The organism is Novosphingobium jiangmenense, from assembly GCF_015694345.1.
GTDB classification, from domain to species: domain Bacteria; phylum Pseudomonadota; class Alphaproteobacteria; order Sphingomonadales; family Sphingomonadaceae; genus Novosphingobium; species Novosphingobium jiangmenense.
In genome coordinates, this window is the sequence record NZ_JADQDC010000012.1 from 56,960 (window position 1) to 112,034 (window position 55,075).

Annotated in this window: 60 protein-coding genes, 1 tRNA gene and 1 riboswitch (1 of these 62 only partly in view); of the genes, 39 read left to right on the forward strand and 22 right to left on the reverse strand. The window is 65.4% G+C overall.

Annotation, left to right across the window (positions count from 1 at the left end):
* The 9 genes from I2488_RS15730 to I2488_RS15770 all read left to right on the forward strand — a co-directional run.
* Positions 1-733, forward strand: partial view of a Bax inhibitor-1/YccA family protein gene (locus tag I2488_RS15730; protein WP_196276767.1) — the 3' portion only. 11 nt of this gene lie to the left of the window's left edge; 733 of the gene's 744 nt are visible here — the last part of the coding sequence; its start codon lies beyond the left edge, outside the window; it ends in the stop codon at positions 731-733.
* 213 nt (positions 734-946) lie between these two features.
* Positions 947-1,678 carry a hypothetical protein gene (locus I2488_RS15735; RefSeq protein WP_196276768.1) on the forward strand — a complete coding sequence of 244 codons (732 nt, stop codon included), beginning with the start codon at positions 947-949 and terminating at the stop codon, positions 1,676-1,678.
* A 97-nt stretch (positions 1,679-1,775) separates the two neighbouring features.
* Positions 1,776-1,851, forward strand: a tRNA-Ala gene (locus tag I2488_RS15740).
* A 134-nt stretch (positions 1,852-1,985) separates the two neighbouring features.
* Complete coding sequence (obgE, locus tag I2488_RS15745) at positions 1,986-3,044, forward strand: GTPase ObgE (RefSeq protein WP_196276769.1); 1,059 nt, start codon at positions 1,986-1,988, stop codon at positions 3,042-3,044.
* A 70-nt stretch (positions 3,045-3,114) separates the two neighbouring features.
* Complete coding sequence (proB, locus tag I2488_RS15750) at positions 3,115-4,248, forward strand: glutamate 5-kinase (RefSeq protein WP_196276770.1); 1,134 nt, start codon at positions 3,115-3,117, stop codon at positions 4,246-4,248.
* Entirely contained in the window at positions 4,248-5,168 is a 921-nt protein-coding gene (locus tag I2488_RS15755) for an NAD-dependent epimerase/dehydratase family protein (RefSeq protein WP_196276771.1), read from the forward strand. Before proB ends, I2488_RS15755 begins: the two co-directional genes overlap by 1 nt.
* 79 nt (positions 5,169-5,247) lie before the next feature.
* A complete protein-coding gene (locus I2488_RS15760; protein ID WP_196276772.1) occupies positions 5,248-8,172 on the forward strand; it encodes a CHAT domain-containing protein in 2,925 nt (974 codons plus the stop codon).
* Between the two features lie 95 nt (positions 8,173-8,267).
* Entirely contained in the window at positions 8,268-8,711 is a 444-nt protein-coding gene (locus tag I2488_RS15765) for a DUF805 domain-containing protein (RefSeq protein WP_196276773.1), read from the forward strand.
* 24 nt (positions 8,712-8,735) lie between these two features.
* The gene (locus I2488_RS15770; protein WP_196276774.1) at positions 8,736-9,152 is read left to right on the forward strand and encodes a DUF805 domain-containing protein; all 417 of its coding nucleotides are present in this window, start codon (positions 8,736-8,738) and stop codon (positions 9,150-9,152) included.
* Here I2488_RS15770 and I2488_RS15775 read toward each other — a convergent pair.
* Together I2488_RS15775 and I2488_RS15780 are read right to left on the reverse strand one after the other, a co-directional pair.
* Positions 9,149-11,740 carry an ABC transporter permease gene (locus I2488_RS15775; RefSeq protein WP_246465718.1) on the reverse strand — a complete coding sequence of 864 codons (2,592 nt, stop codon included), beginning with the start codon at positions 11,738-11,740 and terminating at the stop codon, positions 9,149-9,151. The genes I2488_RS15770 and I2488_RS15775 overlap by 4 nt on opposite strands.
* On the reverse strand, positions 11,683-12,375 hold the full coding sequence (locus tag I2488_RS15780; RefSeq protein WP_196276775.1) for an ATP-binding cassette domain-containing protein: 693 nt from the start codon (positions 12,373-12,375) through the stop codon (positions 11,683-11,685). Before I2488_RS15780 ends, I2488_RS15775 begins: the two co-directional genes overlap by 58 nt.
* A 68-nt stretch (positions 12,376-12,443) precedes the next feature.
* On the opposite strand from I2488_RS15780, the gene I2488_RS15785 reads away from it, so the two are divergent.
* Complete coding sequence (locus I2488_RS15785; RefSeq protein ID WP_196276776.1) at positions 12,444-13,127, forward strand: arylesterase; 684 nt, start codon at positions 12,444-12,446, stop codon at positions 13,125-13,127.
* A 3-nt stretch (positions 13,128-13,130) separates the two neighbouring features.
* Here I2488_RS15785 and recF read toward each other — a convergent pair whose 3' ends face one another.
* Both recF and pspF read right to left on the reverse strand, forming a co-directional pair.
* Positions 13,131-14,204, reverse strand: coding sequence for a DNA replication/repair protein RecF (gene recF / locus I2488_RS15790; RefSeq protein WP_196276777.1), 1,074 nt, complete (start codon positions 14,202-14,204; stop codon positions 13,131-13,133).
* 147 nt (positions 14,205-14,351) lie between these two features.
* Positions 14,352-15,380, reverse strand: a complete 1,029-nt coding sequence (gene pspF, locus I2488_RS15795) for a phage shock protein operon transcriptional activator (RefSeq protein WP_196276778.1) — start codon at positions 15,378-15,380, stop codon at positions 14,352-14,354.
* Positions 15,381-15,561: 181 nt separating this feature from the next.
* On the opposite strand from pspF, the gene I2488_RS15800 reads away from it, so the two are divergent.
* The 13 genes from I2488_RS15800 to I2488_RS15860 are packed head-to-tail and all read left to right on the forward strand — an operon-like array spanning position 15,562 to position 20,676.
* The gene (locus tag I2488_RS15800; protein ID WP_196276779.1) at positions 15,562-15,720 is read left to right on the forward strand and encodes a hypothetical protein; all 159 of its coding nucleotides are present in this window, start codon (positions 15,562-15,564) and stop codon (positions 15,718-15,720) included.
* On the forward strand, positions 15,720-16,544 hold the full coding sequence (pspA, locus tag I2488_RS15805; RefSeq protein ID WP_343071093.1) for a phage shock protein PspA: 825 nt from the start codon (positions 15,720-15,722) through the stop codon (positions 16,542-16,544). Before I2488_RS15800 ends, pspA begins: the two co-directional genes overlap by 1 nt.
* A gap of 3 nt (positions 16,545-16,547) precedes the next feature.
* Positions 16,548-16,844, forward strand: a complete 297-nt coding sequence (gene pspB, locus I2488_RS15810; RefSeq protein WP_196276780.1) for an envelope stress response membrane protein PspB — start codon at positions 16,548-16,550, stop codon at positions 16,842-16,844.
* A complete protein-coding gene (gene pspC / locus I2488_RS15815) occupies positions 16,841-17,215 on the forward strand; it encodes an envelope stress response membrane protein PspC (protein WP_196276781.1) in 375 nt (124 codons plus the stop codon). Before pspB ends, pspC begins: the two co-directional genes overlap by 4 nt.
* Positions 17,216-17,245: 30 nt before the next feature.
* Positions 17,246-17,530: a hypothetical protein gene (locus tag I2488_RS15820; RefSeq protein ID WP_196276782.1), complete on the forward strand. Its 285-nt coding sequence runs from the start codon at positions 17,246-17,248 to the stop codon at positions 17,528-17,530.
* Positions 17,527-17,829 (forward strand): hypothetical protein, encoded by a 303-nt coding sequence (locus tag I2488_RS15825; RefSeq protein ID WP_196276783.1) that lies wholly within the window; start codon positions 17,527-17,529, stop codon positions 17,827-17,829. Before I2488_RS15820 ends, I2488_RS15825 begins: the two co-directional genes overlap by 4 nt.
* Positions 17,826-18,098 carry a hypothetical protein gene (locus tag I2488_RS15830; protein WP_196276784.1) on the forward strand — a complete coding sequence of 91 codons (273 nt, stop codon included), beginning with the start codon at positions 17,826-17,828 and terminating at the stop codon, positions 18,096-18,098. The genes I2488_RS15825 and I2488_RS15830 overlap by 4 nt, the downstream gene beginning before the upstream one ends.
* Positions 18,099-18,110: 12 nt before the next feature.
* Positions 18,111-18,356 (forward strand): hypothetical protein, encoded by a 246-nt coding sequence (locus I2488_RS15835; RefSeq protein ID WP_196276785.1) that lies wholly within the window; start codon positions 18,111-18,113, stop codon positions 18,354-18,356.
* A 24-nt stretch (positions 18,357-18,380) separates the two neighbouring features.
* Positions 18,381-18,602: a hypothetical protein gene (locus tag I2488_RS15840; protein WP_425492416.1), complete on the forward strand. Its 222-nt coding sequence runs from the start codon at positions 18,381-18,383 to the stop codon at positions 18,600-18,602.
* Positions 18,599-18,775, forward strand: a complete 177-nt coding sequence (locus I2488_RS15845; protein WP_196276787.1) for a hypothetical protein — start codon at positions 18,599-18,601, stop codon at positions 18,773-18,775. The genes I2488_RS15840 and I2488_RS15845 overlap by 4 nt, the downstream gene beginning before the upstream one ends.
* Before the next feature lie 50 nt (positions 18,776-18,825).
* Positions 18,826-19,239 (forward strand): SufE family protein, encoded by a 414-nt coding sequence (locus tag I2488_RS15850; RefSeq protein ID WP_196276788.1) that lies wholly within the window; start codon positions 18,826-18,828, stop codon positions 19,237-19,239.
* A 16-nt stretch (positions 19,240-19,255) separates the two neighbouring features.
* Positions 19,256-19,606, forward strand: coding sequence for a YbaN family protein (locus I2488_RS15855; RefSeq protein ID WP_196276789.1), 351 nt, complete (start codon positions 19,256-19,258; stop codon positions 19,604-19,606).
* Positions 19,603-20,676: an acyltransferase family protein gene (locus I2488_RS15860; protein WP_196276790.1), complete on the forward strand. Its 1,074-nt coding sequence runs from the start codon at positions 19,603-19,605 to the stop codon at positions 20,674-20,676. The genes I2488_RS15855 and I2488_RS15860 overlap by 4 nt, the downstream gene beginning before the upstream one ends.
* On the opposite strand, the gene I2488_RS15865 is transcribed toward I2488_RS15860, so the two are convergent.
* Complete coding sequence (locus tag I2488_RS15865) at positions 20,615-22,192, reverse strand: right-handed parallel beta-helix repeat-containing protein (RefSeq protein ID WP_196276791.1); 1,578 nt, start codon at positions 22,190-22,192, stop codon at positions 20,615-20,617. The genes I2488_RS15860 and I2488_RS15865 overlap by 62 nt on opposite strands.
* Positions 22,193-22,361: 169 nt before the next feature.
* Between I2488_RS15865 and I2488_RS15870 the strand changes: the two genes are divergently transcribed.
* Positions 22,362-22,934 (forward strand): hypothetical protein, encoded by a 573-nt coding sequence (locus I2488_RS15870; protein ID WP_196276792.1) that lies wholly within the window; start codon positions 22,362-22,364, stop codon positions 22,932-22,934.
* On the opposite strand, the gene I2488_RS15875 is transcribed toward I2488_RS15870, so the two are convergent.
* The gene (locus I2488_RS15875) at positions 22,931-23,449 is read right to left on the reverse strand and encodes a sterol desaturase family protein (protein WP_196276793.1); all 519 of its coding nucleotides are present in this window, start codon (positions 23,447-23,449) and stop codon (positions 22,931-22,933) included. The two genes, I2488_RS15870 and I2488_RS15875, sit on opposite strands and share 4 nt — an antisense overlap.
* 136 nt (positions 23,450-23,585) lie before the next feature.
* Here I2488_RS15875 and I2488_RS15880 point away from each other — a divergent pair, with 136 nt between their 5' ends.
* The 8 genes from I2488_RS15880 (at position 23,586) to I2488_RS15915 (ending at position 29,831) form a co-directional block, all read left to right on the forward strand.
* A complete protein-coding gene (locus I2488_RS15880; protein ID WP_118073421.1) occupies positions 23,586-23,966 on the forward strand; it encodes a hypothetical protein in 381 nt (126 codons plus the stop codon).
* A gap of 121 nt (positions 23,967-24,087) precedes the next feature.
* Positions 24,088-25,527, forward strand: coding sequence for a 3-isopropylmalate dehydratase large subunit (gene leuC / locus I2488_RS15885; RefSeq protein WP_196276794.1), 1,440 nt, complete (start codon positions 24,088-24,090; stop codon positions 25,525-25,527).
* A 7-nt stretch (positions 25,528-25,534) separates the two neighbouring features.
* Positions 25,535-26,065, forward strand: coding sequence for a hypothetical protein (locus I2488_RS15890; RefSeq protein WP_196276795.1), 531 nt, complete (start codon positions 25,535-25,537; stop codon positions 26,063-26,065).
* Between the two features lie 65 nt (positions 26,066-26,130).
* Complete coding sequence (locus I2488_RS15895; protein ID WP_246465719.1) at positions 26,131-27,213, forward strand: zinc ribbon domain-containing protein; 1,083 nt, start codon at positions 26,131-26,133, stop codon at positions 27,211-27,213.
* Positions 27,214-27,318: 105 nt separating this feature from the next.
* Positions 27,319-27,816: a DNA-deoxyinosine glycosylase gene (locus tag I2488_RS15900; protein WP_196276796.1), complete on the forward strand. Its 498-nt coding sequence runs from the start codon at positions 27,319-27,321 to the stop codon at positions 27,814-27,816.
* 60 nt (positions 27,817-27,876) lie between these two features.
* A complete protein-coding gene (locus tag I2488_RS15905) occupies positions 27,877-28,038 on the forward strand; it encodes an LPXTG cell wall anchor domain-containing protein (protein WP_144906583.1) in 162 nt (53 codons plus the stop codon).
* A gap of 91 nt (positions 28,039-28,129) precedes the next feature.
* Positions 28,130-28,738, forward strand: coding sequence for a 3-isopropylmalate dehydratase small subunit (gene leuD / locus I2488_RS15910; protein ID WP_196276797.1), 609 nt, complete (start codon positions 28,130-28,132; stop codon positions 28,736-28,738).
* 91 nt (positions 28,739-28,829) lie between these two features.
* Positions 28,830-29,831, forward strand: coding sequence for an NADPH:quinone oxidoreductase family protein (locus I2488_RS15915; RefSeq protein ID WP_196276798.1), 1,002 nt, complete (start codon positions 28,830-28,832; stop codon positions 29,829-29,831).
* A gap of 49 nt (positions 29,832-29,880) precedes the next feature.
* Here the strand turns inward: I2488_RS15915 and I2488_RS15920 are convergent, their stop codons facing one another.
* The 11 genes from I2488_RS15920 to I2488_RS15970 form a co-directional block, all read right to left on the reverse strand.
* Positions 29,881-30,522 carry a trimeric intracellular cation channel family protein gene (locus I2488_RS15920; RefSeq protein ID WP_196276799.1) on the reverse strand — a complete coding sequence of 214 codons (642 nt, stop codon included), beginning with the start codon at positions 30,520-30,522 and terminating at the stop codon, positions 29,881-29,883.
* Positions 30,515-31,561 carry an NAD(P)H-dependent flavin oxidoreductase gene (locus I2488_RS15925; RefSeq protein WP_196276800.1) on the reverse strand — a complete coding sequence of 349 codons (1,047 nt, stop codon included), beginning with the start codon at positions 31,559-31,561 and terminating at the stop codon, positions 30,515-30,517. The genes I2488_RS15920 and I2488_RS15925 overlap by 8 nt, the downstream gene beginning before the upstream one ends.
* 4 nt (positions 31,562-31,565) lie before the next feature.
* A complete protein-coding gene (locus I2488_RS15930) occupies positions 31,566-31,763 on the reverse strand; it encodes a hypothetical protein (protein ID WP_196276801.1) in 198 nt (65 codons plus the stop codon).
* 65 nt (positions 31,764-31,828) lie between these two features.
* Positions 31,829-32,524 carry a spermidine synthase gene (locus I2488_RS15935; protein ID WP_196276829.1) on the reverse strand — a complete coding sequence of 232 codons (696 nt, stop codon included), beginning with the start codon at positions 32,522-32,524 and terminating at the stop codon, positions 31,829-31,831.
* A 54-nt stretch (positions 32,525-32,578) separates the two neighbouring features.
* On the reverse strand, positions 32,579-32,914 hold the full coding sequence (locus tag I2488_RS15940) for a DUF6481 family protein (protein ID WP_196276802.1): 336 nt from the start codon (positions 32,912-32,914) through the stop codon (positions 32,579-32,581).
* A 140-nt stretch (positions 32,915-33,054) separates the two neighbouring features.
* Positions 33,055-34,455 carry a dihydrolipoyl dehydrogenase gene (lpdA, locus tag I2488_RS15945; RefSeq protein WP_196276803.1) on the reverse strand — a complete coding sequence of 467 codons (1,401 nt, stop codon included), beginning with the start codon at positions 34,453-34,455 and terminating at the stop codon, positions 33,055-33,057.
* Between the two features lie 146 nt (positions 34,456-34,601).
* On the reverse strand, positions 34,602-35,834 hold the full coding sequence (gene odhB, locus I2488_RS15950; protein ID WP_196276804.1) for a 2-oxoglutarate dehydrogenase complex dihydrolipoyllysine-residue succinyltransferase: 1,233 nt from the start codon (positions 35,832-35,834) through the stop codon (positions 34,602-34,604).
* Positions 35,835-35,862: 28 nt separating this feature from the next.
* The gene (locus I2488_RS15955) at positions 35,863-38,715 is read right to left on the reverse strand and encodes a 2-oxoglutarate dehydrogenase E1 component (RefSeq protein ID WP_196276805.1); all 2,853 of its coding nucleotides are present in this window, start codon (positions 38,713-38,715) and stop codon (positions 35,863-35,865) included.
* A gap of 217 nt (positions 38,716-38,932) precedes the next feature.
* Positions 38,933-39,817, reverse strand: a complete 885-nt coding sequence (gene sucD, locus I2488_RS15960; RefSeq protein WP_196276238.1) for a succinate--CoA ligase subunit alpha — start codon at positions 39,815-39,817, stop codon at positions 38,933-38,935.
* 64 nt (positions 39,818-39,881) lie between these two features.
* The gene (gene mdh, locus I2488_RS15965) at positions 39,882-40,844 is read right to left on the reverse strand and encodes a malate dehydrogenase (protein WP_196276806.1); all 963 of its coding nucleotides are present in this window, start codon (positions 40,842-40,844) and stop codon (positions 39,882-39,884) included.
* A 423-nt stretch (positions 40,845-41,267) separates the two neighbouring features.
* Positions 41,268-41,489: a hypothetical protein gene (locus I2488_RS15970; RefSeq protein ID WP_196276807.1), complete on the reverse strand. Its 222-nt coding sequence runs from the start codon at positions 41,487-41,489 to the stop codon at positions 41,268-41,270.
* 286 nt (positions 41,490-41,775) lie between these two features.
* On the opposite strand from I2488_RS15970, the gene I2488_RS15975 reads away from it, so the two are divergent.
* Both I2488_RS15975 and I2488_RS15980 read left to right on the forward strand, forming a co-directional pair.
* Complete coding sequence (locus I2488_RS15975; RefSeq protein ID WP_196276808.1) at positions 41,776-42,108, forward strand: GFA family protein; 333 nt, start codon at positions 41,776-41,778, stop codon at positions 42,106-42,108.
* Positions 42,109-42,207: 99 nt separating this feature from the next.
* The gene (locus I2488_RS15980) at positions 42,208-42,486 is read left to right on the forward strand and encodes a hypothetical protein (RefSeq protein ID WP_196276809.1); all 279 of its coding nucleotides are present in this window, start codon (positions 42,208-42,210) and stop codon (positions 42,484-42,486) included.
* A 159-nt stretch (positions 42,487-42,645) separates the two neighbouring features.
* Here I2488_RS15980 and I2488_RS15985 read toward each other — a convergent pair whose 3' ends face one another.
* Entirely contained in the window at positions 42,646-43,818 is a 1,173-nt protein-coding gene (locus tag I2488_RS15985; RefSeq protein ID WP_196276810.1) for a cell wall hydrolase, read from the reverse strand.
* A gap of 301 nt (positions 43,819-44,119) precedes the next feature.
* Positions 44,120-44,314: riboswitch (cobalamin riboswitch) on the forward strand.
* Between the two features lie 69 nt (positions 44,315-44,383).
* On the opposite strand from I2488_RS15985, the gene I2488_RS15990 reads away from it, so the two are divergent.
* The 4 genes from I2488_RS15990 to I2488_RS16005 all read left to right on the forward strand — a co-directional run bounded on the left by I2488_RS15990 (position 44,384) and on the right by I2488_RS16005 (position 48,969).
* The gene (locus tag I2488_RS15990) at positions 44,384-46,312 is read left to right on the forward strand and encodes a TonB-dependent receptor plug domain-containing protein (RefSeq protein WP_214652415.1); all 1,929 of its coding nucleotides are present in this window, start codon (positions 44,384-44,386) and stop codon (positions 46,310-46,312) included.
* Between the two features lie 68 nt (positions 46,313-46,380).
* Complete coding sequence (locus tag I2488_RS15995) at positions 46,381-47,265, forward strand: ABC transporter substrate-binding protein (protein WP_343071094.1); 885 nt, start codon at positions 46,381-46,383, stop codon at positions 47,263-47,265.
* On the forward strand, positions 47,262-48,224 hold the full coding sequence (locus tag I2488_RS16000) for a FecCD family ABC transporter permease (RefSeq protein WP_196276812.1): 963 nt from the start codon (positions 47,262-47,264) through the stop codon (positions 48,222-48,224). Before I2488_RS15995 ends, I2488_RS16000 begins: the two co-directional genes overlap by 4 nt.
* Positions 48,225-48,237: 13 nt before the next feature.
* Positions 48,238-48,969 (forward strand): ABC transporter ATP-binding protein, encoded by a 732-nt coding sequence (locus I2488_RS16005; RefSeq protein ID WP_196276813.1) that lies wholly within the window; start codon positions 48,238-48,240, stop codon positions 48,967-48,969.
* 124 nt (positions 48,970-49,093) lie between these two features.
* Here the strand turns inward: I2488_RS16005 and I2488_RS16010 are convergent, their stop codons facing one another.
* From I2488_RS16010 to I2488_RS16025, 4 genes are all read right to left on the reverse strand, one after another.
* On the reverse strand, positions 49,094-49,291 hold the full coding sequence (locus tag I2488_RS16010) for a hypothetical protein (RefSeq protein ID WP_196276814.1): 198 nt from the start codon (positions 49,289-49,291) through the stop codon (positions 49,094-49,096).
* Between the two features lie 250 nt (positions 49,292-49,541).
* Positions 49,542-49,913, reverse strand: coding sequence for a hypothetical protein (locus I2488_RS16015; protein WP_196276815.1), 372 nt, complete (start codon positions 49,911-49,913; stop codon positions 49,542-49,544).
* Between the two features lie 123 nt (positions 49,914-50,036).
* Entirely contained in the window at positions 50,037-50,183 is a 147-nt protein-coding gene (locus I2488_RS16020; RefSeq protein ID WP_196276816.1) for a hypothetical protein, read from the reverse strand.
* A gap of 13 nt (positions 50,184-50,196) precedes the next feature.
* Positions 50,197-51,576: a cell envelope integrity TolA family protein gene (locus I2488_RS16025; protein WP_196276817.1), complete on the reverse strand. Its 1,380-nt coding sequence runs from the start codon at positions 51,574-51,576 to the stop codon at positions 50,197-50,199.
* A gap of 272 nt (positions 51,577-51,848) precedes the next feature.
* On the opposite strand from I2488_RS16025, the gene uvrA reads away from it, so the two are divergent.
* Positions 51,849-54,767, forward strand: a complete 2,919-nt coding sequence (uvrA, locus tag I2488_RS16030) for an excinuclease ABC subunit UvrA (protein ID WP_196276818.1) — start codon at positions 51,849-51,851, stop codon at positions 54,765-54,767.
* The last annotated feature ends 308 nt before the right edge of the window (positions 54,768-55,075 follow it).

Below are 55,075 nucleotides of genomic sequence, written 5' to 3' on the forward strand. Positions count from 1 at the left end.
GAACGACCCTCGGCCCACCGGAACGGGCTTCGGCGCGTCTCCGAGCCTTTCCGGCGCCTACGGCCGCGGCGAAGTGTTCGACGCCGGCCTGCGCCGTCACATGCTGTCGATCTATAACTACATGGCCTCGGGCGTGCTGCTCTCGGGCATCGTTGCGCTGCTCTCGGCGTCCACCGGTCTCACCGTCGCGCTGTTCGGTACGCCGCTGATCTGGCTGGTGATGCTCTCGCCGCTCGCATTCGTGATGTTCATGAGCTTTGGCGCAAACAAGTTCTCGACCACGGCCCTCCAGGGCATGTTCTGGGGCTTCGCCGTGGCCATGGGCCTGTCGCTGTCGACGATCTTTCTCGTCTATACCGGCGCCTCGATCGCGACGACGTTCTTCGCCACCGCCGGTGCCTTCGCGGGTCTGAGCCTCTATGGCTACACCACCAAGAAGGACCTGTCGGGCATGGGCAGCTTCCTGATCATGGGCGTCTTCGGCATCCTGATCGCGTCGCTGCTGAACATCTTCCTGAAGTCGTCGGGCCTCGCCTGGGCGATCAGCTTCCTTGGCGTGCTGATCTTCGCAGGTCTTACCGCCTACGATACGCAGAAGCTCAAGGAGCAGTATGCCTACGTTGCCGGTACCGACTTCGCGGGCAAGGCCGTGGTCCTCGGTGCGCTGAGCCTCTACCTAGACTTCATCAACATGTTCCAGTTCCTGCTGCAGTTCATGGGCGACCGCCGCTGATCTGACGAAGCATCCGAACTGAACCGGATTGACCCGGCGGACCGTAACGGTTCGCCGGGTTTTTCTTTTGTGGGGGATTCTCATTCCTGCGTAGTGACGCTAGGGTCTGCTTAATCTTGCATAAAGGATGGTTCGCGCAGCGTTTCCCTTGCTGCGACAACGGGATCGTCTGCCTGACACGGTTTCATGCGGAACCGGAATGGGGGAATGCCAATGTTTCGTTTTCGGCGCATCGTCGCGCCCAGTCTGCTGGTCACGGGTCTCGCCATCGGCCTTGCCTCTTGCGCGCCAACGCCGGTGCCACCTCCGCCGCCTCCGCCACCGCCGCCCAAGGTCGTGGTCATTCCGCCCAAGCCGAAGGCGCCGAACGGCGCTTCCGACAACATCGCCATCCCGCCGGCGGACGCCAGTGGCCTGCGCCAGTCGCTCAATCGCAACATCTCCTCGGCGCAGATGGTGTGGAACTTGCGTTCGGCCTACAACGTTGCCGCACTCAACTGCAGCGCTCCGGTCCATGCCGACATCCTGCCGCGCTACAAGGCGTTCCTGACGAACCACGCCAAGACGCTCAATGCCGTCAACAAGCGGCTCGATGCAGAGTTCAAGGCCAAGTACGGCGCCAAGTTCATCGCCCCGCGCGAGGCTTACATCACCGCAGTCTACAACCACTTCGCCCTGCCGCCGACGCTGTCCGATTTCTGTGACGCGGTCATGGCGGTCAGTCGCGATGGCGCCGCGGTGAAATCGGCCGATCTCGAAGCCTTTGCCGTGCGCAGCCTGCCCAACATCGAGGTCGTGTTCGACGACTTCTACCGCCGCTACGAGGTCTACCGGGCCGACCTTGCCATCTGGCAGGCAAAGTACGGCGGACTGATGAACCCGCCCCAGCAGGCGGTCAGCGTCTCGGCCGCGCCCGTCCCGGACCGCAGCGGGGCAGGGCACTGACGGGGTCTGGCGAGCTCAAAAAATCCCTTTTCAGGCAGGGAGCGCTGCGCTAATGGCGGCGCTCCCTGCAGTATCGCTGCGGGGCGATACCGGGAACGGGGCCGTAGCTCAGATGGGAGAGCGCGTCGTTCGCAATGACGAGGTCAGGGGTTCGATCCCCCTCGGCTCCACCAGGTATCATCGAACCGCCTGATATGGCAGGCGCCTTGCGGTTCGGCGTTACAAGCTCTCCATGAACGGGTAAAAGGCTCGCTTCCGGGGCGGCAGACGCATTTGCTCCGGGCCTGTCATTGGAACAGTTACCCGCATGCACTTTCTCGATCAGGCCAAGATTTTCATCCGTTCCGGGCAAGGCGGCCCCGGCGCGGTCAGCTTCCGGCGCGAGAAGTACGTCGAATACGGCGGCCCCGATGGCGGCAACGGCGGCAAGGGCGGCGACATCATCTTCGAGGCGGTGACCGGCCTAAATACCCTGATCGACTTCCGCTATACCCAGCACTTCAAGGCGCAGCGGGGCGGCGGTGGCATGGGCCAAAACCGCACGGGCGCAGGCGGCAACGATCTCGTCATCAAGGTGCCCGTGGGCACGCAAGTGCTCGACGATGACCGCGAAACCGTGCTGCTCGACATGACGGAAGTGGGCGAACAGAAGGTCCTGCTGCGCGGTGGTGATGGTGGGCGCGGCAACGCCTCCTACAAGTCCTCCACGAACCGTGCCCCCCGCCAGCATGGCCCCGGCTGGCCGGGCGAGGAAATGTACGTCTGGTTGCGCCTGAAGCTGCTGGCGGACGCTGGTCTGGTCGGCCTGCCCAATGCGGGCAAGTCCACCTTCATCAACCAGATCACCAACACCAAGGCCAAGGTTGGCGACTACGCCTTCACAACGCTACGCCCGCAACTCGGCGTCGTGCGCCACCGCAACCGCGAGTTCGTGCTGGCCGACATCCCTGGCCTGATCGAAGGCGCAGCCGACGGCGCCGGCATTGGCGACCGCTTCCTCGGCCATATCGAACGCTGTCGCGTGCTGATCCACCTGATCGACATCCACAGCGAGACCGATCCCGTCGAGGCCATGCAGATCGTCGAGGGTGAGCTTGAGGCCTACGGCGCGGGGCTCGATGAAAAGCCCCGCCTGATCGCGCTCAACAAGATCGACCTTGTCGATGCCGAACTGGTCAAGGCCTTCACCAAGGAACTGCGCGAAGCAGGCGCACGCAAGGTCTATCCGATCTCCGGCGCAACGGGGAAGGGCATGGACGCCTTGCTCGATGCCGTGCTCGAACACCTGCCCGTCGCCACGGTGACCGAGCGCCCGACCGGCGAGGTGGAAGACGAGGGCGACCAGAAGCCGTGGTCGCCGATCTGATCGCCCAAGCGCTCTTCCGGCAGGACCGGCAACCCTTCACGCATCGTCACAAATACCCTAAGCGGCCCTCATGAAGATCAGCCAGCTTGTCCACCTGACAGACGCCAAGACCTGCCCGCGCCTCGTGGTCAAGGTCGGCTCGGCCCTGCTAGTGGGCAAGGATGGCGCGCCGCGCCGGGAATGGCTGACGGCGCTGGTCGCCGAGATTGCAGCGGCCCGCGCGGCCGGACAGGAAGTGATCGTCGTCTCCTCCGGCGCCATCGCGTTGGGCGCGCGCAAGCTCGGTCTCGCCAAGGGCGGGCGTGGTAGCCTTTCGGATGCGCAAGCAGCTGCCTCTGTCGGGCAGATCGCGCTCGCCGGACTTTGGGCCGAACTCCTCGCCGCCCACGGCCTCACCGCCGCGCAGATACTCCTGACGCTCGAGGACCTCGAGGACCGTCGCCGCTATCTCAACGCCACGGCAACGCTCGGCACCTTGCTTGCGGCTGGCGCAGTTCCGGTGATCAACGAGAACGACTCTGTCGCCACTCAGGAAATCCGTTTCGGCGACAACGACCGCCTTGCCGCCCGTGTCGGGCAGGCGGCGGGCGCTTCAGGCGTGCTGCTGCTTTCAGACATCGACGGCCTCTATGACCGTGACCCGCGACAGCCCGGCGCCGTCCGCATTCCGGTGGTGAAAGGCGTCACGCCCGAAATTCACGCCATGGCTACGGGCGGCTCCTCCTCCGGCCTCGGCTCGGGCGGCATGACGTCCAAGCTGCAGGCGGCCGAGATTGCAGAGCTTGCCGGCATGGCGCTGGCGATCATCGACGGCCAGCCGACGTCGCCCATCGCCACGGCGATGAGCGCCGAGCGCGGCACCCTGTTCCTGCCGCGCGGGCGCAAGCAGGCGCGCAAGGCCTGGCTGGGCGGCCGCATGCGGATGCGCGGGAGCGTTCTCGTCGATGCCGGTGCCGCCGCAGCCCTCAAGCGCGGCTCCAGCCTGCTTGCCGCCGGAATCACCGGCGTCGAGGGCGATTTCCAGCGCGGCGATGCCATCGCGGTGATCGGCCCGGATGGCGAGACTTTGGCGCGTGGCCTCTCGGAGTACGATGCGGGCGAGTGTAGCCGCCTCAAGGGCCGCCACAGCCGCGAGCACGAAGACATCCTCGGCTACGCCCCACGTTCGGCCCTGATCCATCGCGACCAGATGGTGCTGCTGTAATGGCAGCGGAATTGCTGGCGATTACCGGGGCCACCGGCTTCGTCGGCCAGACCGTGCTCGATTATGCCGCTCGCGCCGGGATAGAGGTCCGCGCACTTGCCCGCCGCCCGCAGGATGCCCGCGCCGGGGTGGAGTGGGTGCAGGGTGATCTGAATGACAAGCGCGCCCTGCAGCGCCTCGTCGGCCGCGCCAGCGTGGTCCTGCACATCGCGGGCGTTGTGAATGCGCCGGACGAGAAGGGCTTCGAGGACGGCAACGTCTGGGGCACGCTGAACGTCGTCAACGCCGCGCTGGAAGCCGGCGTGCCGCGCTTCGTCCACGTCTCCTCGCTCTCCGCGCGAGAGCCGGACCTGTCGGTCTACGGGCGCTCCAAGCTGCGCGGCGAAAAGATCGTCAAGGCCAGCAGTCTCGACTGGACGGTGGTGCGCCCGCCCGCCGTCTATGGCCCGCGCGATACCGAGATGTTCGAGCTGTTCAAGCTTGCGCGCCGCGGCATTGTGCCCTTGCCACCGCAGGGCCATCTCTCGATCATCCACGTTAACGATTTGGCGCGGCTGCTGCTCGCCCTGATCCCCGGCGGCGAAGACGTCACGCATCTGACCTTCGAGCCTGACGACGGCACCCCCGGTGGCTGGACCCACAACGATCTCGCCAAGGCCATCGGCATGGCCGTCGGCAAGCGCGCCACCGCGGTCAACCTCCCTGCCAGCGTCCTGCGCCTCGGTGCCAAGCTCGACGCGGCCTTCCGCGGCAAGGGCGCCAAGCTCACGCTCGACCGCGTCGGCTACATGTGCCACCCCGATTGGCGCGCGGGCGAAGGCAACCAGCCTCCGCCGGAGCGATGGCTGCCCCAGGTCGAAACCGCGATGGGCCTGCATGCAACGGCTGCGTGGTATCGCGAGGCTGGGTGGTTGAAGTGAAAATGTGCTGAAAAGCACTGTTGTTTCGATAAATCACGGTTAACCATTGCCTCGAAACTGGATGTTTCGGGGGCGGGGCATGGGAAGATCGATATGGCTGGCGGCACTTCTGGTGGCAGGCACGCCGTCGCCCTCATTCGCAACGGACACTCCGAGCAAATCCGCGCCGAGCCTTGTCGACGAGGTCAAGGCGCTCAAAACCATGGACACCGCCGGCAAGCCGGCAGAGGCGCTCGCAAGGATCGACGCGGTGCTTGCACGGGCCCGCAAGGCTAGAGGCATCGAACGGATCGACCTGATCTACGCCGAGGCAAGCCGCGCCAACGCGCTGTTCTGGCTGGATCGTTACGACGAGGCCCTTGCGATCTATCATGGGCTCGAAGCGGAGCTTGAGTCAGGAAAGTATCCGATGACGCCGGACCGAGCCGAACTCGTCAACAACATCGGCTCGCTCTACTCCTCCCTTGGTCGGCTTGAAGAGGCCATGCGTTACAAAGTGCGCGCTCTCGATCTTACTGCGCAGACGGCGGGTACGGAAAGCATCGAGTACGCCTCGGCGCTTTATGGCACCGCTCTTGTCGAGTTCCGTCAAGGAGAGCCCTTGAAAGCGCTCCCACGCGTGCGAGAGGCCCTACGCATTGCTCGGGCCCACGCGAACCTTACCGGAGACGATGTCGAACAGCCTGCGATCTTCGGGCTCAGCCTCGCCGCCTTGCTCATTCAGTCCGGAGACACCGCCTCGTCGATAGAGCCGGCCAGAGAAGCTGCGGTCTGGGCTGAAACGCATCTTGGTGAAGATCACCGCGTAACTATGGCCGCGCTCAACCAGCTCGGTGCCTCGCTGAGCGATTCCGGACTCTATGCACAAGCCATTCCGGTAATTCGACGTACACTGGACCTGCGCGTCAAGGCGTACCCGCCGGGACATACCGACATTGCCTTTTCGCTGAGCGCCTTGGGCTTCGCCCTCGACAATTCGGGACACAAGGAAGAGGCGCTGCCATTCTACGAGCGCGCGGCGGAGATATTCGAAAAGAGCGACAACAAGAACAATCCGACTATTGCTGCTACGGCAATCGGCCAGGTCGCGCGTCTTGCGTCATGGCGCGGCGACAGGGCTGCGTCGCTCGCGCTGCGCGAGAAAGCTCTCCGCATCGGTCGCGAACGGTCAGCCTCTGGCGAGCATCCCGACGTGCTGCTGGCAGAGGTGAACCTTGCTCGCGAATACATAGCCAACAACCGATCCGACGATGCCATGCCGTTGCTCGTCCATGCCAACGCTGCCTTTCCCAAGCGCGCTCTCGAATCCAATGCGCGTCGTCTTGCCGGGCTGGTCTTTGCCGAACAGATCTCGGCTGCAAAAGGCGATGCGGTTGGCGCTCTCGCTCGTACGGTCCAGGCGCTTGCGCCCGCGCGCACCCGGTTGCTCGACCGCGCCACCCCCAGAAGCGAAGTGACGCGACTGGCGGAGCAGTATCATTTCCTTTTCGTCCAGCAGGCTCGCCTCGCCATGGCCGCGAACGATCCCGCCCAGGCGTTCGAGGCACTGCAGCTGGCCAACCTCGGCGATCTGCAAAGCGCAATGTCGAGTCAGGCCATGCTGCGGGCCGCCGACAGTGTCGAGGCTACTGAGGTAATCCGCCGCTATCAGTCGCTCGCCGCCGATGGCGCGCGACTGCGCCGCACGCTCAATGCGCAAGTCGCTGCGGGGAAGGCCGACACAGTCGAGGAGATCAATCGCCAGCTCGCCGATATCGACGCCCGGATCCGTGTAGAGGACGCGCACCTGGCAGCGCTTATCCCCGGCTATTCGCTCCAGACCGCCGTCGAGCCGGCGTCGCTTGCCGCCGCGCAGAATTCGCTGGGCAAAGGGCAGGCACTGGTACTCTACGGGCAGGATGAAGAAGGTCTCGTCGTCCTTGCCGTCACGCCCGGCAAAGCCGCAATGGCAAGTGCGCCCGTTGCCCCGCGCCAACTGCTCGAACTGTTGCAGCGGATGCGTGGAACGATCGACCTCGGTCTCCTCAATAATGGTGCTGGCGGCTTCGATCGCAAGGCGGCGTTCGAACTCTACCAGTTGCTCTTCCCCGCGCCGATCCGCGAGGCGATCAGGTCCTCCCCCGATCTGCGCGTGCTGGCGCCGGGTGGCCTCGCCGCGCTGCCCTTTGCCGCGTTGGTGACCGATGCTCCGCAAGGTCCGGACGACGCGCCCACCGCCTTGCGCAACACGCATTGGCTGGCAAAGGACCACGCCGTTTCAGTCCCCCTTGCGGCGTTGCCGCTGCCCCAGCGCATTGCAGGCAAGCGAGATCTTTCTTTCGCCGGAATAGGCGCGCCGTTGCTGGGCCAGCCCATCCGCCTCGCGACGCGCTCGGCGCCGATGCTGCGTTCCGGCGATACCAGCACCAAGGCACTGCGCGAACTTGCGAGCCTGCCCGGCGCTGCCGATGAATTGCGTGCGATGGCGAAAGCCTTCCCCGGCAATCCCGCGCTGCTCATCGGTGCCGAGGCTACGGAAGCTGCGGTGAAAGCCGCGCCGCTTGAACAGGCGAGCGTCCTCGCGTTCGCCACCCATGGCCTTGTCGGCGGGGCGTTTCGCGATCTGGTGGAACCCGCGCTGGTGCTGACTCCACCGGACCAGCCGAGCGAGATCGACGATGGCTTGCTTACCGCATCGGAAATCGCCAAGCTGAGGTTGAATGCGGACTGGGTGATCCTTTCAGCGTGCGATACCAGCGCTGGCGATGGTGAAAGTGCGCCAACCTTCTCGGGCCTTGCCCGCTCTTTCGTTGCCGCCGGTGCGCGTTCGCTCCTGCTGTCGCACTGGCCGGTGCGGGATGATGTCGCCAGCCGCCTGACACTCGACACACTGAAGGGCGCTGGCAAGGGCCTGTCCCGCGCGGAAGCCCTGCGTCGTGCTCAGCTTGCCATCCTGCGCGATGGCAATGTGGCGGGCGGCGCTCATCCCGCCACTTGGGCTCCATTCGTGCTTGTCGGCAACTGACAGCGACGAGCTGTCCGCGCTTGCAGTCACAGCGGAATAATGTTCACTAGTGCAACCGCACTGGTCCTGCGGGAAGAACACAAAGGGGGAAAGTCATGGAATGGATGCTGATGCCTTATCGCCGTTATGCCGAGTTTTCGGGGCGTTCGCGGCGGAAGGAATACTGGATGTTCACGCTGTTCTCGGTCCTAGTCTATTCCGTGATTGTCGCGTTCATGTTTGCCGGCGGTCTGGGAGCCGCAGTTTCGGGTGTGGACGACCCACAGTTTGGCGTAGCCTTCTGGATCGGTGCAGCTCTGGCTTTCATCTTCTTTCTCGGCACGCTGGTCCCGGGGATCGCGGTCATCGTCCGTCGCCTGCATGATCGCGACATGTCGGGCTGGTGGTATCTCGGTTTCGCCTTGCTTGGGATGGTTCCGTTCGTCGGTTGGATCGCCAGCATTGCCTTTTTCGTCATTCTTTGCCTGCCTGGAACGCCGGGCATGAACCGCTTTGGCGACGATCCGAAGAATCCGGCCGGTTACGACGTTTTCGGCTGATCCACACCTCAAGGAACAAGCGCGATGAACTGGATGATCCTGCCCTATCGCCGATATGCGGAGTTTTCCGGGCGCTCACGGCGCAAGGAATACTGGATGTTCGCGCTGTTCTATCTGCTGGTGATGATCGTGCTCAATGCCGTGTTCGGCACAAATGAAGTGAGCCGTGCCAACGGCGCCTTCGTCTATGGCTCGCGCCTTGTCGGCACGGGAGGCTGGATCGGCGGCCTGTTCTGGCTTGTGTCGATCATTCCCGGCCTTGCCGTTTCGGTGCGTCGCCTGCACGATCAGGACCGCACCGGCTGGCTGCTGCTGCTCTGGCTGATTCCGCTGTTCGGCTGGTTCGCGCTTTTCGTGCTGATGTGTCTCGAGGGAACGCGCGGGCCCAACCGCTTCGGGCCCGACCCGAAGAACCCGACTCCTGCCGAAGTCTTCGCCTAAAGCTCGCGCAGCACCTGCGCCGGTCGGGTCCTGAGCAGCCCGACCGAGCCTGCCACCGCCAGTACCATCACCAGCCCCACGCCCGCGCCAAGCACGCCGAGGATGCGCGGCCAGTCGGGCAGCCAGTCGAACTCGAACAGCATCACGATCACGCCCCACGCGACGCTTGTGCCCAGGACCAGCGCCACGCCGGCCAGCAATGCGCTGAGCAGCCCGTATTCGGCCACCAGCAGCACCAGCAATTGCCGACGGCTCGCGCCCAGCACGCGCAGGATCACGTTGTCGTAGGTCTTGCGTTCGCGCGCGGCGGCAATCGCCCCTGCCAATACGGCCATCCCCGCAAGGATCGCCACGCTCGCGGCGGCCAGGATCGCCGTGCCCATCTGCGACAGGATCTCGCGCGCCTGCCCCAGCACCGGTCCGATCTCGATCACCGAACTGGACGGCAGGGCCTTGACCAGCCCGCCGAGAATCGCGCGGCGCACCTCGGGCGTCTTCGCGCCTTCCGGCAGGCTTATCGTCGCGGCCAGATTGTGCGGCGCATCGGCGATCGCATTGGGGCTGAACACCAGCACGTAGTTGAAGCCCATGTTCTCCCAGTCGATCCGTCGGAACGAGGCGATCTTTGCGCTGCGCTCCACGCCGAGGATCGAAACCGCGATCCGGTCACCCAGCTTGAGGCCGAGTGCCTCGCGCAGGTCATCGTCGACCGAGACCAGCGGCTCGCCCGCGTAGTCCCTGGGCCACCATTCGCCAGCTGTCAGCACGTTGCCCTCGGGCACTTCGTTCGAATAGGTCAGCCCGCGATCACCGCGCAGGGGCCAGGCGTTCTCCGGGATCTCCTTGAGATCGGCCACGCGGGTCATCGCATCCGCCGGTCCATAGGCGATGATCGAGCCGCGCAGGGCCGGGACCTTGCGAATGGCAGCATCGGGCGCGGCGCTGCGCACGATGTGGTCAAATTCGGCCGTCTTGCCCTGCGGCAGGTCGAGCACAAAATAATCCGGCGCCCGGTTCGGCACCCGCAGCGCGATGTTGCCATCAAGGCTCGTCTGCACGCCTGCCAGTAGCACGAAGGCGGCAAGCCCAAAGCCCAGCGCCACCACCAGAGCCGAAGTCTGCGCTCCGGGCCGATGCAGGTTGGCCAGCGCCATCCGCGCAATCGCACCCTTGGGTCGGGGCAGTTTGGCCGCCAGCCTTTGCAACCCCCATCCGAGCGCCGACAGCAGCAGGAACAATGCCGCCGCTCCGCCAAGGAACCCGGCAGCGAGCAGCTTTTGCGGCGCGGTCAGCACTGCAAGCGCCACGATCCCGCCAAGCCCCAATGCCACCGGCAACGCCGCGCCCTTCCAGCCACCCGCCAAAGGGCTGACCCGAGCGCGCATCAGCGCCATTGCCGGGAACGCCTTCGCTCGCGTCAATGGTGGCGCTGCGAAAGTCAGCGCAATCAAGCCGCCATAAGCGGCTGCGATGGCCAAGGCCCCCCAGTCCAGCACAAACCCCGCCTCGATCGGCAGCAGCCCTTGAAGCGCCTTGCCGATCAGTGGCGTGATGCTCACCCCGATCATCAGTCCCGCGACAATGGCGAGCGAAGCCGCCGCAGCCAGTTGCAGCAGATAGATCCGCGCGATGTCCCGGCTCGAAGCGCCGAGGATCTTCAGCGTGGCAATGCTCCCCCGCCGGGCTTCGAGGTAGGAATTCACCCCGTTGCCGATGCCGATCCCGGCAATCGCCAGCGCCGCCAGTGCCACCAGCACCAGAAACTGCCCCATGCGTGAAACGAACCGATCCAGCCCCGGCGAGGCCTTTTCCCGCGTCCGCACCTCGTAGCCTGCCAGCGGGAACTGCGCCTTGATCCGCTCACCCAGCGCCACCGCGTCGGCCCCGGCAGGCAGCTTCACGCGCAGCTTGGTCCGCACCATCGATCCCGGCTGCACCAGCTTCGAAGCCTCAAGCGCCGCCTTGCTGACAATCACCGTCGGCCCGAGCGAGAAGCCTTCCGCCAGCCGGTCCGGCTCCGATCCGATCACGCCGCCAACGCGAAGGTCTGACTCGCCAACACGAAGGCTTTCACCGACCTTTATGCCCAGCCGGTCTGCCACGCCCGGCGCAATCCATGCCGTCATGCCCTCGGGCGCCCCGGCAACCTTGCCACCCTCCAACGTGAATTGCCCGTAAAGCGGCCATTTTGCGTCGACTGCTTTCAACTCTACAGGCGTCGTCCGCGTCTCGTCACCCGGCACCCGCGCCATCGCCTGCAGCCGCGCGCCTTCGGAAAGCTCGCCCATTGCCGCGATCGCCGCCCGCTCGTCGGCCGTGGGTTGCCGTGCCGTCAGCGTGAACTCCAGATCGCCACCCAGCATCTCGCGCCCGCGTGTCGCCAGCTCGCGCTCGATCGCCCCGGTCAGCGTGCCGATGGCCGAGAGCGCCGCCGTGCCCAGTACCAGGCACACCAGCAGCAGCCGCAGGCCCTTGAAGCGCCAGTCCAGCCCCCGCCGCGCCAGCCGCCATGCGGCACTCCACGAAAGGCTCACGAACAGATGTCCGAAGCGATCTGCCCATCGGCCAGCCGCAAGATCCGCTTGCATCGCGCCGCCAGCGCCTCGTCATGGGTGACCATGATGAACGTCGCGCCTGCCTGCGCTGCGCGTGCGAACAGCAGGTCGGCCACGGCCTCGCCGGTCGCATGATCGAGATTGCCGGTCGGCTCGTCGGCAAACAGGATCGCCGGACTAGGCGCGAGCGCTCGCGCAATCGCCACGCGCTGTTGCTCTCCGCCCGAAAGCTGCGCCGGGTAGTGGTGGAGGCGATGGCCGAGCCCGACCGCCACCAGTTCTGCCTCAGCGCGCGCCATGGCATCGGCCTGTCCGGCCAGTTCCAGCGGCGTCGCCACGTTTTCCAGTGCGGTCATCGTCGGCAGCAGGTGAAAGGCCTGAAGCACGATCCCGATACGCCCGCGTCGGGCGGCGGCAAGGCCGTCCTCGTCGAGTGCCGTGAAATCCGCCCCTGCAACCTTCAGCGATCCGCCGCTCGCCCGCTCCAGTCCCGAAAGGATCGCCAGCAACGACGACTTGCCCGAACCCGATGGCCCAAGCAGCGCCAAAGTCTCGCCCGCGCTTACAGTGAGGTCGATCCTGCGCAGGATTTCCACCCGCGCCTCCCCGGTGCCGAGCGAGAGGGTGAGGGCCGAAGCGGCGATTACCGTTGTGCTGGAGCTTGTCACGGGCCTCACGTGGCATAGATTGGTTGCAGCGTGCAACCGGCACTTGGGGGCGCGCCCATGGAGTTTCAATGCGACGCTTCGCCCTTGCCGCAACCCTTGTTCTCGCTGCCTGCTCGCCCGAGAAGACCCCCGAGCCCGCTGCCACCAGCGCCGCGCAGGCGTCGGCACCGATCCCGGCCGATGCGCCCGTCATTCTCGCCTTCGGTGACAGCCTCTACGCCGGCTACAAACTCAACCCGGGCGAGGGGTATCCGCCGCGCCTCGAAGCCGCGCTCAACGCAGGCGGCATTCCGGCAAAGGTCGTCAACGCCGGCGTCTCGGGCGATACCACTGCCGCCGCGCTCCAGCGCCTGCAGTTCACGCTCGACAACCAGCCGGTCAAACCCGCCCTCGCTCTCGTCGGCCTCGGCGGCAACGACATGCTACGCGGACTACCGCCGGCGGAAACCCGGGCCAACCTCGATGCGATCCTGACCGAGTTCGACAAGCGTGGCATCCCGGTTGTGCTGACGGGAATGCTTGCCGCCCCCAACCTCGGCGCGGATTACCAGGAGCAATTCAATCCCATCTGGCCCGAACTTGCGAAGAAACATAAGGCCGGGCTGGTCCCGTTCTTCCTCGCTCCGGTGCTTGGCAACAAGGCCCTGATGCTGGAGGACAATGTCCACCCCAACGCGCAAGGCGTGGACAAGATCGTCGCTGCGACAAAGGATCAGGTGGCCAAGGCGCTGAAGACAGCCATCGCCAAGTAGCGCTCAGAGCGAGTCCACGACCCCATCGCGCACCGCCCAAACTGCGCTGGACCCGGCAATTTCGGCAAACGGCGCCATCTCGGTCCCCGTCATCCACACTTGCGCGCCACTCAGTGCCAGCCGCTCGAACAGCGCCGCGCGCCGTACCGGATCGAGGTGCGCGGCAATTTCGTCGAGCAGGAGCAGGCGAGGGCGCTCGCCCGCCGTCAATTCGGCATGGGCGAGGACAATGGCGATCAGCATCGCCTTCTGCTCGCCGGTAGAGCAATCGGCGGCAGGCGCGTTTTTCGCCGCCAGCGTCACTGCCAGATCATCGCGATGCGGCCCGCTCAGCGACCGTCCTGCCGTGCGATCCCGACGCCGACCCTCGCGCAGCACGGCGCGCAATGCGTCCGTCTCCAGCGGCACTTCGCTGGCATAGACTAAAGAAGGCCGCGCAAATGGCTGTTCCGGTACGGTTTCCAGCACGCGCCCAAGGTCCGCTACCAGTGCCGCCCGCGCCGCCGCCATCGCAGCGCCACTCTCCGCCATCTGCGCCTCGATGCCATCGAGCCACAACGGATCGGGTTCGGCAGGCTCCCCCAGCAGCCGGTTGCGTTCGCGCAGCGCCGTTTCATAGCGGGTGGCATTGCGCGCATGGGTGGGCTCGCGGGCCAGCACCAACCGATCCAGAAACCGCCGCCGGGACCCTGCGCTCTCCGCAAAGATCCGGTCCATTGCCGGGGTCAGCCAGGTGATCGAGAGCCATTCGCCCAGCCGCGCCGCCGGACCTTCCGCCCCGTTGATCCGCACCGCGCGTCGATTGGGAGCAGAGGCATCGGTGGACGTGCCGATCTGCACCCCGCCGTCCTCCAGCTCCGCCGCCACAGCAAAGCCGCCGCCGCCATCACGCCCCGCCATCTCCGCAGGCTGCGCGCGCCGCAGGCCACGCCCCGGCGCCAGCAGGCTTACCGCCTCGAGCACATTGGTCTTGCCCGCCCCGTTCTCGCCCACCAGCACGTTGAACACACGCATCCCCTCCAGCCGCGTCGCGGCATGGTTGCGAAAATCGCGCAAGGTCAGGCGGGTGAGGGACATTGTTGCGAGGCGTTACCGGGTTTCATTGACGGTGCAAGCAGGAGTGGTGTGGTGCGGATCTGCGGGGAAGGGGAAAGATTGTGAGAAATCCCTTCCTACTCCTCCGCGCCTCCCTGTTCCTTTGCGCCTCTGCGTGAAACAGCCCTTTCAGCCCTTCTCGCTCAACCCGTGCTTCTTCATGCAGTGGCGCAACTGGTCGTAGGTCAGCCCCAGAGCCTTGGCGGTCTGGCGCTGGTTGTAGCGATTGCGGCCCAGGTGGTGCTCGACGATGGCCCGCTCGTGCGCATCTACCGCCGCGCGCAAGTCCGCCACGCTGTCGAAGTCCGCTGAAGGCGCGGAGACTCGCACCGGCGCTGCCGCCTCGCTCTCTGCAACCTCGGGACGCATCGTAGCCACCGGCTTCCACGGGCTCTCGAACGGATCGAACTGCACGTGTCCGATGGGTTGGCTCCAGTCATCCCAGCGATAGACCGCGCGTTCCACCACGTTGCGCAGCTCGCGCACATTGCCCGGCCAGAGGTAGTCCTCCATCGCCTTTTGCACCGATGCGGCAAAGCCTGGCCATGAAACCCAGTGCAGTTCCGCCGCCATGCGTCGTCCGAAGTAATCGGCCAGTACCGCAATGTCGCCTTCGCGCACGCGTAGCGGGGGCAAGGTGATCACCTCGAAGCTCAGGCGGTCCAGCAGGTCGGCGCGGAAGCGGCCTTGCTCCGCCAGCTTGGGCAGGTCCTCGTTCGTCGCCGCCACGATGCGCACGTCCACCCGCACCGGCTTGCTCGATCCGATCCGCGTGACCTCGCCATACTCGACCGCGCGCAGCAGCCGCTCCTGCGCGCCCATCGACAGCGTGCCGAGTTCATCGAGGAACAGCGTGCCCTTGTCCGCTTCCTCGAACCGCCCGGTCCGCGCCCGCGTTGCACCCGTAAAGGCTCCGGCTTCGTGCCCGAACAGTTCGGCCTCGATCAGTGTTTCGGGCAGGGCCGCGCAGTTCATCGTGACGAGCGGTTCCTGCCAGCGTGTCGACAGGCGGTGGAGGCGTTCGGCAATGAGTTCCTTGCCGGTCCCACGCTCGCCGATCACCAGCACCGGTCGGCGCATCGGCGCGGCGCGGCTGGCGCGTTCGACCGCGTCAAGGAACGCGCCCGATTGGCCGATGAACTGAACTTCCCGATCCATGCCGCAAGATTAGCGCATTTTCCCAAGTCTCGGCAAGAATTCCCAACATTAAAGGAGAGTGACAGCCCAAAAATGGCGGATTTCTGCGCCAATCGCAGTTTGGCACACCCCTTGCTCTACCATGAACATCCGGCAACGAGCCGGGACGAATTGCCAAGTAACCCGCCGAAAGGTCACGAAAATGTACACCGCCCGCTTCTTCTCCACCTCGCTCGGCCGCGCCAGCCTTGCCAGCATCGGTGCGATGGTCGTGATGTGCTGCTTTGCCCTGACCCAGCAGGTGAACGCAGTTCCGACCGTCATGGCCTCCACCGCCGCCATCACCGGTGAGCTGGCATGATGGCCGACGAACTCACCCCGATCCGTTCCGAGCGTCAGGAAGGCGGTCGCACCACCCGCCTCGACACGGAACTGGATCGCTTGCGCAATCTGGGCAACACTGGCGGCAATGGCCAGTTTCGGCCCTTCTTCAACCCCGGAGCCAACCTGATGGGTATCTTCTCGCGGACTCGCGACATTATCGCCGCCAATTTCAACGACTTGCTTGATAAGGCGGACGATCCTGCCAAGATGATCCGGATGATCATCATGGAGATGGAAGAGACGCTCGTGGAAGTCCGCGCCTCGGCTGCCCGCACCATCGCCGATCAGAAGGAAATGGGCCGCCACGTGTCCAAGCTGGAACGCCTCCAGGCCGATTGGGCGGAAAAGGCCCAGCTCGCGCTGTCGAAGGACCGCGAGGACCTCGCCCGTGCCGCTCTGGTCGAAAAGAAGAAGGCCGCCGACATGGCCGACCAGCTCAAGACCGAGATCACGGTGCTCGACGATGCGATGCGCGCCTACGAGCAGGACATCGAGAAGCTGCAGACCCGCCTGCGCGAAGCTCGCAGCCGCCAGACCGCGATCGCCGCGCGCCTCGAAAGCGCCGAGAACCGCGTCCGCCTGCGGTCCCTGCTCGCCAGCGAGCGCGTCGATGAAGCCATGGCCCGCTTCGACCAGCTCGAACGCCGCGTCGATTATGCCGAAGGCCGCGCCGATGCACTCAGCCTTGCCGATGGCAACTCGAAGCCCAGCCTCGCGGACGAGATCGCCGCGCTCGCCGGGCAGGACAAGATCGACGAGGAACTCGAAGCGATGAAGCGCCAGCTTGGAAAGGAAGGCTGAGTCATGGAACCGGTGATTGCCATAATTGCAATCTTTGTCGGCCTGCCATGGCTGATCCTGCACTACATCACCAAGTGGAAGACCGCCCCCACGCTCACCACCGGTGACGAGGCCCTGCTGGAGGAACTCTACCAGCTCGCCCGCCGCCTTGATGAGCGCATGGACACGGTCGAGCGCCTTGTCGCTGCCGACAACCCGGAATTCAAGCCGGCGCGGATCATGCACGACCGCGAGACCGACAACCAGAAACTGCGCGAACTGGATCGCCTTTTCGCCGAACAGGGAAGGACCTCGAAGTGAACAGCCCCCGCACCCGCTTCTATCGCGACAAGGTCAATGGCAAGTTCATGGGCGTCTGCGCCGGGATTGCCGACTACACCGGGGTCGATGCACTCTGGGTCCGCCTTGGCTTCCTGGTCCTGGCATTCTCGATGGGGTGGCCGTTCCTCGCCTACTTCGTGCTCGGCTTCCTCGCCAGCAAGAAGCCGCCGCATCTCTACGGCGACCGCCAGGAGCAGCAGTTCTGGCAGCGCGTCCGCCAGTCGCCCGCTCGCACCGCCCGGGAAGTCCGCGCCGAATTCCGTGACATCGATCGCCGCCTGGCCGATGTCGAAAGCTTCTACGTCAATTCCAACCCGCGCCTCTCGGCCGAAATCGAGAAGCTGCGCTAAGCGCGCAAATGTCCTGAGGGGGACTGAACCATGGGACCTGCAGAAATTGGCAGCCTGATACCGATCGTGGCGCTTTGCATTCCGATCGTCGCGATCTGGACCAAGCATCGCACCAAGATCGCCGAAATGCAGATCAAGGCGACCGCCGAACTGAGCGCCGAAAAGGCCGCGCAATACGCCCAGCACACCCGCGAACTCGAAGAACGTGTCCGCGTCCTCGAAGCCATCGTCACTGACAAGGGCTTCGATACCGCAGCGCAGATCGAAGCGCTCCGTCGCGATAGCGCCGCGCTCGAAGACCGGAGGCCGCAATGAGCTGGGGCGGTCCCGAATTCGTCCTCGCGATCATCGCCATCTCTACCGGCGGCTGGGTGATCAACAACTGGATCCGCGCGCGCCACGGCTATGCCCTTGAGGACGAGTGGGGCGGCAAGACCGACCGTGCCGACCAGGAGGCCTATGCCAAGTTGCGCGAGGAGAACGCCTTCCTGCGCGACCAGCTGGACCGGACGCACCAGCGCCTCGCGAATGTCGAAGCCATTGTCACCGACAGCGGCTTCGACGTTTCTCGCCAGATCGAGGCCCTGCGCCCGGCTCAGGAGAAAACGCAATGAACGAGGACGTCATCCTGGCGCTGGTGTTCATGGTGATCGTCCTGCCGATCGTGCTCGGCATCGGCTCGGACATCTACAAGCGGCGCCTTGCCTTCCGCGAACGCGAACTGGAACTGCTCTCGAAGCAGACTGCCGAAAAGGCGGCCCAGTACGCCGCACAGGCCGAACGCCTCGAACAGCGCGTTCGCGTGCTCGAGCGCATCGCCACCGAGAACAACACCGACCTCGCGCTGCAGATCGAAAGCCTGCGCGACGTCAAGGTCAACTGAGGAACCGCCCCGATGTCCTTCTGGAGCGCCATGGTCGCCATCGTCGCGATCATCGCCTTTGCCAACGTGCGCATGAACCGCGACCGGCGCCACGGCGAGCGCGGGCCGATCGTCGATCATGACCCGGCCTATACCGCCAGCCTCGAACGCGAGGTTGCCGACTTGCGCAAGCGGCTCGAAGTCCTCGAACGCATCGCCACCGACGAAGGCGAAACCCGCCGCCTCTCGCGTGAGATCGAATCCCTGCGCGACCGTTGAACGGCGCGACGCAACTGCTGAGGAGTGACCGACATGACATCGGATATCGTCCTTGCCCTCTCCGGCCTCACCGGCCTTGCCATGGTCGCCCTTGCCGCGCTGCGCGGCTGGGACGGCTGGCTGGCGCTCAAGCGCATGGAACTCCAGCGCTCTGACACCGGCGATGCTGGCAGCCTGATCGAACTCGCCGACATGCGCGAACGCTTGCGCAAGCTTGAAGCCATCGCCTCGGGGGTGGACCTGTGAGCCGCCACACCGAAGGCGCCGCCAAGGCCGGCATCGGCCTCGGCTCGGCCATTGCCATCACCATCTCGTGGAGCCTGCACAAGTCCATCGTCTGGGCGCTGGTCCACGGCGTCCTCTCGTGGATCTACGTGATCTGGTACGCTCTCACGCGCCCCGGTGGCCTTTCGGGCTGATCGGCGCGCGGATGGTGGACGCACTCCGCCGCGCCCGCTAATGCGAGCCCATGCGCAGCCTTGAAGACATCCTTGAAGAGTACGAATTCCTCGACGGCGACGAACGCTATCGACTGCTGATCGAACTCGGTCGCGAGCTCGAGGACATGCCTGACGCCCTGAAAACCGATGCCACGCTCGTGCGCGGCTGCTCGGCCAGCGTCTGGGTCTATCCCACGCAGGAAGGCGGCGGAAAGCTGCATTTCCTCGCCGACAGCAACGCCGCAATCACCAAGGGCATCGTCGCGCTCGTCCTCGCTGCCGTGCAGGACAAGCCTGCCGCCGAGGTCGCCGCAACCGACATCGCCGAGGAACTCGCCCCCTTCGACCTCAAGAAGCAGCTCTCTTCGAACCGCACGCAGGGCGTTCCCAACATGATCGCGCTGGTCCGCGAACACGCCGCGCGCATCGCCGCCACGGCTTGACGGCAGGGCAGGGGACTTGCGCCGCCACCTCTATCTTGCAGGCGGCGTGACCTGTGTGGCGCTGGGGGCAATCGGCGCTTTCCTGCCGATCCTGCCGACGGTCCCGTTCCTGCTCCTCGCCACCTTCTGCTTCGCGCGCTCGAACCCGGCGTGGGAGCAGCGCCTGCTCGACCATCCGCGCTACGGCCCGCCCTTGCGCCAGTGGCGGGAACGCCGCGCGATCTCGCGCAAGGCGAAGCAGGGCGCGCTGATCGCGATGGGCGCAGGCGTGGTGCTGACGGGCGTGACCGCAGGCTGGCCATGGGTACTGATCCCCGCCGTTGTGATGGGCATCACCGGCACCTGGATCTGGACCCGCGCCGAATGACGGACGCGCCGGGAAAAGGCCGCATCGCCAGCGTGCAGATGCTGCGCTTCCTCGCCGCCTTCGCCGTTCTGATCGGGCACGTCGAGATCTTCACCTACCATACCGGGCAGTACCTCGGCGTCACCCTCTACCGGCTACCGCTGATCGGCCACACGGCTTTCGGCGTCGATCTGTTCTTCGCCATCTCCGGCTTCGTGATGATCATCTCGTCCGAGCGCCTGTTCGGCAGCGCAGATGCGCGGCGCTCCTTCCTCTTGCGCCGCCTGCTGCGAATCGTCCCGCTCTACTGGCTCGCCCTGGCCTTCATGGTGCTGTGGGGCTGGCGCTTCGGCCCTGCTGCCGATGCAGCCACCGCGGCCAGCGGATTCGCCTTCCTGCCCCATGCCTCGAACATAGCGCATGGCCGCATGGTCCCCCCGCTCGAAGTCGGCTGGACCCTGAACTACGAGATGCTGTTCTACGCGTTGTTCGCCCTCTCTATTGCGAGCACCGCCCAAACCACCGCCCGGCGAATTGCCACGTTGCTCGGCATCCTGGTCCTGATCGGCACAGCGGCCCCGTTGCCGCAGCCATTGGCCTACTGGTCCGATCCCATCGTCATCGAATTCCTCGGCGGCATTGCCATCGCGCTGCTCTACCGCAAGGGCTTGCGCCTGCCTTCCACTTTGCGCGCCGCTATGCTGGGCTGTGCGCTACTCCTGGTATTCGGCCCGTTCCAGGATTTGCCCGGCGCGCAAGGCGGCTGGCCTCGCCTTCTTGCCTGGGGATTGGCTGGCTGGCTGATCCTCGGCGCAACCGTGCTAGGCCCGCTGCCCCTGCCGCAGGCCAGGTGGTGGAACCGGGGCGGTGACGTGTCTTACGCCCTCTATCTGGTCCACATGCCGATAATGACCGTCATGCAGCTTGTCTGGCGGCATTTTTCCCTGCCTTATGGCACGGCACAGGCCAACCTGTTTGCAGCGACGGCGATTGCGTTGTCCGTTGGTGCAGCAGCCTTGGCTCATCTCATCATCGAACGGCCGATCGCACGTCTGACCGCAACAGGGCGGTACGCCACGGTGCCTTCCTGACCGCGGAGACCGTCCCGCCGGCTAAGGCGCTCGGGCACAGCTCCTGCACAAGCGCCTTTGCCTCATCGACGTCGAGCGCACCCCGCGGAGCCGCACCAGCCGGTTGCCGAAAGCGACGGTCGTGCGAGAGATCGGGGCCGGAGCGCAGCCAGGCATTGTCCTCAAGCGTCACGCCGGTGATCGGATCGCGCATGATCTTCCGGAACTCCCTGGCGTTCTCGCCCATCCGGAAAGCTGCCATCACCTTGCGCGGGTGCTTTTCGCTGCCGTGGATCGCGTTGATATAGGCGACCGACGTATTTCGGCGGATCACGTTGTTCTTCGGTTCACGCCCGTCCTTGGCAGGGAAGGCTCCGATCCATGCCGTCCGCCCGTTCTCCCAGCCGAGGACGAAATTCTTCTCGATGCGCGCACCCTCAACGCCGTAGAGCGCGATGCCGTGGTGGATCGAAGGGCGTACCACGTTGCAGGCAACCGTCACGTCGCTCCATCGTCCATCGAAGATCGTAATGCCTTGCAATTCGTCCGAATGCCTGTTCGCGGTGTCTGACAGACAGATGTTGCCCGTGATGCTCACGCGCCGGAACGGAGGATCGCCAGGACTGACCTGACCTTGCATGCAATCCGGGTGGAGCCGGTCCCCGGTCGGCCAATGGTCCGCCACCACATTGTCTGCAATGACCACGTCGTTGCCCGTAAAGTCCACGCCATCGACGGAAAACCCGCGAATGGTGTTTCGCGCTATTCGCACCCTGTTTGCGTGGTAGATCGAAACGCCGAAGCGCACGTCGCGGATAGTGCTGTCCTCGAGGCTGAGGCATTCGCCTGACAGTTGCACGCCGTTCCGGCCCTCTTTTACCCAGTCTGCCGGGCTCGTGTTCGCGATGCTGCCGGGGCCGTCGACGATCAGCCCGACAAAGCGGATGTTGGAAGAGGGTCTGACGTCGGGCCTCGGCCGGGTCGATACCAGGAACGTCCGAATTCCCGCCTGTTCCGGCGTTACGGCGAGATTCCGAAAGGTGAAGTTCGTCGCGTCGGCGACGGAGATAGCTTCCACCTGCGCCTGCGCACCGGGTGCCGCTGCAATAGTCACCGGATTGTCGTTCGCAATCCCTTCCAGAACAAGCGCACCATGGTCGCCGCCAGAGAGCAGTATTGTGTCCCCGCCGCGTACGACCGCGCGCCCGTTGCCGACCCATTCCGGCTTGCTTGGCTGGCCGGAAATGCGCGTAGCAACCCGTTGTAGCCAGTTGGCCTGACGTACTCGATCGCCAATCAGCTCCTTGGACAGAACGCGCGACAGATTTCGCCAGGGGCGCGCGGCCGACCCGTCTCCGTCGTCGCGTCCATTGACCGGATCGACATGGAAAACCCGACCGCCCGGTGCAGAACGGGTGGCAGAACAACGCTCGGCCTTTGCCGGTGAAGCCAGCCGGGTACTGTGCCTGTCCTGCCAAACCTGGCCCAATGACAGAATGCCGACGACCGCAGCCGACAGTACGGCCAACCTCACCATGATCCGATCGCCCCGGCCATCCATGCCTTTAGAAATATTAGGAGATAACTATAGATATATCTATCATATTTCCAACGACATTGAGGAAGGCGGGATAAACAATCAGCGTGTTTCCGTTTTGTTCTGTTTGTGCTACCTGAGGGCGCTTCGAAAGGATTGGATTCGCCCGATGATTTCCCTGACCGTCGGACCGGCCGATACGCCGACCAGCTGGCTTGATTGGACCGCTTCGGTGCTCGGCTCGCTGGCGTGGCCGCTCTCGGCGCTGGTTATCGCGCTGATCTTCCGCCGCCCGCTGCTCACCCTGCTGGCGCGGCTCGACGAATTGAGCTGGGGGGACAAATCCGCGCGTTTCGCCCAGCGGCTGGATCGTCTCGAATCCGAAGCCAGCCCTGCGCCTGCCGAGCCTGACGGCCCCGAAATCGCCCTGACCGGCGATCACGCCCGCTTCCTCAAGCTGCTCGATCTCTCGCCCGGTGCCGCCGTGCTCGATTCATGGTCCGGGGTCGAGGAAGCGCTGCAATCGCTCGCCATCGAACACGCCGTCGCCAGTCCCGATGCGTCGGATGCGGGCCGCACCCTGCAGAAACGCGGTGTTTTGCCAGCGCGCACAGTCGGCATGATCGAAGAGATGCGGCGCTTGCGCAACGCCGCCGCCCACGATCAGGCCATATCCGTCTCCGACGCCCTGCGCTTCCGCAATCTGGCCAAGGGCGTGCTTAACGAGATCAGGCTGGCTTAGGCGTCCACCGCCTCGCGCAGCACCGCAATCCCCTGCTCACGCTGCGCCTGCAATTCCCTCTTCAACACCGCCGGATCGCGCGCGAAGATGAAGCCGAAGCTCACCCCGCCTTCCTTGCCGATCGTCGCATGGTGCAGCTTGTGCGCCTGCACCAGCCGCTTGGCATAGCCGCGCTTGGGCACCCAGCGGAACCAGCGCTGGTGGACAAGGCCGTCATGCACCAGCGTATAGATCGCGCCATAGGCCATGACGCCAAGCCCGATGAACGTCGCCGGCCACCACGCTTCTGCGCCCAGCACAAGCGGGCTGCCCAGCATGAAGAAGCTTATCGAGATCGCCGCGCCTACCACCGCATAGAGGTCGTTCTTCTCGAAGAACCCATCGTGCGGCTCGTGGTGGTCGCGGTGCCAGCCCCAGCCGAAGCCGTGCATCACGTACTTGTGGCTGGACCACGCCACGAATTCCATGACCAGCACCGTGGCCACGATGATACCTATAGCAACAAGCGTCTGCATGGCGCCCCCATACACCGCCCGCACGGCCATCGCGACACATTCTTACACTTTGCCCGAAAGTCGCGACGCCTCGTTTTTCTGCGGTTCAGCCGCCGGGCGGCACTTTGTCCTCACAGACCAATGAGGAGCTTATCCCATGCGCAAGACCGTTCTCGCAGTTGTCCTTTCCACCCTCGTCGCAGGCGTCGCCACCCCGGCGCTCGCTCATGACAACGACCGCTACCCCGGCGGCAACCGCGCTGAAGCCGCCTACATGACGCCCGGCCGCAACGCCGACATCCGCCGCGACATCTGGCAGCTCGACAACCGCATCGACCGCGCCCAGCGCAATCGCGCCATCTCTCCCCGCGAAGCCCAGGGCCTGCGCCGCGACGCGCGTGACCTGAAGGCGACCTACAACCGCTACGCCGATCGTGGCCTGTCGTCCGGCGAATACCGCACCCTCGAACGCCGCGTTGCCAACATCACCCAGCGTCTCCGCGCCGAGAAGTGGGACCGCGACGGCCGCCGCGGCTGAGGTTGAGGCTCACCGGTTGGCGGATAATGCCCAAACAGTGTAACAAAATTACACTTCGGGGCACCTCGGCCCGCCCTTTCCTGCTTGAATTGCGGGCGGGGCGGGCCTAACCGCTTGGCTCATGTCGAACACCGCAAACCCCCGCACGCTCTACCAGAAGATCTGGGACGCCCACGTTGTCGAACAGCGCGACGATGGCACCGCGCTCATCTATATCGACCGCCACCTCGTCCACGAAGTGACCAGCCCGCAGGCCTTCGAGGCCCTGCGCGCCGCCGGTCGCAAGGTGCGCCGCCCCGATCTCACGCTTGCGGTGCCCGATCACAACCTGCCGACCACCGCGCGCCGCACCGCCGACGGCCAGCGCGTGCCGATTGCCGATCCTGAGTCTGCACAGCAGCTCGAAGCGCTCGAGCGCAACGCCCCCGCCTTCGGCATCCGCTACATCGGCGATGCCGACGCCGAGCAAGGCATCGTCCACGTCGTCGGCCCGGAGCAGGGCTTCTCGCTCCCCGGCGCCACCATCGTCTGCGGTGACAGCCACACCGCTTGCCACGGCGGCCTTGGCGCGCTGGCCTTCGGCATCGGCACGAGCGAGGTCGAGCACGTGCTCGCCACGCAGACCCTGCTGCTCAAGCAGTCGAAGTCGATGGAAGTGCGCGTTGAAGGCACCCTGATGCCCGGCGTCACGGCCAAGGACGTCGTCCTGCACATCACCGGCGTGCTCGGCGCTGCCGGCGGCACCGGCTCAGTCATCGAATACACCGGCCAGGTCATCCGCGACCTTTCCATCGAGGGCCGCCTGACAATCTCCAACATGGCCATCGAACACGGTGCGCGCGCCGGCCTCTGCGCACCCGACGAAAAGACCTTCGCCTACCTCAAGGGCCGCCCCTACGCGCCCAAGGGCGAGGACTGGGACAAGGCCGTTGCCTGGTGGAAGAGCCTCGCCACCGACCCCGGCGCTACTTACGACAAGGTTGTGGTCATCGACGCCAAGGACATCGCTCCCTCGGTAACCTGGGGCACCAGCCCCGAGGACGTCCTGCCGATCAGCGGCCTCGTGCCCGCGCCGGAAAGCTTTGCCGACCCTTCCAAGCAGGAAGCCGCCAAGGCCAGCCTCGCCTACATGGGCCTGACTCCCGGCCAGCGCATGGAAGACGTCGAGGTCCAGAACATCTTCATCGGCTCGTGCACCAACAGCCGCATCGAAGACATGCGCGCCGCCGCCGCGATCCTCAAGGGCCGCAAGAAGGCCGACAACGTGAAGTGGGCCATTGTCGTGCCCGGCTCCGGCCTCGTCAAGCAGCAGGCCGAAGACGAAGGACTCGACAAGATCTTCACCGAAGCTGGTTTCGAATGGCGCGAGCCCGGCTGCTCGGCCTGCCTCGGCATGAACCCGGACAAGGTGCCCGCAGGCGAACGCTGCGCTTCCACCTCGAACCGCAATTTCGTCGGCCGCCAGGGCCCCGGCGCGCGCACCCACCTCGTCAGCCCCGCGATGGCCGCCGCTGCGGCGGTCACCGGTCGCCTGACCGACGTGCGCAAGCTGATCGGCTGACACGCCCGTGGCAGGCCTTCCGACAGCCGCGCTCCAGCTCGCCGGGTTCCTCATGGCCCATGCGTTCTGGACGGCGTCGGACCTGCCGCCCGGCAGCCACTACCAGCCGCAGTCGCTGTGCATGCGCGCTGACGGCAACCGCCAGCTCCAGACGTTCGAGGGCGCGACACCCAAGGACCAGGACGCCGCCGCCCGCGCCTTCATCACGGGCGGCGCGTCGCAATGGCCCGATTGCGCCATCGCCCGTCAGGTCAAGGTCGAGACGCCGTCTGGCGATGTCGATGCGCTGGTGATCGATGTCGTCCAGTACGGCGGCAGCGTGATGACCGTGGTCCAGGCCTTCCGCCCCGGCGCGCAGGACTTCCGGCTGCTGGGCGATGAACTCATGCTCGGCGACAACGGTCCGCTCCCGCCACTCCCTGCCGCACAAGCCGCAGCCGCCATGCGCGAAGGCGCGCTCGACCACCCCGGTCTCGGCGACAAGTGGCAGCAATGGGAAGCCGCCCGCGATCCGGTCAGCCCGCTGGTCCAGAAGTAGGCCCCCGATTTACAACGCCGTGCCCGGCGCTTAGCCTCTCCCACCAAACCAAGGAGGGGTGAGCCATGGACATGATCAAGGGCGTGCGCGTGCCCGAACGCGTCTATCGCGGCGTTCTGTGGGCGGTATCGATCGTCTTTGCCGGTTTCATTGTCGGCCTCGGCAACCTTGTCATCGGCGATCTGCCGATGGTCGAGGAACAGGTCTACACCGCGCCTGCCGAAGACAGCCCCGCCATCCGGCAAGTCCGCGACGAGATCCGCAAGATCGGCGACAGCAAGACCGCCATCGACGACAAGCTCGAGATCCAGCGCCTCCAACTGGATCAGGCCCAGCGCCAGTCCGGCACCGCCAACGAAACCTTCAAGGCGTGGATCGCCGCTCGGACTGCCACCACCAATCCCGCGCAGGACCCCGAAGTCCTCGCCCGCACCCGCGAACTCGAACAGCTCAAGGCCAACGAGCGCAGCATCCAGCAGGCCATCGCCGCTCTCGAAAACCAGCGCACCCCGCTCGCCCAGCGCGAGAACGCGCTGCGTCTCGAGGAAAACCGCCTGATCAATGACGCGATTCCCGCGCAGGAACGCGCGATGTTCTGGCAGGAGCTGCGCGTCTTCGGCCTGCGTCTGGCCATCACCCTGCCGATGCTCGCCGCAGCGGCATGGATGGTCGTCAGGAAGCGCAAGAGCGACCACTGGCCGTTGATGCGCGGCTTCGTCCTCGCCGCCGTCTTCGTGTTTTTCGTCGAACTCGTCCCCTACCTGCCGAGCTATGGCGGCTACATCCGCTACGCCGTCGGCATCATCCTGACCTTCGCCGCGGGACACTTCCTGATCAAGAACATGCGCGCCTACCTTGCGCACCGGCAGGAGGTCGAGGCGCAGGCCGAAAAGGAGCGCCGCGCCCGCGTCAGCCATGACGAGGCCTTCAAGAAGATGGCCGCCAAGGTCTGCCCCGGCTGCGACCGCCCGATCTCCACCACCGCTGATGCCGAGGCCAACTTCTGCGTCCACTGTGGCATGACCCTGTTCGACCACTGCCACAGCTGCAACACCCGCAAGATGGCCTTCTTCCGCTACTGCATGACCTGCGGCACGCCCGCGAAGGACGAGGCCGCCAAGAACGAGGTCTCGTCCGTTCAAGCATGAACCTCTCTTTCGTCATTGCGAGCGTAGCGAAGCAATCCAGAGTCGGCGTGAACCACACTGGATTGCTTCGCCTTGCAGGCTCGCAATGACGAAAGAGTTGAGACGATGACCGACCGCAAGTCCTCCTTCGCTCCCGTCGTCGACCAGCACACCCGCGTCGTCGTCCTCGGCAGCCTGCCCGGCGAAGCGAGCCTCGCTGCCGCGCGCTACTACGCCAACCCGCGCAACCAGTTCTGGCGGCTGGTCGGGGGGGTGATCAACGTCGATCTCGTCGCGCAGGACTACGCCCAGCGCCTCGAAACCTTGCTCGCCCACCGCATAGGCCTGTGGGATTCGATCGGCACAGCCACACGCGCGGGCAGTCTCGACACCGCCATTCGCGACGTAGCTCCCAATGCTCTGGCGACGCTTGTAACGACACTTCCGCACTTGCGCTGCGTTGCCTTCAACGGCGCGAAATCCGCCAGCATCGGCACGCCGCAACTGGCCCGGGCAGGGCCCTTCGAACTCCTGCGTCTCCCCTCCAGCAGCCCCGCCCATGCGTCCCTCACGTTCGAAGCCAAGCTCGCCGAATGGATGAAGCTGCGGAAATTCCTCGACTGATCCTTGCAATCACCGCCCGACCGGCCAATCTTGCCAGTCACAGCGAAGGAGTTCTCTAGCGTGACCAAGAAGACGGACTGGACCGGCAAGGCAGCCATGGCGGGCGCGGCAATCGGCTCGGCAGCGCTGGCTGCGGCCCTGCTCTATGCCTCGCGCCGCAAGGAACGCGCCGAAAAGACCGAGCCCAAGGCTCCTCCGGTCGATACCCCCGAGACGGACTGATCCGGGGTTTATCCGCCACGCAATAATATTGCGCCAAACGCCCCCCAAAACGGGCATTGCATCGCCTATCGCGCAAGCTATAGCGACGGCCATGGAACCGGTGAAGCAGATCGAAGGACGGGCCATCCCGTTCGGCCGCAAGAACGTCGATACCGACGTGATCATCCCTGCCAAGTGGCTCAAGACGATCACGCGTCAGGGTCTCGGCAAGGGGGCGTTCGAAGCCCTGCGCGAAGATCCCGACAACATCTTCGACAGCGCCGAGTTCGCTGGCTCGCCGATCCTGATCGCGGGTGACAACTTCGGCTGCGGCTCCAGCCGTGAACACGCCGCCTGGGCGCTGGGCGACATGGGCATCAAGGCCGTGATCGCACCTTCGTTCTCCGACATCTTCTCCGGCAACGCCTTCAAGAACGGCATCCTCACCGTCGTCGTGCCGCAGGAAGCTATCGACCGCCTGATGGAAGTCGCGCAGACCGATCCCGTCTCGATCGACCTTGAAGCCCAGACGGTGACGACGCCGTTCCAGGACCGCTTCACCTTCGAGATCGACCCGTTCCGCAAGCACTGCCTGCTCAACGGTCTCGACGAGGTCGGCCTTACCATGGCGCGCGGCGATGCCATCGCCACGCACGAGGCCAAGATGCGTGAAAGCCTGCCCTTCCTCGCACGCGGCACGGATGCCGTAGCGGCAGCTTAACCGCACGCTTAAGAGGGCTTCCCAAGCCGCGCAAAAGTTGCTTCCCTGATGTCGAGCGGATCGATTCCGCAAGAACGTTGGGAGAAGTGAAATGAAGGCTCTGCGCACCCACGCCGCGGGCGGCCCCGAAACGCTGGTCATGGACGAACTGCCCGATCCGGTACCGGGGAAGGGCGAAGTGCTCGTGCGCGTCCACGCCTGCTCGATCAACTTCCCCGACACGCTGATGATCCGCGATCTCTACCAGTTCAAGCCCGAGCGCCCCTATGCGCCGGGCAGCGAACTGGCGGGCGAGATCGAAGCACTGGGCGAGGGCGTCACCGGCTGGAATGTCGGCGATCGCGTGATCGCCATGATCGGCAGCGGCGGTTTGGCCGAGAAGGTCGTCGCCCCCGTCGCCCGCCTCTTCGCACTGCCCGATGGCGTAGACTACGCCACTGGAGCCTCGCTGCTGATGACTTACGGTACCACCATCCACGGCCTGAAGGATCGCGGCCACATCAAGGCTGGCGACACCGTGCTGGTCCTCGGCGCGGCAGGCGGGGTCGGCCTCTCCGCCGTCGAACTCGCCAAGGCCTTCGGCGCGCGCGTGGTCGCCGCTGTATCCAGCGAGGAAAAGGCGCAAGTCGCCCGCGAAGCCGGTGCCGATGACGTCGTCATCTATGGTCGCCCGCCGTTCGACAAGACCCAGTCCAAGGCCTTGGCCGACCAGTTCAAAGCCGCCTGCGGCCCCAACGGTGCGGACATCGTCTACGATATCGTCGGCGGCGACTATTCGGAACCCGCGCTGCGCGCCATCGCCTGGGAAGGGCGCTTCCTCGTCGTCGGCTTCCCGGCAGGCATTGCCAAGCTCCCGCTCAACCTGACCCTGCTCAAGTCCTGCGATGTCTGCGGCGTGTTCTGGGGCGCATGGACCGCACGTGAGCCTGCAGCGTTCAAGGCCGAGGTCGAGGAACTCTTCGCCCTGCTCAAGGCCGGCAAGATCAATCCCCGCGTTTCGCAGCGCTACACCCTCGATCAGGGCCGCGAAGCCATCGCGCTGCTGGAAAACCGGCAGGCGATGGGCAAGGTCGTCGTCGAAATGATTGGCTGAATACTGCTCCTCCCCTCCCGCAAGCGGGAGGGGTTGGGGGTGGGCGAACTCAGCGCTCGCGCTCCCCGGAAGTGTAAACCGGCAATCCCAGCTTCCACCAGATCGCAGCCCCACGCAGGGCAAACCCGGCCAGAGCCGCCACCGGCCAGACGATCCCCTTGTCCATGCCCAGCGCCGCGCCCGCTGCACAAACGCCTGCGGAAAGCGCTGCCGCGGTCACGTACAATTCCGGCCGCATCAGGATCGACGGCCTGCCCGCCAGTACGTCGCGGATGATCCCACCGACGCAGCCGGTGATCACCCCCATCAGCACCGCCGGGACGGGCGTCACCCCAAAAGCGAGCGCTTTTGCCGTCCCCAGCACCGCATAGGCCCCGAGCCCCGCCGCGTCGGCCCACTCGAGAACCGGCCTTTCCCACCAGCGATGCGGCGTGAACCACGCCACCAGCGCCACGCCCAGGCACACCGGCGCCACCCACGGATCGCGCACCCAGAACACCGGCGCGCCGATCAGCAGATCGCGCACCGACCCGCCGCCGACGCCCGTAACGAGCGCAAAGAATGCCATTGTCACGAACGTCTGCCTGAGTTGCGCCGCCAGCAGCGCCCCGGTCAGCGCGAACACCGCAATGCCCGCAAGGTCGAGCAGCCCGATCAGCGCGGAAAGGTCGGCGGAGGGCATGTCAGGCATCGAACCCGGCCTCCCGCGCCAGCAGCGCCACAAGGTCTCGAGCAGGCATGGACCGTGCCCGCGCAAATGCCGTACCGGCCCAATGCGCCCCCCAGCCATCCTCGCCGGCGGACTTCGCCGCCGCAATCAGCGCCTTGCCGGCATCGTAAGTCATCGGATAGCCCGGCGCCTTCGCTCGAACCTGCCCGGCCCACTCGACAAAGCGGTTGTCGAGGCACCGCGCCGGTCTTCCCGAGATCGCATCGGTCAATGTCGTTCCCGTAGTGCTGGCGAGAACCGCACGATACCCGTCGTCCGCCGCGCTTTCCGGGCAAGCGACAAAGGCCGTCCCCATCTGCACCGCGTCCGCGCCTGCGGCCAGAGCCCGTCGAATGTCGGCGCCGTCCATGATCCCGCCCGCCGCGATCACCGGCAGGTCGATCTGCGCGGCGATCACCTTGACCAGATCGAGTGTCCCAAGCTGTTCGTCAGGCACATCGGGATCAAACACCCCGCGATGCCCACCTGCCTCGATCCCCTGCGCCACGATCGCATCGATTTCCGCAGCCTGCACCGCCCGCGCCTCGTCGAGCGAGGTCGCACTCGCCACCAAGAGGCACCCACGCGCCTTGAGCGCGGCAATGGCCCCGGGCGAGGGCAGGCCGAAATGAAAGCTCACCACCGCAGGCGCAGCGTCGATCAGCGCTGCGAGCATCTCGGGATCGTCGTTCAGGGACCGATAGATCTCGCGCAGGTCCGAAGGTGGTTCTGCGCCGAACTGCGAGAACAACGGCTGCATCTCGGCAATCCACGCCCGCTCCGCCACCGGCTCGCGCACCGCCCGGCGATGCACGAAAGCATTGACGTTGAACGGCCGGTCGGTCCGTCCGCGCAGGTCCGCCAGCATCGCTCGCGCAGCCCCTGCGTCCATCGCACCCACCGCCACCGAACCCAGCGCGCCCGCCTCGCACACCGCAGCGGCGAGGGCGGGCGTGGAGGTCCCCGCCATCGGTGCCTGCACGATGGGATAGCGCAGGCCCAGAGCTCGCGCGATGCGCATGGGCTCAGTTGCCCAGCAGCGCTTCCAGCTTGCCCTTGAGTTCCTGGATGCGCGTCGCCGCTTCGGTGAAGGTCTTCACGTCTTCGCGGTTGTTGTTGCCGCGCGCTTCCTTGGCCGCTTCGACGTAGCCTTCGAGATCGGCTTCCAGCGCGTCGATCAGGATTTCGGTTTCGTCTTCGGTCAGGGTCAGCTTGATGGCCATCGTGGCACTCCTTCGATTCAAACCCTGCGGTTACCGTCAGCAGCCGCACGGCACAAATGAAAGCTTCAGGCTTTCGTCGCGAAGAAGATCACATGATGCAGCGGATCGCGTCCGGCCTGCGGTTCCTCGCCCGCATCCACGCTGGCCACTTCGACCGTGAACCCTGCTTCTCCCAGCAGCGCCACGAACGCCGGGTCCTGAAATGCCGACCACACCGCCAGAATGCCGCCCGGCCGCAGCGCCCGCGCCGCTGCCTGCAGGCCATCGCGCGAATAGAGCCAGCCGTTGAGCGCCCGCGTCAGCCCTTCCGGCCCGTTGTCGACATCGAGCAGGATCGCGTCGTAAGCATCGCGCGCCGCGTCGATCAGCATCGCCACGTCGTCATGCACCAGCTGTACGCGCCGGTCATCAAGGCATCCGGCAGTCAGCCCCGCCATCGGCCCGCGCGCCCATTGCACGATCTCGGGCACGATCTCGGCGACAGTTACGTGCGCGGTATCGTCCAGCACTTCCAGCGCCGCACGCAGCGTGAAGCCGAGGCCATAACCGCCGATCAGCATCTGCAGGTTCGATCGCCCCGCCAGCCGCGCGCAGGTCATTTCCGCAAGTTGCACTTCCGAAGCGCAGACGTCGGTGCTCATCAGCTCGTTGCGGTCGAGCAGGATGACGAAGTCCCCGCCATTGCGCACCAGCCGCAGCCGCGCGCCATCGGGTACGCGGCAGGTGTCGATCAGTTCGTCGCCATCCTCAAGCTCCCACATCGGGGGAGCGGCGCTGGGCGAGGTTTCCTGAACCGGAAGGAGCGTGTCCAACGCCTACTTCTTCCGCGCCTTGCGGGCGGCGTAGCGAGCATCGCGTGCGGCCTTCTGCGCAGCCGCCAGTTCTTCCGCGCTCGGCGGGGCAGGGGCGTTCGCCTGCTCGGCGGCGCGCCGGGCCTTCTCGGCCTTCTCTTCCTCGCGCTTGAGGCGAGCCGCCTCGCGCTTTTCCGCCTCGGCCTTTTCCTTGGCCTCGGCGCGGGCAATCTTCTCGGCCAGCACTGCCGGATCGACCGGAGCCTTCGCCTTGGCCTTCAGCGCTTCGATCGCCTTGGCGCGCGCCTGTGCCGAAGCATCGCGGCGATCGCCGAGACCGGGTTCCTTGTAACCTGCCATGATATTCGTCTGCTCTCTCTATTCCGCTTGGCCGCTAGCAGTGTGGGCCCGCGATGTCACGCCGCATCGCCAAATCCTTGCGCGCAAACGGAAAGGGCCGCCCCGAAGGACGGCCCATCTGTTCGCTCAAGCGAGCCCGATCACATGTGGATCGGCTTGCCGGTCACCGCCATCGCCGCTTCCTTCAGCGCTTCCGAATGGGTCGGGTGCGCATGGCAGGTATAGGCGATGTCCTCGCTGGTCGCGCCGAATTCCATCGCCTGTGCGGCCTGCGCGATCATCGTGCCCGCAACCGAAGCGATGCACCACACGCCCAGAACGCGGTCGGTCTTGGCGTCCGAGATGACCTTCACGAAGCCGTCCGGCTCATGGTTGGTCTTGGCACGGCTGTTGGCGAGCATCGGGAACTTGCCGACCTTGATCTCGCCCTTTTCCTTCGCGGCCTCTTCCGTAAGACCGACACCGGCGAACTCAGGCATGGTATAGACCACGCCCGGAATGACGTCGTGGTTCACGATTCCCGTCAGCCCGGCGATGTTCTCGGCCACGGCAATGCCCTCGTCCTCGGCCTTGTGCGCCAGCATCGGGCCGGGGATCACGTCGCCGATGGCCCAGACGCCGTCGACCTTGGTGGCAAAGTCATGGTCGGTCTCGATCTGCCCGCGCGCGTTCAGTTCCAGCCCGATCTTGTCGAGGCCAAGACCATCGACGTTGGGACGACGCCCGATCGCCACCAGCACGCAGTCAGCCTCGATGGTCGAAGCCTCGCCGCCCTTGGCAGGCTCGACGGTCAGCGTGGCCTTTCCGCCATCAACAGCAACGCCCGTGACCTTGGTGCCGAGCTTGATGTCCATGCCCTGCTTCTTGAAGATCTTGGCGGCTTCCTTGCGCACGTCGCCGTCCATGCCGGGGAGCAACTGGTCGAGGAATTCCACCACCGTGACCTTGGCACCCAGACGACGCCACACCGAGCCCAGCTCCAGCCCGATCACGCCGCCGCCGATCACCACCATGTGCTCCGGCACACGGTTCAGGGCGAGGGCACCAGTGCTGTCGACGATCACGCCCGCATCGTTGTCGACAGTCACGCCAGGCAGCGGCGTCACGCTCGAACCGGTGGCGATCACGATGTTCTTCGCGGTCACCTTCTGGCCAGCCACGGTCACGCTGTGCGCGTCCTCGAACGCGGCGTAGCCCTTGAGCCAGGTCACCTTGTTCTTCTTGAACAGAAACTCGATGCCGCCCGTCAGCTGCTTGACCGAATCAAGCTTCTGCCCCTGCATCGCATCCAGATCGAGCTCGACCGTGCCGGTCTTGATGCCATAGTTGGCAAAAGTGCCGTTCCGCGCCTCGTCGAACTTCTCCGACCCGTGCAGCAGAGCCTTCGACGGAATGCAGCCGACGTTGAGGCAGGTCCCGCCGAGCGTCTCGCGCCCTTCGGCACAAGCCGTCTTCAGCCCCAGCTGCGCCGCGCGGATCGCCGCGACATAGCCGCCGGGACCGGCACCGATGACAAGGACGTCGTAATCGTATTCAGCCATTTTCCGGCTCCGTTGCGTGACTGCCGTTCAGCAAACCGAACATGTCACTACCAGCTTTTCGTCATTCCCGCGAACGCGGGAATCCAGCAACAACGCTGGGAAGTGGATTCCCGCCTGCGCGGGAATGACGAAGGTATCGTTACAAATCAAAGATCGATCAGCAGACGCGTCGGATCCTCGATCGCTTCCTTGATCGTCTTCAGTGCCGTCACCGCCTCGCGGCCGTCAATGATGCGATGGTCGTAGGACAGCGCGATGTACATCATCGGGCGCACCACGATCTCGCCATTACGGACGACCGGGCGGTCCTCGATGCGGTGCAGGCCGAGCACGGCCGACTGCGGCGGGTTGATGATCGGGGTCGACATCAGGCCGCCGAACACACCACCGTTGGAGATCGTGAAGGTGCCGCCCGCCATGTCGGCCATGGTCAGCGTGCCATCGCGCGCCGCCTTGCCGTAGTTGGCGATCGACTTCTCGATATCGGCAAAGCTGAGCTTGTCGACATCGCGCACCACCGGCACGACCAGCCCGTTGGGCGCCGAAACCGCAACCGAGATGTCGACGTAGTCGAAGTAGACGATCTCATCGCCCTGGATCTGCGCATTGACCGAAGGGATGTCCTTCAGCGCCAGCACCGAGGCCTTGGCGAAGAACGACATCAGGCCCAGCTTCACGCCGTGCTTCTTTTCGAACACGTCCTTGTACTTGGCGCGCGCTTCCATCACCGCGCTCATGTCCACGTCGTTGAACGTGGTCAGCAGTGCGGCGGTTTCCTGCGCGCTCTTGAGGCGCTTGGCGATGGTCTGGCGCAGGCGCGTCATCTTCACGCGCTCTTCGTTGCGACCGCCGGAGACCGTTGCGGCAGGTGCCGCCGCCGGAGCCGAAACTGCCGGGGCAGGGGAGGCCTGCTTGGCCGCAGCGGCTGCCATCACGTCTTCCTTGGTCAGGCGGCCGTCCTTGCCGGTGCCCTTCACGGTCGACGGGTCGATGCCATATTCCAGCACCGCACGACGCACAGCCGGCGAAAGTGCCGCAGCGTCGCCCGATGGCGCAGCCGCAGCGGGGGCTTCCGAAGCCGAAGCGGGCGGAACCGGAGTCTCGGTGCGCGGGGCAGGGGCCTGTGCGCCCGCAGCTGCCACGCCGTCCTCGATCAGCGCGAGCAGTGCGCCCACCGAAACGGTGTCGCCTTCATTGGCCACCAGCGCGCCAAGCACGCCTGCAGCAGGCGCCGGAACCTCGACCGCGACCTTGTCGGTCTCGAGGCTGACGATCGGCTCGTCCAGTGCCACGGCCTCACCGGGCTTCTTCAGCCACTGGCCTACGGTTGCTTCGCTGACGCTTTCACCCAGCGTCGGAACCTTCACTTCAATCGACATAATTCATGTTCCTCGGGGAGAAGGAAAATCAGTTCTTCTTTTGGCGACGGATCTCGCCACGTACCGAAAGGCCCAGCGCATCAGCCACCAGTGCGCCCTGCTCGCTGGCATGGCGGCTGGCGAGGCCCGTGGCGGGCGATGCCGCCGCGTTGCGACCGGCATAGCGGGCGCGGGCAACCTTGCTCTTGGCGGCCTTCAGCGATTCCTCGATCAGCGGCTCGACGAAGAACCACGAACCGTTGTTGCGCGGCTCTTCCTGGCACCACACCACTTCCTCGAGGTTGGTCATGCGCGAAAGGCGCAGGGCCAGCGGCTCGCCGGGGAAGGGGTAGAGCTGTTCGAGGCGAATGATCTGCGTGTCGGTGATCCCGGCCGCATCGCGCGCTTCGATCAGGTCATAGGCGACCTTGCCCGAACACAGGATGACCTTGCGGGTATCCTTGTCCGCTGCCGGATTGATGTCCGACAGGATGCGCATGAAGTGTCCGTCGCCGATGAAGTCCGAAGCGACCGACTTTGCCAGCGGGTGGCGCAGCAGGCTCTTGGGCGTCATGATGATCAGCGGCTTGCGGAACGGACGGTGCATCTGCCGGCGCAGCACGTGGAAGTAGTTGGCCGGCGTGGTGATATTGCACACCTGGATGTTGTCCTCGGCGCAGAGCTGGAGATAGCGCTCCATACGCGCCGACGAGTGCTCCGGACCCTGTCCTTCATACCCGTGGGGCAGCAGCATGACGAGGCCGTTGGCGCGCAGCCACTTGGCTTCGGATGCGGCGATGTACTGGTCGATCACGATCTGCGCGCCGTTGGCGAAGTCGCCGAACTGCGCTTCCCACAGCACCAGGCTCTTCGGGTCCGCGCTGGCATAGCCATATTCGAAGCCGAGCACGCCATATTCCGAAAGCGTCGAATCCAGCACCTCGAACGTGCCATGCGGCAGTGTCTTGAGCGGCACGTACTTGCGCTCGTCGGTCTGGTCGACCCACACCGCGTGGCGCTGGCTGAAGGTGCCGCGGCCGCAGTCCTGGCCCGAAAGACGCACGCCATAGCCTTCGGACACGAGGCTGCCGAACGCCAGTGCTTCACCGGTCGCCCAGTCGAAGCCCTGTCCGCTCGAGAACATCTCGCGCTTGGCGTCGATCACGCGGCCCAGCGTCTTGTGGACGGTCAGGTCAGCCGGAACCGTGGTCAGGGTGCGGCCAAGGCTGTCGAACAGCTTCTGGTCGATGCCGGTGCCGACGTTGCGACGCGCGGTGACCGGATCGGCCGGCTTGTTGAAGCCCGACCAGCGACCGCCGAACCAGTCGGCCTCGTTGGCCTTGTAGCCCTTGGCCGCCTCGAACTCGGTCTCCAGCGTCGCCACGAAGTGGCTCTCGATCTCGCCCTTGTAGTTGGCGTCGATCACACCTTCGCCGACGAGGCGCTTGGCATAGATGTCGCTGACGCCCGGATGCTGGCGGATCTTGGCGTACATCAGCGGCTGCGTGAAAGAAGGCTCGTCGCCCTCGTTATGGCCGAAGCGGCGGTAGCACCACATGTCGATCACGATGTCGCGGCCGAACTTCTGGCGGTAGTCGATCGCCAGCTTGCAGGCGAAGGTCACCGCTTCGGGATCGTCGCCGTTCACGTGCAGGATCGGCGCCTGCACGCCCTTGGCCACGTCCGACGGGTACGGAGACCCGCGCGAGAACTGCGGCGAGGTGGTGAAGCCGATCTGGTTGTTGATGATGAAGTGGATGCAACCGCCGGTGTTGTAGCCGCGCACGCCCGAAAGGCCGAAGCACTCCCACACGATGCCCTGGCCTGCAAACGCGGCGTCACCGTGGATCAGCACGGGCAACACCTGCTTGTGGCGGGCATTGGGGCCGACGTCATCGCCGATGTCGTCGCGGAACACCTGCTGCGCGCGCACCTTGCCGAGCACGATCGGGTCGACCGTCTCGAGGTGCGAGGGGTTGGGCACAAGGCTCATGTGCACCTTGGTCCCGTCGAACTCGCGGTCGGTCGAGGTGCCGAGGTGATACTTCACGTCGCCCGATCCGCCCACGTCCTGCGGGTTGGCCGAGCCGCCCGAGAACTCGTGGAAGATCACGCGATAGGGCTTGGCCATCACGTTGGCGAGCACGTTCAGGCGGCCGCGATGGGCCATGCCGTAGACGATTTCCTTGACGCCCAGCTGGCCGCCGTACTTGATCACTGCTTCCAGCGCCGGGATCATCGATTCCCCGCCGTCGAGGCCGAAGCGCTTGGTGCCGACGTACTTCTTGCCGAGGAACTTCTCGTACTGCTCGCCGCGCACCACTGCGGCGAGGATCGCCTTCTTGCCGTTGGGGGTGAAGTCGATCGACTTGTCGCCGCCCTCGATGCGGTCCTGGATGAACTTGCGCTCCTCCACGTCGGCAATGTGCATGTATTCGAAGCCGATGTGCCCGCAGTAGTTGGCGCGCAGGATCGCGACCAGTTCTTCGAGCGTCGCCCATTCGAGGCCCAGCACGCCGCCGAGATAGATCTTGCGCTTGGCGTCAGCGGCGGTGAAGCCGTGATACTCGGGCGAGATGTCGGCCGGGAGCTTCTGGCGGGCAAGGCCCAGCGGGTCGAGATCGGCGGCAAGATGCCCGCGCACGCGATAGGTGCGGATCAGCGTCATCGCGCGGATCGAATCCATCGCCGCCTGCTGCAGCGCCGCTTCGTCCAGTTGCGCGCCGCCCTTCTTGGCCGACTTCTGGATGACGAGCTTGAGCGCCATCGGGTCCATTGCCTGGGTCAGGTCGTCGCCCGCCGCAGCATCGGTAATCGGCCAGCGCTTGTTCGCCCACGAAGGACCGGGCTGCGGACCTTCCTGTGCCGGATCGACGTCGAAATCGTGCAGTTCAGAACCCATCATCAACTCCTGGTCCCCCCGGGGAGGTTGGGGGCTTCGGACATTTTCCGCTCCAATCGTGGAGCCGACCCTTCCGGCACTCGCCTCGCAAGGCTTGCGCAAAAATCCGTAACTACGGCAGGCCGTTTCCGTTGCCGGGGCCTACCTGAAAACCTTCAAGCATCCGCCCGGTGGCCCCTTACGCAAGGTAACCTATCCGGGCGGTAGCTTTTTAGCGTCAGCCCTTCAGCACTTCGGCCAGCGTCTCGCCGAGCAGGCTGGGCGAGGCGGAGACCTTGATGCCGGCGGCTTCCATCGCCGCGATCTTGCTTTCGGCATCGCCCTTGCCGCCCGAGACGATGGCGCCGGCGTGGCCCATGCGGCGGCCCGGAGGCGCGGTGCGGCCCGCGATGAAGCCGGCCATCGGCTTCTTGCGGCCACGCTTGGCCTCGTCGATCAGGAACTGCGCGGCCTGCTCCTCGGCGTCGCCGCCGATCTCGCCGATCATGATGATCGACTTGGTCGCCTCGTCGGCCAGGAACAGTTCGAGCACGTCGATGAAGTTGGTGCCGTTGACCGGGTCACCGCCGATGCCGACAGCGGTCGTCTGGCCAAGGCCGATGGCCGAGGTCTGGAACACCGCTTCATAGGTCAGCGTGCCCGAGCGCGAGACCACGCCGACCGAGCCTTCCTTGAAGATGGACCCTGGCATGATGCCGATCTTGCACTGGTTGGGCGTCAGCACGCCAGGGCAGTTCGGACCGATCAGGCGGCTCTTCGAGCCCGACAGCGCGCGCTTGACCTTGACCATGTCGAGCACGGGCACGCCCTCGGTGATCGCCACGATCAGCTCCATCTCGGCATCGATCGCCTCGAGGATGGCATCGGCGCAGCCCGAAGGCGGCACGTAGACGCACGACGCGGTCGCACCGGTCACGGCCTTGGCTTCGGCCACGGTATCGAACTGGGGCAGGCCGATGTGGCTGGTGCCGCCCTTGCCGGGCGTCACGCCGCCAACCATCTGCGTGCCGTAATCAAGCGCGGCCTGCGTGTGGAAGCTGCCGGTCTTGCCGGTCATCCCCTGCGTGATGACCTTGGTGTTCTTGTCGACGAGAATGGACATCAATTACTCCGGAACATCAGGCTGCTGCGCCCCCGCTCCGGCGAGGGCGCAGATCCGTGTCGGGTCAAGCCAGCGAGCTGTCGATGCCCTTGCAGGCTTCCAGCAGTTCCTTGACCGCGTCGACCGAGACCTGGAGGTTCGACTTGGCTTCGGCGTCGAGTTCGATCTCGATCACCTGCTCCACGCCGTTCGCGCCGATCATCACCGGCACGCCGACATAGAGGCCGTCAACGCCGTACTGGCCATCGACATAGGCAGCGCAAGGCAGGATGCGCTTCTGATCGTTGAGGTAGGCTTCGGCCATGGCGATGCCCGAGGCGGCAGGCGCATAGAACGCCGAACCGGTCTTGAGCAGGCCGACGATCTCGCCGCCGCCCGAACGGGTGCGCTGCACGATCGCGTCGATCTTTTCCTGCGTCGACAGGCCCATCTTGACGAGGTCGGGCACCGGGATGCCGTTGACGGTCGAGTACTGGGTGACCGGCACCATGGTGTCGCCGTGGCCGCCGAGCACGAAGGTGTTCACGTCGCGGATCGAGACGCCGAATTCCCATGCCAGGAACGTGCTGAAGCGGGCCGAGTCGAGCACGCCAGCCATGCCGACGACCTTGTTGTGCGGCAGGCCGGAGAATTCGCGCAGCGCCCACACCATCGCGTCGAGCGGGTTGGTGATGCAGATGACGAATGCGTCAGGCGCGTTGTCGCGGATGCCTTCGCCCACGGCCTTCATCACCTTGAGGTTGATGCCGAGCAGGTCGTCGCGGCTCATGCCCGGCTTGCGGGCAACGCCGGCGGTCACGATGATCACGTCGGCGCCGGCAATGTCGGCATAGTCGTTGGTGCCGGTGATCTTGGCATCGAAGCCTTCGACCGGACCGCACTGCGACAGGTCGAGCGCCTTGCCCTGCGGCACGCCTTCGACCACGTCGAACAGGACGATGTCACCCAGTTCCTTCTGGGCGGCGAGGTGAGCCAGGGTGCCACCGATATTGCCTGCGCCGATAAGCGCGATCTTCTTGCGTGCCATGCTCTACGGTCCTTTCCCGTTCGCGGGGACAAGCATACAAATGCCAGCAGAGCTTTCGCCCAGGTCCCTCCCGTGCCCCGCGAGACAGGAAAGTTCTGGCAGAATGACTCGCGCCCTAGGCTCCCGCGCACACGAATGCAACCGCGAAAAACGGCTATATCCGGGCTTTTTGTGATATCAGTTCGCAATAGCAAGAGACGTGTTTGTGAAGGCCCACCCCCAACCCCTCCCGCCTGCGGGAGGGGAGTTGAAAGACCCGTTCCAGCCCTCCCGCAGGCGGGAGGGCCGCGAGACTTGGAGAGCCGTAGGCGAACCTAGTCGCAGCGGGGTGGGCACCGGGGCACCGCGCGAGGTCAGCAAAAAGCCCCGGCGTCTCCACCGGGGCTCCCTTATGTTTTTCCTCTCCGCAATCTCTCGCGGTGTTCAGCTCCGCTTGCGCTTCAGGAAGTCGCGCGCCATCCGCCGGTCGAGCGTTGCGCAGACTTCGACCCAGAATTCCACCCGGCCCGGCTCCCCGCTGCGCTCGGCAATCACCGCCGCATCGCGGGCCCGTGCCGCCGCCGAAAAGCCATGCGCCGCAAACAGCCGCAGCGCCGTATCCAGCGCCTCGTCATGACAGAGCGAACGCGCACCATTGTCGTTCACCGCCCGCAAGTGTCGCGCCTGGACTTGCCGCGAAAGACAGGGGGAAATGATGCCGTAACGGGGCGCAAAACGCAGCATGGTACCTCAACTCTCTGACGGCGCCGGGGACAATCGGTGCCGTTCTCCACGCCCCCGTCCTAAACCCTGCTGCGCTAAGAGTGTGTGTGACGACACGGTAAAGGAACCGATAACCACCCGTCCTGAATGACTTTTGCGATGGATGGAGCTTTACGCCCTCCGGCAGACATGCTTGCATCCGCGCCAACGCTTGGGGGAGGCGCCAGAGATGCCGGTTCGCGGAAGCTGCCACTGCGGCAATGTGCAGATCGAACTGCCCGAGTGGCCTGCGTGGGTGGCCGACTGCAACTGCTCGCTCTGCCGCCGCACCGCGTGGCGCACCGCCTACTATCCGCCCGAGACGGTCCGCATCACCGGCGAGACCAAGGCCTACATCTGGGGAGACCGCATGATCGGCATCCACCACTGCCCCACCTGCGGCTGCGGCACCCACTGGGACACTCTCGGCGAAGACTTCGGCAAGATGGGCGTGAATGCGCGCCTGCTTGATGGGTTCGATGAAGCTGCGATTGAAGTGCGCAAGTTCGACAATCGCGGGTAGTATGCGGGGGCGACTTCGAATGGCCGATTGCGCCCAGAAGTTGCCGTTCCGGACACGCCGACATTGCCAACCAAGCAGAGAAGTGTGTACTCCCGTATCATGAAACCGTTCAGCTTCACGCTAGGATTGTTGGCGGCAACCCTTTTCGCCCTCTGGCCTCTACCAGTGCTATTTATGGCCGAGTGCCAACTCAACGAGAGACAGGATGAAGTTGCTGCCTGCTTTGCAAATGTTGAGCGTATCCAGCATATTTACTTTGCGGTGCTGGTAGCGATGTTTGTGGTAGCACTTGCCCTCCAACTGCGCGGAAGCAGATGGACGGTGGCTGCACTATTCGCATTGGCCATTGCGCCCCCAGCTTCCATATTTGTGGCGTAGTGCTGAAATTCCTGCGAGCGATTACCCCACTTTGCGACCGGATAGTGCCGTTGCAGCAGGTGCGACGCCTGTCGGTTGTTCATCAACCCAAACGTCCGCTTCCCACCAATCCCGGTCGTTACGCCGAACTCTGATCAGGCCCAAAAGCGGCTTGCCGCCTCAAGCCCCCGGCTGCGCGATCCACTTGTTCGCGTTCTCATAGCCCGGCAGCACCGAGCCGCTGCCTGAAACCGGCGCGCTGGTCGCGCCCGCCTTCACCCCCGGCAGCACTTGCGGCCGGACAAGGCTCTGCTGCGCCGCAGCCTGCGGAACCGCCGCCGCCGGAGCAACCGTCGCCGCAGCAACAGGCGCCACAATCCGCCCTTCCTCGAACGCCTTTTCCAGCGCCAGCGGATCGGCAATGTCGACGGGCGAGGGCGTCCACGTGCGCGGATGCGGCGCGGCAAGCGGCTCGCCCCCGAAATAGCGCGCCGTAAACGCCGCCGGACGCCCCGCTGCGCCCGCCCAGCGATAGAAGCGGTGCGCGCCGATCGTGCCGATGAACGATAGGCTCGGCGCCCAGTAGGGATGCACCGCCGTCGTATGGTAATGCGTCGCCAATCCCACCGGCGCATAGACGTATCCGGCCAGTGCATCGGCGGCCACGCGCCGCGCCCGGTCCCAGAACGCCTTCATCGGCTTCCTCGCCAGCGAACCATCGCAGGCGAACGAGAACTGGCACCCCGGCCGCTCCGATCCCTGATAGACCACGCCGCACACCGTATTCGGCCAGGCCGGATGCGCCACGCGGTTCAGCACCACTTGCGCCACCGCGCGCTGCCCTGCGTCAGGCTCGCTCGCCGCTTCGTAATAGACTGCCGCCGTCAGGCACTGCAGCGCCCGCCAGCGATCCTCGCTCGATCCCGCCGCCGAGACCGGTCGCGCCGAGAGGATCTCGGCATCCGAATGGCTCTGATCCCATTTTGCTTGCGCCTCGGTCGGCGCGATCAGCCCGCTGTCGCTGGTATCGAGCCAGTAGAACGCCGAACCCGGAAAGCTGTCACCCCCGCGCTCGAACGGCTGCAACCCCGCCATCTGCGCACGTGCGACCGCTGCATGAACGCCCCCCGGCTCGCCCCATCCGGTTGGCCCGAGCAGCAGCCCCAGCACCCCGAACATCGCCACGCCGCCCAGCCGCTGCCGCAGCAGCGACGGCGCGCGCAGGGCACGGCGGATCGAGCGCATATCCCGCCGCCGGATGCGCGCGGCAAAGTCGCGCGGTCGCAGCTCGCCAGCGGTCGACGCTGCCACGGCAGGCAGTTCGATCGGCTGATAGGCAAGCTCGAGAGGCATGGGGCTGGGCAGAATCCTGAAAATCCTCAATTGCGCTAAACCCTTGCGCGCCCCCGCGCACGGCCGCATTTCCCGCTGTCCCGATGCGGCACAAGCCCCTGCGATCCGGTTAACCTGCATGTGGCTTCATCCATCGTCATTGCGAGCCCGCGAAGCGGGAGAAGCAATCCAGAGCGGTTTGGACAACGCTCTGGATTGCTTCGTCGCTACGCTCCTCGCAATGACGAAGTGGGAACGGCGTCCTGCAAACCTGCCCCGAAGGGCATATCCGATCTTGCAGCGCAGCAAAGTTCCCGCTAGTTCCGCCGCCGACGCCAACGGTGCCCGCTAACCCGGGCTAAGAGGGAAGCCGGTTCCAATCCGGCGCTGCCCCCGCAACTGTAACCGGAGAGCGCGTCGCCCAGAATGCCACTGGAGCAGGTCCGCCTGCACTGGGAAGGCGGGCGACGAGCGATGACCCGGGAGCCAGGAAACCTGCCGATGGTAGTCGTTCCGCGGCCGGGCGGGGTGTACCGGGCGCACGCGACGAGGCGCGCCAATTGCATGGCCCAGCGCACCTCTCGCCATGAACGGCATCAACCGTTCGTGGCCGGAGTTGTGTCCTGTGAAGAAGTACCTGCTTTCCGTTTCCGCCCTCGCTCTTGCCGCGCCCGCCTTTGCGCAAGGGGCCGATGATGTCGTGGTGGCTGACTACAAGATCGACCCGGCATCGATCACCGTCATAGCCACCGGCAGCCAGACGAGCCTCGATAAGGTCGGCCAGCCCGTCACCGTCATTACGGCAGATGAAATCCAGTCGATCCAGGGCCCCGACATCACCCGCGTCCTCGAACGCGTCCCCGGCCTGACCGTCACCCGCAACGGCGGCCCCGGCAGCTTCACCGGCGTGCGCCTGCGCGGCTCGGATGCAGAGCAGGTCCTCGTCCTCGTCGACGGCGTCCGCCTCGAAGACGTCTCGGCCCCCTCGGGCGGTTTCGATTTCGGCACGCTCACCCCCGGCGGCGTCGAGCGCATCGACGTCCTGCGCGGTTCCAACTCGATCGTCTGGGGCTCTGCGGCCATCGGCGGCGTCATCGCCGTCCAGTCGCGCGATCTCAACGGCATCGAAGCCAGCGCCGAACTCGGCGCCAACGACAGCTACCTTGCGGACGCCGCCGCCGGTCTGTCGTCAGACTTCGGCGCGCTCACCCTCAACGGCGGCTATAGCCGCAGCGATGGCGTCTCGGCCGCAGCGGTCGGCGCAGAGCCCGACGGCTTCCGCCAGTGGCGCGTCGGGGGCAGGGGCCGCGTCAACCTCACGCAGGACCTCGCAATCGTCGCCAGTGCCCGCTACGCCGACACCCGCACCGACATCGACGGCTACCCCGCGCCGAACTACACTTTTGCCGACACTCCCGAGTACCAGACCACCCGCCAGGCCTCGGGCCGCGTCGGCCTGCGCTACACCGGCAGCGATCTCACGCTGAACACCGGCTTCGCCCTGTCCGACACGAAGCGCGATTACTTCGACCCGACCTTCGGCACCGACCCATCGTACGGCTACAAGGGCCGCTCCGAACGCGTCGACCTGACCGGACGCCTGAACCTCCCCGCCGATTTCACGCTCGATTTCGGCGGCGACAGCGAATGGACCCGCTTCTCCGGTACGTTCGACGCCGAGGCGAAAGCCAACCTGACCAGCGGCCACGCCCTGCTCGGCTGGAGCACCGACCGCGCCAGCATCGCCGCCGGGGTCCGCATCGACGACCACAGCCGCTTCGGCACGGCATGGACCTTCGGCGCCAATGGCTCGTTCAAGCTGGCCGAAAACCTGCGCCTGCGCGCCAGCTACGGCGAAGGCTTCAAGGCCCCCACGCTCTACCAGTTGCTCTCGAACTACGGCAACGCCGCGCTCAACCCCGAACGCAGCAAGTCCTATGACGCCGGCCTCGAATGGGGCGCGCCCTATGGCAAGTTCCACGCCGCCGTCACCGTCTTCCGCCGCGACAGCCGCAACCTGATCACCTTCGTCTCCTGCGCCAGTCTCAACGCCTGCGCCACGCGCCCGTTCGGCCTCTACGACAACGTCGGCCTCGCCCGCGCCCAGGGCGTCGAAGCCGAACTCGGCGCGCGTCCCACCGACACGCTGCACCTGCAGGCGGCCTATACCTGGCTCGAAACCGAGAACCGCACGCGCGGCACAGCGAACTTCGGCAAGGACCTCGCCCGCCGTCCCGCCCACGCGCTCACCCTGTCGAGCGACTGGACAACACCGCTCGCAGGCCTCACCCTCGGGGCCGACCTGCGCCTCGTGGGAGACAGCTTTGACAACGCGTCGAACACCCGCCGCCTCGATGGCTACGCGCTGACCACCGTGCGCGCCAGCTTCCCCCTTACGGAGAAGGTCGAACTCTACGGCCGCGTCGAGAATCTGTTCGACGTGAAGTACCAGACCGTCGCCGACTACGGCACCTGGGGCCGCAGCGCCTACATCGGCATCCGCGCGAAGTACTGATGGCAACACGCGCTCCCAAAGCGCCACGCAAACCTCTCCCCCTCCTCTTTGGAGAAGGGGGCCGGGGGGTGGTGTTGCTCGCAGCACTCCTCACCGCCAGCTGCATCCCCCAAGGCAAGGCCACCCCCGAACCCCGCGCAGCCCCGCACCCTACCATCGTCAGCCTCAATCCCTGCACCGACGCAATCCTTGCCGAAGTCGCTGACCCCTCGCAGATCCTCGCGATCTCGCACTACAGCAAGGACCCGCGCTCCTCCTCGATGGACGAGAACCTCGCCGCTGTCCTTCCGGCAACGCGCGGCACGGTCGAGGAAGTGCTCGCGCTCAAGCCCGATCTCGTCCTCGGCAGCACCTTCATCGATCCCGCCACCGCCAGCGCCTACAAGCGCCTCGGCCTGCGGCTCGAGACCCTCGGCATGGCCAGCACCATCGAGGCCAGCCGCGACCAGATCCGCCAGATCGCCACGCTCTCCGGCCACCCCGACCGCGGCGAAGCGCTGATCGCGCGCATCGATGCAGCACTCGCCGAGGCCGCTCCACCACCCGGCGCAAGGCCGATCCAGACCGTCGTCTGGCAATCCGGCGGCATGGTCCCCGGCGACGGCACCCTGATCGCCGACCTCCTGCGCCGCACCGGCTACACCAACTTCGCCGCCGCGCGCGGTCTTGGCCAGGCCGACCTGCTCCCGCTCGAAAAGATGCTCGCCGACCCGCCCGAACTGATCCTGGTTGCAGGCCAGACCGCCGAGACCGGAAAAGGCGACGACCGCGTCCTGTCGCACCCCGCCCTCAAGGCGCTTAACAAGACCCGCCGCGCCACCCTCAATCCCAAACTCCTCTACTGCGGCGGCCCCACCCTGATCGCCGCCGCCCAAAGGCTGGCGCAGATCCGCAATTCCTCCCCGCCACGGGGAGGGGGACCATCGCAGATGGTGGAGGGGCACCCGCAATGACCCGCCCCGTCATCGTTCTCCTTGCCGCCCTCGCCATAACCCTCCCGCTCTCGCTCCTTGCCGGACAGGTGTGGATAGACCCCTTCGGCCCCCCGGTCCCCAACGCCACCGCGATCCTCATGGAACTGCGCCTCCCCCGCGCACTCCTCGCGCTCATCCTCGGCTCCGGCCTCGGCGCGGCAGGCGCAGCCATGCAGGGCTACTTGCGCAACCCCCTGGCCGACCCCGGCCTGTTCGGCATCGCGCCTGCCGCAGCTCTGGGCGCCGTCCTCTCGTTCTACACCGGCTATGAAATCCAGGCCGTCACCCTCCCGCTCTTCGCCCTCACTGGAGCGGCGGGCGCGATGGCCCTGCTCGCCCTCATCGCCGGACGCAGCGGTGGCATCGCCCTCTTCACGCTCGCGGGCATGATGATCGCCAGCCTCGCCGGCGCGCTGACCAGCCTCGCCATCAGCCTCTCGCCCAATCCCTTCGCCCTGTCAGAGATCGTGACGTGGCTGATGGGCGCACTCGCCGATCGCGGCTGGCACGAAGTGCGCCTTGCCGCCCCGCTGACCCTGCTCGGCCTCCTCGCCCTGTGGCGCGCCGCCCCCGCGCTCGACGCGCTGGCTCTGGGTGAGGCCGCCGCGCGCTCGCTTGGCGTCGAACCTGCCCGCCTGCTCGCCCTGATGATCCTCGCCATCGGCCTGATCGTCGGTAGCGGCGTCGCGGTGGCAGGCATGATCGGCTTCGTCGGCCTGATGGTCCCGCACTTCGTCCGCCCGTTCACCGACCAGCGCCCCTCCGCCACGCTTCTCCCCTCGGCTCTTGCCGGAGCGCTCCTGCTGCTCGTCGCCGATTGCCTTTGCCGCATTCTCCCCCTGCAAGGCGGCGAACTGCGCCTCGGCATCGCTCTAAGCCTCGCCGGAGCCCCGTTCTTCCTGCGCCTCCTCCTCAAGCTGCGGCGGGAGCTGGCCTGATGCTCGAAGCACCATGTTAGAAGCCCTGGGCCTCACCATCCCCCATCGCCTCCACGAGGTTACCACACAACTGCGCGCCGGCACCGTCACTGCGATCGTCGGCCCCAACGGCGCGGGCAAGTCCACGATGCTTGCGGCCCTCGCAGGACTGCACGCGCCCACCACCGGCACCGTCACCCTCGATGGCCAGCCCCTCGCGCAGTTGGTCAGGCAGGAGCGAGCCCGCCGCATCGGCTACCTGCCGCAAGCGGGAGAGGTCGCGTGGAACCTCTCGGTCCGTACCCTCGTAGGCCTCGGCCGCCTGCCGCACCGCACCAGCGCTGCCGAGAACGCCGAGGCCGTGAAACAGGCCATCGCCGCGATGCAGCTCGAACCACTGGCAGAGCGCGCCCTGGCCACCCTGTCCGGAGGCGAACGCGCCCGCGCCTTGCTTGCCCGCGTGCTTGCCACCGAGCCGCACTGGATTCTCGCCGACGAACCGCTCGCCGCGCTCGATCTTGCCCATCAGCAGGCCCTCATCCGCCGCTTGCGCGCCCTGGCGCAGGAGGGCACGGGCGTCGTCCTCGTCGTCCACGATCTCGCGCTGGCGATGAACCACGCCGATCACGTCATCGTCCTCGATTCGGGGAAGCTAATTGCCCAAGGCCCGCCGCAGGAGGCCCTGTCCGAACACTTCGTCGCTCAAGTCTGGAATCTGAAAGCCCGCTGGCTCGGCGAAACTGGCCACAGGGCGCTGGCCCTGTAAATTCCTCCCCGGCACGGGGAGGGGGACCATCGAAGATGGTGGAGGGGCACTCACAGCAAAAAAACACTGTCCCCGACCGCTCATCCTGACCCTGTCGAAGGATCATCCTGAGCCTGTCGAACAATCAAGCTGCCGTCGGCGCAACCTCGTCGTTCTCGTGGCAATGCTCGGTCATCGCCGCTGCAAAGTCCGCCGCGAAGTATGTCGCAAAGCTCTCGCGCACCCGCATCGAGATCGCCGGCCGATCCTCGCGCGCAGCGGCGCTCCGGCAGAACAGGCTCTGCGCAGGTGGCTTTACCGGAAATGTTTGCTCGACACCCATGGTGACCGGCCCTGAACCTCATAACTTTGGTAAGAGGGGCCTAGCAAAGTTTCGTAACGCGCAATTGTATGGTTTCGACAAAGCTACGTGTTTTCCCGACGAGATTGTGCTTCCCGTCACATGAGTGACGAAAAACTTCGCACAATCCGTGCCTTGGTGTCTGCAGATGCCGTCGCAGGCGGCGGCCAGCTTCCCGTGGATATCGTGCGGCGCGCCTGCACCGGTCAAGGAGTCTCAACGCTCCCGCGATTCACCTTGCACAGTATTCGTAGCGCCCCTCGCGACAGGCAGCGACGGCGCGGCGCCACTCTGCCAAGCGCTGTTCGTAGTCATCGCGCGCCTCGGCATAGTCGCGATCGGCATTGCGAGCGGCTTGCGCCCCTCGGGCAACATCCTCGCGCCGGTTATGCTCCCGCCAGTCCGCCCAGCCTTGGGCATAGCGCGCATCCCGCTCGCGCACCCGCGCCAGTTCCTGCTGGTTGAGCTTGCGAATGATCGCCCGATCCCGCTCCCGCGCCGCCTGCGTGCGCATCTGCGGGTCCAGCGGGTCGTCGGCGAGGGCTACACACGGCAGAATGACCAGGCCAAGCGCCAGCGCGCTGCAGATTGTCCGCAAATTCATTTTAACGATCCTCCCGCAGTCGGGGAAGCCATCGTCGGTTAGGCGCCACGCCGCAATCCAACTTGCGACGGGGCGTTGGCAGCCCGGCGTGTCGCTCGGGCGTTTCGGCGATCGTGGCGGTTCTTATTCGCTCGGCACTATGATCACGACCGTGAATTCACCGTCTGGCTCGGGTGCGATGCTGGTCATCTGTCCGCCGAGTGCCTTGGCAAGCTCACGATACTTTGGCAGCGCTTCCTTGGTAACGTTGTGAATGACCATCGTTTCCATGTTCTCACTCCCATCATGGATACTTTGCGTTGATGTAGGCTAGTACCGCAGCGCTCAAGGCAGGGTCCTGATTTGTCGTGACACGAATGACATTTGCGGGTGAGGGCTTCTGGCCGAGTGCCTTCAGTGCCTCCTTCACGCGCGCAATGCTTGGCTGCGGATTGTCTAGTGGAATTTTGTCGAGGATCTTGCTGCCCGCACTGTCCGGCAGGAACGAGAGTTTCTTGGTGGCTTCAGCATCTGCCGAAGCACTGTTGACCAGAACTTGTCGGCAACCGTCCGATAGTGCGTCATTGCGGGCCGAAGCGGTATCGCTGAAATAGCCGATGCAGAACATCAGTGCTTCATTGATGTTTGAAGCAGTGACAATGGACGTCACGGCCTGCGCAAGATGCTCGCTCACGGCGCTGGCCGCAGCTCCTCCGCCTGGATTGGTCTGTCCTGCCTGGGTCGCCGCTTCTGCCAGCGTACCTGTGGCTGCACCCATCTTCAGCGCCTGATCGAGTTGGGTCTGCGCCTTCTCATTTGCGGACTTCTTGTCCGCAAGCGTGGATTTGGCGTCGAGGCAAGCCTTGAAGTCGGCAATGGCCTGATCGTCGGCATCTTCGGCAGGCTTGTCGTTCTTCTCGCAATCGGCCTTCTTCAGTGCGGCGTCATAGTCTGTTTGCGCCTTTGACTGTGCGGTTGCCGCATCGATCGCACTCTTGCGGAAGTCGGCCACAAGCTTCACGGCTTCAGCCCCGGCGCCCAGTGCGGAAGACGTAGCAGGTCCGGAGATAATCGTAGCCGGGGGCTTTACCGCGCCGGTCAGCTGCTCGATCGCCAGAAATGCTATCATCGAGCGCTGGTCACGCGCAGCCTGCGTCACGAATATCGTCTTGCTGATCGCGCCGGACAGATACCGTTCGCAGGTCCGGTACATCGATTCTCGCAGCATGTTGATGGCTTGTGTCCTGCCGATCGTCGCGGCGGTCTCTGCGGAGCTCAGCCCGAACTTTGCTCCAAATGATGTCTTGCCGTCCGTCGAAGCTTCGCCGCTTGCGCTCGTCGCCAGCGCGCTGAACACATCCGGAGCCGCTTCCGCGCAAAGGCGCCAATTTAACGCCTCGCCAACTTTAGTTCTGGACGCGGTAACTGTTTGTCGTGGGACAGGTCCTTTTTGTCCGTCGGAAGAAGTTCCTTCGACAAAGTTGTTGGTGGTGACTTGCGAAGAGGTCTCGCTTTCCGGACTCTTGACCGGAACAAACAGGACTGACCGCTGTTTAGCATCCACTGTTATGACATGAGGCTCAGTCCCGGGCTTTACTGCGCGATCATGAAATATGCTGTCTTTCTCAGCACACCCGCTGACGATCATGCCCAATGAAACAGCACCAATAGTTGCGAATCTCATGTCGATGTCCCCCGTATGTCCGTAACGTAACAGAGATTTGCATCGATTGCGAAACTCTTATTTGACCACATCGGCGGCTTTTTTGAATGATCTGTACGCTATGCTCCCCCATACGCTCGGCACCGCTGGCGTGATGCATGGACCATGCCCCCAAAGCCCATCTTGCCCCCTCCGCCGCCACTCCCCACATGGCAGGTGATCCCGCGAAGGGCAGGGGGACTCCGCGCCCGAATCCCTTGCGAAACCCGAACAAATATGGAACACTGCCGCGCATGTCTCTCACTACCATTTCCGTCCCCCAGATTCGGGTGAGGGGCGCTCGTGAACACAATCTCAAGGGGATCGACGTCGATCTCCCGCGCGACAGCCTGATCGTCATCACCGGCCTCTCGGGCTCGGGCAAGTCGAGCCTCGCCTTCGACACGATCTATGCCGAGGGTCAGCGCCGCTACGTGGAATCGCTCAGCGCCTATGCGCGGCAGTTCCTCGAGATGATGCAGAAGCCCGACGTCGAGCATATCGACGGCCTCTCGCCCGCCATCAGCATCGAGCAGAAGACCACCAGCCGCAACCCGCGCTCGACCGTCGCCACCGTCACCGAGGTTTATGACTACATGCGCCTGCTCTGGGCGCGCATCGGCATTCCCTACAGCCCCGCCACCGGCGAGCCGATCTCCGCGCAGACCGTCAGCCAGATGGTCGACCGCGTCATGGCGCTGCCCGAAGGCACCCGCGCCTATCTGCTCGCCCCCGTCGTGCGCGGCCGCAAGGGCGAATACCGCCGCGAACTCGCCGAATGGCAGAAGGCCGGCTACACCCGCGTCCGCATCAACGGCGAGATCATGCCGATCGAGGATGCCCCCGCGCTCGACAAGAAGCTCAAGCACGACATCGAGGTGGTGGTCGATCGCATCGCCGTGCGTGACGGTATCCAGACCCGCCTGGCTGACAGCTTCGAACAGGCCCTCAAGCTGGCCGACGGCCTCGCCTACGTCGATCTCGCCGATGGCCCCGTCCCCGGCCGCGAGGAGGAGGCCGAAGCCAAGGGGAAGGGCGGCATGAAGAAAACCGGCCTGCCCGCCAACCGCATCGTCTTCTCCGAAAAGTTCGCCTGTCCTGTCAGCGGCTTCACCATCGAGACCATCGAACCGCGCCTGTTCTCGTTCAACGCCCCCCAGGGCGCGTGCCCGGCGTGCGATGGCCTCGGCGAAAAGCTGCTGTTCGATCCGCAGCTTGTCGTGCCGAACGAGAACCTCAGCCTCAAGCAGGGCGCCGTGGTCCCCTGGGCGAAGAGCAATCCGCCGTCGCCCTATTACATGCAGGTCCTCGCCAGCCTCGCCGCGCATTTCGGCTTCAGCCTCGATACGCCGTGGGACGCGCTTCCCGCAGAGGTCAAGATCGTCATCCTCTACGGCACCGCCGGCAAGGCCGTGCCCCTGACCTTCATCGATGGCAAGAAGTCCTACACCGTCAACAAGGCCTTCGAAGGCGTGATCGGCAACCTCAACCGCCGCATGCTGCAAACCGAATCTGCGTGGATGCGCGAGGAACTCGGCAAGTTCCAGACCGCGCAGCCCTGCGAAACCTGCGAGGGCAAGCGCCTCAAGCCCGAGGCGCTGTCGGTCAAGGTCGCGGGCCGCGATATCTCCTCGGTCACCCGCCTCTCCGTCGCCGCCGCGGTCGAATGGTACGGCGCGCTCGACAGCCAGCTCACCAGCCAGCAGAGCCAGATCGCCAAGGCCATCCTCAAGGAAATCAACGAGCGCCTCGGCTTCCTCAACAACGTCGGCCTCGATTACCTCAACCTCGATCGCACCTCCGGCACCCTTTCGGGCGGCGAGAGCCAGCGTATCCGCCTCGCCAGCCAGATCGGCTCGGGCCTCTCGGGCGTGCTCTACGTGCTCGACGAACCCTCCATCGGCCTCCACCAGCGCGACAACGACCGCCTGCTGGAAACCCTCAAGCGCCTGCGCGACCTCGGCAACACGGTGATCGTCGTCGAGCATGACGAGGACGCCATCCGCACCGCCGACCATGTCGTCGATCTCGGCCCCGGGGCGGGCGTCCACGGCGGCGAGATCGTCGCGCAGGGCACGCTGGACGATATCCTCAGCAACCCCAACAGCCTCACCGGCCAGTACCTCACCGGCGCCCGCCGCATCGAGGTCCCGGCCACGCGCCGCAAGGGCAACGGCCTGTTCATCAGCGTCGAGGGCGCCCGCGCCAACAACCTCCAGAACGTCAGCGCGAAGATCCCGCTGGGCACCTTCACCTGCGTCACCGGCGTCTCCGGCTCGGGCAAGTCGAGCTTCACCATCGACACGCTCCACGCCGTCGCCGCCCGCACGCTGAACGGCGCGCGCGTGATCGCGGGCGCGCACGATCGCGTCACCGGGCTCGAGAATTGCGACAAGGTGATCGAGATCGACCAGTCGCCGATCGGCCGCACCCCCCGGTCCAACCCCGCCACGTACACCGGCGCCTTCACCCTGATCCGTGACTGGTTTGCCGGCCTGCCCGAGAGCGCCGCGCGCGGCTACAAGGCCGGCCGCTTCAGCTTCAACGTCAAGGGCGGCCGTTGCGAGAAGTGCCAGGGCGATGGCCTGATCAAGATCGAGATGCACTTCCTGCCCGACGTCTACGTCACCTGCGAGGAGTGCGAGGGCAAGCGCTACAACCGCGAAACGCTCGAGGTGAAGTTCAAGGGCCACTCCATCGCCGACGTGCTCGACATGACGATCGAGGACGCCGAGGAGTTCTTCAAGGCCGTCCCCCCGATCCGTGACCGGATGCACATGCTCAACGAAGTGGGCCTGGGCTACGTCAAGGTCGGCCAGCAGGCCACCACGCTCTCGGGCGGCGAGGCGCAGCGCGTCAAGCTCGCCAAGGAACTCGCCCGCCGCTCCACCGGGCAGACCCTCTACATCCTCGACGAACCCACCACCGGCCTCCACTTCGAGGACGTCCGCAAGCTCCTCGAAGTCCTCCACCGCCTCGTCGACCAGGGCAACAGCGTCGTCGTGATCGAACACAACCTCGACGTGATCAAGACCGCCGACTGGCTGATCGACCTCGGCCCCGAAGGCGGCGTAAGAGGCGGCGAAATCGTGGCGGAAGGCACCCCCGAACAGGTGGCGAAGAACAAACGCAGCTTCACCGGCCATTACCTCGCGCCGTTGCTGAAGCGCTAATTCCTCCCCGAACCGGGGAGGGGGACCATCGAAGATGGTGGAGGGGCACCCACGGCAAAAGAGGACCTGAAATCCAAAGCCCCGTCACCCTGAACTCGTTTAGCTTCGCTGGCCTGCGGCTCAGGGTCCATCCCTCCCCAAAAGCCGAGGCCCGATCGGCAAGATGGATCCTGAACCAAGTTCAGGATGACGGAGCGAGAATGAGGTGCAGTCAGCCTCACCAACGCCAACCACCCCCATCCAACTCCGCCCAGGCAGACAAGCTGCCAAGCCTCCGTATCCTTCCCCCATCAAGGGGGAAGGGCACC

Coding starts and splice junctions, on each gene's coding strand:
- I2488_RS15735 (WP_196276768.1), top strand. CDS start 947: ATGTTTCGTTTTCGGCGCATCGTCGCGCCCAGTCTGCTGGTCACGGGT.
- obgE (WP_196276769.1), top strand. CDS start 1,986: ATGCACTTTCTCGATCAGGCCAAGATTTTCATCCGTTCCGGGCAAGGC.
- proB (WP_196276770.1), top strand. CDS start 3,115: ATGAAGATCAGCCAGCTTGTCCACCTGACAGACGCCAAGACCTGCCCG.
- I2488_RS15755 (WP_196276771.1), top strand. CDS start 4,248: ATGGCAGCGGAATTGCTGGCGATTACCGGGGCCACCGGCTTCGTCGGC.
- I2488_RS15760 (WP_196276772.1), top strand. CDS start 5,248: ATGGGAAGATCGATATGGCTGGCGGCACTTCTGGTGGCAGGCACGCCG.
- I2488_RS15765 (WP_196276773.1), top strand. CDS start 8,268: ATGGAATGGATGCTGATGCCTTATCGCCGTTATGCCGAGTTTTCGGGG.
- I2488_RS15770 (WP_196276774.1), top strand. CDS start 8,736: ATGAACTGGATGATCCTGCCCTATCGCCGATATGCGGAGTTTTCCGGG.
- I2488_RS15775 (WP_246465718.1), bottom strand. CDS start 11,740: ATGCAAGCGGATCTTGCGGCTGGCCGATGGGCAGATCGCTTCGGACAT.
- I2488_RS15785 (WP_196276776.1), top strand. CDS start 12,444: ATGCGACGCTTCGCCCTTGCCGCAACCCTTGTTCTCGCTGCCTGCTCG.
- recF (WP_196276777.1), bottom strand. CDS start 14,204: ATGTCCCTCACCCGCCTGACCTTGCGCGATTTTCGCAACCATGCCGCG.
- pspF (WP_196276778.1), bottom strand. CDS start 15,380: ATGGATCGGGAAGTTCAGTTCATCGGCCAATCGGGCGCGTTCCTTGAC.
- I2488_RS15800 (WP_196276779.1), top strand. CDS start 15,562: ATGTACACCGCCCGCTTCTTCTCCACCTCGCTCGGCCGCGCCAGCCTT.
- pspA (WP_343071093.1), top strand. CDS start 15,720: ATGGCCGACGAACTCACCCCGATCCGTTCCGAGCGTCAGGAAGGCGGT.
- pspB (WP_196276780.1), top strand. CDS start 16,548: ATGGAACCGGTGATTGCCATAATTGCAATCTTTGTCGGCCTGCCATGG.
- I2488_RS15820 (WP_196276782.1), top strand. CDS start 17,246: ATGGGACCTGCAGAAATTGGCAGCCTGATACCGATCGTGGCGCTTTGC.
- I2488_RS15825 (WP_196276783.1), top strand. CDS start 17,527: ATGAGCTGGGGCGGTCCCGAATTCGTCCTCGCGATCATCGCCATCTCT.
- I2488_RS15830 (WP_196276784.1), top strand. CDS start 17,826: ATGAACGAGGACGTCATCCTGGCGCTGGTGTTCATGGTGATCGTCCTG.
- I2488_RS15835 (WP_196276785.1), top strand. CDS start 18,111: ATGTCCTTCTGGAGCGCCATGGTCGCCATCGTCGCGATCATCGCCTTT.
- I2488_RS15850 (WP_196276788.1), top strand. CDS start 18,826: ATGCGCAGCCTTGAAGACATCCTTGAAGAGTACGAATTCCTCGACGGC.
- I2488_RS15860 (WP_196276790.1), top strand. CDS start 19,603: ATGACGGACGCGCCGGGAAAAGGCCGCATCGCCAGCGTGCAGATGCTG.
- I2488_RS15865 (WP_196276791.1), bottom strand. CDS start 22,192: ATGGTGAGGTTGGCCGTACTGTCGGCTGCGGTCGTCGGCATTCTGTCA.
- I2488_RS15870 (WP_196276792.1), top strand. CDS start 22,362: ATGATTTCCCTGACCGTCGGACCGGCCGATACGCCGACCAGCTGGCTT.
- I2488_RS15875 (WP_196276793.1), bottom strand. CDS start 23,449: ATGCAGACGCTTGTTGCTATAGGTATCATCGTGGCCACGGTGCTGGTC.
- I2488_RS15880 (WP_118073421.1), top strand. CDS start 23,586: ATGCGCAAGACCGTTCTCGCAGTTGTCCTTTCCACCCTCGTCGCAGGC.
- leuC (WP_196276794.1), top strand. CDS start 24,088: ATGTCGAACACCGCAAACCCCCGCACGCTCTACCAGAAGATCTGGGAC.
- I2488_RS15895 (WP_246465719.1), top strand. CDS start 26,131: ATGGACATGATCAAGGGCGTGCGCGTGCCCGAACGCGTCTATCGCGGC.
- I2488_RS15900 (WP_196276796.1), top strand. CDS start 27,319: ATGACCGACCGCAAGTCCTCCTTCGCTCCCGTCGTCGACCAGCACACC.
- leuD (WP_196276797.1), top strand. CDS start 28,130: ATGGAACCGGTGAAGCAGATCGAAGGACGGGCCATCCCGTTCGGCCGC.
- I2488_RS15915 (WP_196276798.1), top strand. CDS start 28,830: ATGAAGGCTCTGCGCACCCACGCCGCGGGCGGCCCCGAAACGCTGGTC.
- I2488_RS15920 (WP_196276799.1), bottom strand. CDS start 30,522: ATGCCTGACATGCCCTCCGCCGACCTTTCCGCGCTGATCGGGCTGCTC.
- I2488_RS15925 (WP_196276800.1), bottom strand. CDS start 31,561: ATGCGCATCGCGCGAGCTCTGGGCCTGCGCTATCCCATCGTGCAGGCA.
- I2488_RS15930 (WP_196276801.1), bottom strand. CDS start 31,763: ATGGCCATCAAGCTGACCCTGACCGAAGACGAAACCGAAATCCTGATC.
- I2488_RS15935 (WP_196276829.1), bottom strand. CDS start 32,524: ATGTGGGAGCTTGAGGATGGCGACGAACTGATCGACACCTGCCGCGTA.
- I2488_RS15940 (WP_196276802.1), bottom strand. CDS start 32,914: ATGGCAGGTTACAAGGAACCCGGTCTCGGCGATCGCCGCGATGCTTCG.
- lpdA (WP_196276803.1), bottom strand. CDS start 34,455: ATGGCTGAATACGATTACGACGTCCTTGTCATCGGTGCCGGTCCCGGC.
- odhB (WP_196276804.1), bottom strand. CDS start 35,834: ATGTCGATTGAAGTGAAGGTTCCGACGCTGGGTGAAAGCGTCAGCGAA.
- I2488_RS15955 (WP_196276805.1), bottom strand. CDS start 38,715: ATGGGTTCTGAACTGCACGATTTCGACGTCGATCCGGCACAGGAAGGT.
- sucD (WP_196276238.1), bottom strand. CDS start 39,817: ATGTCCATTCTCGTCGACAAGAACACCAAGGTCATCACGCAGGGGATG.
- mdh (WP_196276806.1), bottom strand. CDS start 40,844: ATGGCACGCAAGAAGATCGCGCTTATCGGCGCAGGCAATATCGGTGGC.
- I2488_RS15975 (WP_196276808.1), top strand. CDS start 41,776: ATGCCGGTTCGCGGAAGCTGCCACTGCGGCAATGTGCAGATCGAACTG.
- I2488_RS15980 (WP_196276809.1), top strand. CDS start 42,208: ATGAAACCGTTCAGCTTCACGCTAGGATTGTTGGCGGCAACCCTTTTC.
- I2488_RS15985 (WP_196276810.1), bottom strand. CDS start 43,818: ATGCCTCTCGAGCTTGCCTATCAGCCGATCGAACTGCCTGCCGTGGCA.
- I2488_RS15990 (WP_214652415.1), top strand. CDS start 44,384: ATGAACGGCATCAACCGTTCGTGGCCGGAGTTGTGTCCTGTGAAGAAG.
- I2488_RS16000 (WP_196276812.1), top strand. CDS start 47,262: ATGACCCGCCCCGTCATCGTTCTCCTTGCCGCCCTCGCCATAACCCTC.
- I2488_RS16005 (WP_196276813.1), top strand. CDS start 48,238: ATGTTAGAAGCCCTGGGCCTCACCATCCCCCATCGCCTCCACGAGGTT.
- I2488_RS16010 (WP_196276814.1), bottom strand. CDS start 49,291: ATGGGTGTCGAGCAAACATTTCCGGTAAAGCCACCTGCGCAGAGCCTG.
- I2488_RS16015 (WP_196276815.1), bottom strand. CDS start 49,913: ATGAATTTGCGGACAATCTGCAGCGCGCTGGCGCTTGGCCTGGTCATT.
- I2488_RS16020 (WP_196276816.1), bottom strand. CDS start 50,183: ATGGAAACGATGGTCATTCACAACGTTACCAAGGAAGCGCTGCCAAAG.
- I2488_RS16025 (WP_196276817.1), bottom strand. CDS start 51,576: ATGAGATTCGCAACTATTGGTGCTGTTTCATTGGGCATGATCGTCAGC.
- uvrA (WP_196276818.1), top strand. CDS start 51,849: ATGTCTCTCACTACCATTTCCGTCCCCCAGATTCGGGTGAGGGGCGCT.